Annotated in this window: 51 protein-coding genes and 2 pseudogenes (2 of these 53 running past the window's edge); 23 read left to right on the top strand and 30 right to left on the bottom strand. The window is 72.7% G+C overall.

Going from position 1 to position 56,845, the window contains the following annotated elements:
• Positions 1–30: pseudogene (locus ACFHW0_RS07590) on the top strand (hypothetical protein) (its annotated part extends 687 nt beyond the left edge of the window); the annotation flags it as partial.
• Between the two features lie 91 nt (positions 31–121).
• Complete coding sequence (locus tag ACFHW0_RS07585) at positions 122–697, top strand: DinB family protein (RefSeq protein ID WP_416606395.1); 576 nt, start codon at positions 122–124, stop codon at positions 695–697.
• Positions 698–765: 68 nt separating this feature from the next.
• Here the strand turns inward: ACFHW0_RS07585 and ACFHW0_RS07580 are convergent, their stop codons facing one another.
• A complete protein-coding gene (locus ACFHW0_RS07580) occupies positions 766–1,764 on the bottom strand; it encodes a D-alanine--D-alanine ligase family protein (protein WP_416606393.1) in 999 nt (332 codons plus the stop codon).
• A gap of 7 nt (positions 1,765–1,771) precedes the next feature.
• Positions 1,772–3,085: a PLP-dependent aminotransferase family protein gene (locus ACFHW0_RS07575; RefSeq protein WP_416606391.1), complete on the bottom strand. Its 1,314-nt coding sequence runs from the start codon at positions 3,083–3,085 to the stop codon at positions 1,772–1,774.
• A gap of 294 nt (positions 3,086–3,379) precedes the next feature.
• Between ACFHW0_RS07575 and ACFHW0_RS07570 the strand changes: the two genes are divergently transcribed.
• On the top strand, positions 3,380–4,045 hold the full coding sequence (locus tag ACFHW0_RS07570; RefSeq protein ID WP_416606389.1) for a GNAT family N-acetyltransferase: 666 nt from the start codon (positions 3,380–3,382) through the stop codon (positions 4,043–4,045).
• Positions 4,046–4,085: 40 nt separating this feature from the next.
• On the opposite strand, the gene ACFHW0_RS07565 is transcribed toward ACFHW0_RS07570, so the two are convergent.
• The 7 genes from ACFHW0_RS07565 to murJ all read right to left on the bottom strand — a co-directional run bounded on the left by ACFHW0_RS07565 (position 4,086) and on the right by murJ (position 12,599).
• Entirely contained in the window at positions 4,086–5,249 is a 1,164-nt protein-coding gene (locus ACFHW0_RS07565) for an N-acetylmuramoyl-L-alanine amidase (protein WP_416606387.1), read from the bottom strand.
• A gap of 150 nt (positions 5,250–5,399) precedes the next feature.
• Entirely contained in the window at positions 5,400–5,723 is a 324-nt protein-coding gene (gene trxA / locus ACFHW0_RS07560) for a thioredoxin (protein ID WP_088996685.1), read from the bottom strand.
• Between the two features lie 32 nt (positions 5,724–5,755).
• Positions 5,756–6,709: a thioredoxin-disulfide reductase gene (trxB, locus tag ACFHW0_RS07555; protein ID WP_121397414.1), complete on the bottom strand. Its 954-nt coding sequence runs from the start codon at positions 6,707–6,709 to the stop codon at positions 5,756–5,758.
• Between the two features lie 177 nt (positions 6,710–6,886).
• Positions 6,887–7,951, bottom strand: coding sequence for a hypothetical protein (locus ACFHW0_RS07550; RefSeq protein ID WP_416606384.1), 1,065 nt, complete (start codon positions 7,949–7,951; stop codon positions 6,887–6,889).
• The gene (gene sigM / locus ACFHW0_RS07545) at positions 7,948–8,739 is read right to left on the bottom strand and encodes an RNA polymerase sigma factor SigM (RefSeq protein WP_416606382.1); all 792 of its coding nucleotides are present in this window, start codon (positions 8,737–8,739) and stop codon (positions 7,948–7,950) included. Before sigM ends, ACFHW0_RS07550 begins: the two co-directional genes overlap by 4 nt.
• A 43-nt stretch (positions 8,740–8,782) precedes the next feature.
• On the bottom strand, positions 8,783–10,387 hold the full coding sequence (locus ACFHW0_RS07540; protein ID WP_416606380.1) for a protein kinase family protein: 1,605 nt from the start codon (positions 10,385–10,387) through the stop codon (positions 8,783–8,785).
• 460 nt (positions 10,388–10,847) lie between these two features.
• Positions 10,848–12,599: a murein biosynthesis integral membrane protein MurJ gene (gene murJ / locus ACFHW0_RS07535; RefSeq protein WP_416606378.1), complete on the bottom strand. Its 1,752-nt coding sequence runs from the start codon at positions 12,597–12,599 to the stop codon at positions 10,848–10,850.
• A gap of 134 nt (positions 12,600–12,733) precedes the next feature.
• On the opposite strand from murJ, the gene ACFHW0_RS07530 reads away from it, so the two are divergent.
• Positions 12,734–14,194 (top strand): CCA tRNA nucleotidyltransferase, encoded by a 1,461-nt coding sequence (locus tag ACFHW0_RS07530; RefSeq protein ID WP_416606376.1) that lies wholly within the window; start codon positions 12,734–12,736, stop codon positions 14,192–14,194.
• A gap of 150 nt (positions 14,195–14,344) precedes the next feature.
• On the opposite strand, the gene ACFHW0_RS07525 is transcribed toward ACFHW0_RS07530, so the two are convergent.
• The 4 genes from ACFHW0_RS07525 to ACFHW0_RS07510 are packed head-to-tail and all read right to left on the bottom strand — an operon-like array spanning position 14,345 to position 18,119.
• Complete coding sequence (locus ACFHW0_RS07525; protein ID WP_416606374.1) at positions 14,345–15,862, bottom strand: flotillin family protein; 1,518 nt, start codon at positions 15,860–15,862, stop codon at positions 14,345–14,347.
• A gap of 29 nt (positions 15,863–15,891) precedes the next feature.
• Positions 15,892–16,413, bottom strand: coding sequence for a hypothetical protein (locus ACFHW0_RS07520; protein WP_233599726.1), 522 nt, complete (start codon positions 16,411–16,413; stop codon positions 15,892–15,894).
• A gap of 54 nt (positions 16,414–16,467) precedes the next feature.
• Complete coding sequence (locus ACFHW0_RS07515; protein ID WP_416606372.1) at positions 16,468–17,607, bottom strand: hypothetical protein; 1,140 nt, start codon at positions 17,605–17,607, stop codon at positions 16,468–16,470.
• Positions 17,604–18,119, bottom strand: coding sequence for a SigE family RNA polymerase sigma factor (locus ACFHW0_RS07510; protein WP_416606370.1), 516 nt, complete (start codon positions 18,117–18,119; stop codon positions 17,604–17,606). The genes ACFHW0_RS07515 and ACFHW0_RS07510 overlap by 4 nt, the downstream gene beginning before the upstream one ends.
• 120 nt (positions 18,120–18,239) lie before the next feature.
• Between ACFHW0_RS07510 and ACFHW0_RS07505 the strand changes: the two genes are divergently transcribed.
• The 3 genes from ACFHW0_RS07505 (at position 18,240) to ACFHW0_RS07495 (ending at position 20,543) form a co-directional block, all read left to right on the top strand.
• Positions 18,240–18,644: a hypothetical protein gene (locus ACFHW0_RS07505; RefSeq protein WP_416606368.1), complete on the top strand. Its 405-nt coding sequence runs from the start codon at positions 18,240–18,242 to the stop codon at positions 18,642–18,644.
• Between the two features lie 251 nt (positions 18,645–18,895).
• Entirely contained in the window at positions 18,896–19,954 is a 1,059-nt protein-coding gene (locus ACFHW0_RS07500; RefSeq protein ID WP_416606366.1) for an IS110 family transposase, read from the top strand.
• A 103-nt stretch (positions 19,955–20,057) separates the two neighbouring features.
• On the top strand, positions 20,058–20,543 hold the full coding sequence (locus ACFHW0_RS07495; RefSeq protein ID WP_416606364.1) for a methylated-DNA--[protein]-cysteine S-methyltransferase: 486 nt from the start codon (positions 20,058–20,060) through the stop codon (positions 20,541–20,543).
• Positions 20,544–20,639: 96 nt separating this feature from the next.
• On the opposite strand, the gene ACFHW0_RS07490 is transcribed toward ACFHW0_RS07495, so the two are convergent.
• From ACFHW0_RS07490 to ACFHW0_RS07480, 3 genes are all read right to left on the bottom strand, one after another.
• Entirely contained in the window at positions 20,640–21,014 is a 375-nt protein-coding gene (locus ACFHW0_RS07490) for a hypothetical protein (protein ID WP_416606362.1), read from the bottom strand.
• A gap of 278 nt (positions 21,015–21,292) precedes the next feature.
• The gene (locus tag ACFHW0_RS07485) at positions 21,293–22,372 is read right to left on the bottom strand and encodes an inositol-3-phosphate synthase (protein WP_121397427.1); all 1,080 of its coding nucleotides are present in this window, start codon (positions 22,370–22,372) and stop codon (positions 21,293–21,295) included.
• A 23-nt stretch (positions 22,373–22,395) separates the two neighbouring features.
• Positions 22,396–23,034, bottom strand: a complete 639-nt coding sequence (locus ACFHW0_RS07480; RefSeq protein ID WP_121397428.1) for a PadR family transcriptional regulator — start codon at positions 23,032–23,034, stop codon at positions 22,396–22,398.
• Between the two features lie 174 nt (positions 23,035–23,208).
• Here ACFHW0_RS07480 and ACFHW0_RS07475 point away from each other — a divergent pair, with 174 nt between their 5' ends.
• The 3 genes from ACFHW0_RS07475 (at position 23,209) to ACFHW0_RS07465 (ending at position 28,415) form a co-directional block, all read left to right on the top strand.
• Positions 23,209–23,676 carry a DUF5318 domain-containing protein gene (locus ACFHW0_RS07475; RefSeq protein ID WP_132235496.1) on the top strand — a complete coding sequence of 156 codons (468 nt, stop codon included), beginning with the start codon at positions 23,209–23,211 and terminating at the stop codon, positions 23,674–23,676.
• Positions 23,677–23,873: 197 nt separating this feature from the next.
• A complete protein-coding gene (locus tag ACFHW0_RS07470) occupies positions 23,874–26,792 on the top strand; it encodes a transglycosylase domain-containing protein (RefSeq protein WP_416606359.1) in 2,919 nt (972 codons plus the stop codon).
• 117 nt (positions 26,793–26,909) lie between these two features.
• Positions 26,910–28,415, top strand: coding sequence for a glycosyltransferase family 87 protein (locus ACFHW0_RS07465; protein ID WP_416606358.1), 1,506 nt, complete (start codon positions 26,910–26,912; stop codon positions 28,413–28,415).
• A gap of 47 nt (positions 28,416–28,462) precedes the next feature.
• Here the strand turns inward: ACFHW0_RS07465 and ACFHW0_RS07460 are convergent, their stop codons facing one another.
• Positions 28,463–30,823, bottom strand: a complete 2,361-nt coding sequence (locus ACFHW0_RS07460; RefSeq protein WP_416606356.1) for a hypothetical protein — start codon at positions 30,821–30,823, stop codon at positions 28,463–28,465.
• Entirely contained in the window at positions 30,820–31,611 is a 792-nt protein-coding gene (locus ACFHW0_RS07455; protein ID WP_416606355.1) for a deoxyribonuclease IV, read from the bottom strand. Before ACFHW0_RS07455 ends, ACFHW0_RS07460 begins: the two co-directional genes overlap by 4 nt.
• 640 nt (positions 31,612–32,251) lie before the next feature.
• Between ACFHW0_RS07455 and rpsF the strand changes: the two genes are divergently transcribed.
• The 4 genes from rpsF (at position 32,252) to rplI (ending at position 33,901) form a co-directional block, all read left to right on the top strand.
• A complete protein-coding gene (gene rpsF, locus ACFHW0_RS07450; protein ID WP_121397433.1) occupies positions 32,252–32,542 on the top strand; it encodes a 30S ribosomal protein S6 in 291 nt (96 codons plus the stop codon).
• Between the two features lie 80 nt (positions 32,543–32,622).
• The gene (locus tag ACFHW0_RS07445; RefSeq protein WP_172896610.1) at positions 32,623–33,159 is read left to right on the top strand and encodes a single-stranded DNA-binding protein; all 537 of its coding nucleotides are present in this window, start codon (positions 32,623–32,625) and stop codon (positions 33,157–33,159) included.
• A 41-nt stretch (positions 33,160–33,200) separates the two neighbouring features.
• On the top strand, positions 33,201–33,440 hold the full coding sequence (gene rpsR, locus ACFHW0_RS07440) for a 30S ribosomal protein S18 (RefSeq protein ID WP_007073789.1): 240 nt from the start codon (positions 33,201–33,203) through the stop codon (positions 33,438–33,440).
• A 14-nt stretch (positions 33,441–33,454) separates the two neighbouring features.
• Complete coding sequence (gene rplI / locus ACFHW0_RS07435) at positions 33,455–33,901, top strand: 50S ribosomal protein L9 (protein WP_121397434.1); 447 nt, start codon at positions 33,455–33,457, stop codon at positions 33,899–33,901.
• A 162-nt stretch (positions 33,902–34,063) separates the two neighbouring features.
• Here rplI and ACFHW0_RS07430 read toward each other — a convergent pair whose 3' ends face one another.
• The gene (locus ACFHW0_RS07430) at positions 34,064–35,632 is read right to left on the bottom strand and encodes a hypothetical protein (protein WP_416606352.1); all 1,569 of its coding nucleotides are present in this window, start codon (positions 35,630–35,632) and stop codon (positions 34,064–34,066) included.
• Between the two features lie 411 nt (positions 35,633–36,043).
• Here ACFHW0_RS07430 and dnaB point away from each other — a divergent pair, with 411 nt between their 5' ends.
• Both dnaB and ACFHW0_RS07420 read left to right on the top strand, forming a co-directional pair.
• Entirely contained in the window at positions 36,044–37,435 is a 1,392-nt protein-coding gene (gene dnaB / locus ACFHW0_RS07425) for a replicative DNA helicase (protein ID WP_416606714.1), read from the top strand.
• A 340-nt stretch (positions 37,436–37,775) separates the two neighbouring features.
• A complete protein-coding gene (locus tag ACFHW0_RS07420; protein WP_416606351.1) occupies positions 37,776–38,390 on the top strand; it encodes a hypothetical protein in 615 nt (204 codons plus the stop codon).
• A gap of 33 nt (positions 38,391–38,423) precedes the next feature.
• Here the strand turns inward: ACFHW0_RS07420 and ACFHW0_RS07415 are convergent, their stop codons facing one another.
• The 5 genes and pseudogenes from ACFHW0_RS07415 to ACFHW0_RS07395 form a co-directional block, all read right to left on the bottom strand.
• Positions 38,424–39,104, bottom strand: a complete 681-nt coding sequence (locus tag ACFHW0_RS07415) for a maleylpyruvate isomerase N-terminal domain-containing protein (RefSeq protein WP_416606350.1) — start codon at positions 39,102–39,104, stop codon at positions 38,424–38,426.
• Positions 39,105–39,219: 115 nt separating this feature from the next.
• Complete coding sequence (locus tag ACFHW0_RS07410; protein ID WP_121397437.1) at positions 39,220–39,636, bottom strand: zf-TFIIB domain-containing protein; 417 nt, start codon at positions 39,634–39,636, stop codon at positions 39,220–39,222.
• Positions 39,637–39,658: 22 nt separating this feature from the next.
• Positions 39,659–40,291 (bottom strand): phosphoribosyltransferase, encoded by a 633-nt coding sequence (locus ACFHW0_RS07405; protein WP_416606348.1) that lies wholly within the window; start codon positions 40,289–40,291, stop codon positions 39,659–39,661.
• Positions 40,281–41,605: pseudogene (locus tag ACFHW0_RS07400) on the bottom strand (glycosyltransferase 87 family protein); the annotation flags it as partial. The gene ACFHW0_RS07405 and the pseudogene ACFHW0_RS07400, both read right to left, overlap by 11 nt.
• A 35-nt stretch (positions 41,606–41,640) precedes the next feature.
• Positions 41,641–44,145: a putative bifunctional diguanylate cyclase/phosphodiesterase gene (locus ACFHW0_RS07395; protein WP_416606347.1), complete on the bottom strand. Its 2,505-nt coding sequence runs from the start codon at positions 44,143–44,145 to the stop codon at positions 41,641–41,643.
• A gap of 885 nt (positions 44,146–45,030) precedes the next feature.
• Here ACFHW0_RS07395 and moaC point away from each other — a divergent pair.
• The 4 genes from moaC (at position 45,031) to ACFHW0_RS07375 (ending at position 47,766) form a co-directional block, all read left to right on the top strand.
• Positions 45,031–45,522 (top strand): cyclic pyranopterin monophosphate synthase MoaC, encoded by a 492-nt coding sequence (moaC, locus tag ACFHW0_RS07390; RefSeq protein ID WP_416606345.1) that lies wholly within the window; start codon positions 45,031–45,033, stop codon positions 45,520–45,522.
• The gene (locus tag ACFHW0_RS07385) at positions 45,519–45,989 is read left to right on the top strand and encodes a MogA/MoaB family molybdenum cofactor biosynthesis protein (RefSeq protein WP_121399159.1); all 471 of its coding nucleotides are present in this window, start codon (positions 45,519–45,521) and stop codon (positions 45,987–45,989) included. The genes moaC and ACFHW0_RS07385 overlap by 4 nt, the downstream gene beginning before the upstream one ends.
• An 80-nt stretch (positions 45,990–46,069) precedes the next feature.
• Positions 46,070–47,329, top strand: a complete 1,260-nt coding sequence (locus tag ACFHW0_RS07380) for a molybdopterin molybdotransferase MoeA (RefSeq protein ID WP_416606344.1) — start codon at positions 46,070–46,072, stop codon at positions 47,327–47,329.
• Complete coding sequence (locus tag ACFHW0_RS07375; protein ID WP_416606343.1) at positions 47,326–47,766, top strand: molybdenum cofactor biosynthesis protein MoaE; 441 nt, start codon at positions 47,326–47,328, stop codon at positions 47,764–47,766. The genes ACFHW0_RS07380 and ACFHW0_RS07375 overlap by 4 nt, the downstream gene beginning before the upstream one ends.
• Before the next feature lie 16 nt (positions 47,767–47,782).
• Here the strand turns inward: ACFHW0_RS07375 and ACFHW0_RS07370 are convergent, their stop codons facing one another.
• Complete coding sequence (locus ACFHW0_RS07370) at positions 47,783–49,225, bottom strand: glycosyltransferase 87 family protein (protein WP_416606341.1); 1,443 nt, start codon at positions 49,223–49,225, stop codon at positions 47,783–47,785.
• A gap of 215 nt (positions 49,226–49,440) precedes the next feature.
• The gene (locus tag ACFHW0_RS07365; protein WP_121397443.1) at positions 49,441–49,986 is read right to left on the bottom strand and encodes a DoxX family protein; all 546 of its coding nucleotides are present in this window, start codon (positions 49,984–49,986) and stop codon (positions 49,441–49,443) included.
• A gap of 125 nt (positions 49,987–50,111) precedes the next feature.
• Between ACFHW0_RS07365 and ACFHW0_RS07360 the strand changes: the two genes are divergently transcribed.
• Positions 50,112–50,666: a GNAT family N-acetyltransferase gene (locus tag ACFHW0_RS07360; protein ID WP_416606713.1), complete on the top strand. Its 555-nt coding sequence runs from the start codon at positions 50,112–50,114 to the stop codon at positions 50,664–50,666.
• 49 nt (positions 50,667–50,715) lie between these two features.
• Here the strand turns inward: ACFHW0_RS07360 and ACFHW0_RS07355 are convergent, their stop codons facing one another.
• The 3 genes from ACFHW0_RS07355 to ACFHW0_RS07345 form a co-directional block, all read right to left on the bottom strand.
• A complete protein-coding gene (locus ACFHW0_RS07355; RefSeq protein ID WP_416606339.1) occupies positions 50,716–51,957 on the bottom strand; it encodes an AAA family ATPase in 1,242 nt (413 codons plus the stop codon).
• Between the two features lie 141 nt (positions 51,958–52,098).
• The gene (locus tag ACFHW0_RS07350) at positions 52,099–52,548 is read right to left on the bottom strand and encodes a PT domain-containing protein (RefSeq protein WP_416606711.1); all 450 of its coding nucleotides are present in this window, start codon (positions 52,546–52,548) and stop codon (positions 52,099–52,101) included.
• A gap of 683 nt (positions 52,549–53,231) precedes the next feature.
• Positions 53,232–53,915, bottom strand: a complete 684-nt coding sequence (locus ACFHW0_RS07345) for an LppU/SCO3897 family protein (RefSeq protein WP_416606338.1) — start codon at positions 53,913–53,915, stop codon at positions 53,232–53,234.
• A gap of 80 nt (positions 53,916–53,995) precedes the next feature.
• Here ACFHW0_RS07345 and ACFHW0_RS07340 point away from each other — a divergent pair, with 80 nt between their 5' ends.
• Together ACFHW0_RS07340 and ACFHW0_RS07335 are read left to right on the top strand one after the other, a co-directional pair.
• Entirely contained in the window at positions 53,996–55,024 is a 1,029-nt protein-coding gene (locus ACFHW0_RS07340) for an EamA family transporter (protein ID WP_416606337.1), read from the top strand.
• A gap of 10 nt (positions 55,025–55,034) precedes the next feature.
• On the top strand, positions 55,035–55,736 hold the full coding sequence (locus tag ACFHW0_RS07335) for a prepilin peptidase (protein WP_416606336.1): 702 nt from the start codon (positions 55,035–55,037) through the stop codon (positions 55,734–55,736).
• Between the two features lie 76 nt (positions 55,737–55,812).
• Here the strand turns inward: ACFHW0_RS07335 and ACFHW0_RS07330 are convergent, their stop codons facing one another.
• A protein-coding gene (locus ACFHW0_RS07330; RefSeq protein WP_416606335.1) for a UvrD-helicase domain-containing protein crosses the window boundary here: on the bottom strand, positions 55,813–56,845 show its final stretch. Its footprint extends 2,162 nt past the window's final position; only the last 1,033 of its 3,195 coding nucleotides appear in the window; its start codon lies beyond the right edge, outside the window; its stop codon occupies positions 55,813–55,815.

Below are 56,845 nucleotides of genomic sequence, written 5' to 3'. Positions count from 1 at the left end.
GAGGGCGAGGCGTCCGCCACGGACGCCGGACGGTCGGGCACCTAGGGCGTGTCCTGCCGATCATGAGCGCTGCGGATCGTCCGGGACAGCGCGACGTTTGACCGGATGCCATAGTGCCGCCATGAAGGCAGACCTGCACAGCTACCTGAAGGGCGGCCGCGACGCGCTGCTGTGGAAGCTCGACGGGCTCGGCGAGTACGACATCCGGCGCCCCCTGACCCCGACCGGGACCAACCTGCTCGGTCTGGTGAAGCACTCGGCGGTCTGTGAGTCCCTCTACTTCGGCGTCGTGTTCGACCGGCCGTTCGAGCAGGAGTTGCCGTACGTCGGCGACGGAGCCGAGATCAATGCCGACATGTGGGCGACCGCGGACGAGACCCGCGAGGAGATCGTCGGACTGTACCGTCGCGTGATCGCCCACGCCGACACCACCATCGAAGCCCTCGCCCTGGATGAGGTCGGCCGCGTGCCGTGGTGGGGCGACGCAGCGGTCACGTTGCACCGCGTCCTGGTCCACGTCGTCGCGGAGACACAGCGGCACGCCGGCCACGCTGACATCGTGCGCGAACTCATCGACGGCGCGGCCGGACTGCTGCCCAGGAACGACAACCTGCCCCCGGCCGACGAGTCCTGGTGGCTGGACTACCGCCAGCGGGTAAAGCAGGCCGCCCTCGACGCCGGCAAATGCGGCAACTAGCTCTCTCTACCGTTAATCGAAGCCAGATGACGGCGGGCGCCCGCATCACCGGCTCGGGGAGCGATCGGTCAGGGGCGCCGGGTCGCGGCGCGGGCCACCAGGGTTCCGACCATCCTGCCGAAGTCCAGTCCGGCGGCCTGGACCGCGAGTGGCAGCAGCGAGGTCTCGGTCATCCCCGGCGAGACGTTGACCTCCAGCACGTGCGGACGCCCGGCGGAGTCCACGATCAGGTCGACGCGGCTCAGGTCGCGCAGCCCCAGTGCGGTGTGTGCGGCCAGCGCGACGTCGGCCACCGCGCCGGCCACCTCCGGCTCCAGCCGGGCGGGCGTGTGCCAGGTCGTGCGGCCGGCGGTGTAGCGGGCGGCGTAGTCGTAGACCCCGTTGCGGGGCACGATCTCCACGGCGGGCAGGGCGCGCGGCCCGTCGCCCAGGTCGAGCACCGAGACCGCCACGTCCATGCCGGGCACGTACCGCTCGACCAGCGCCGTCGGGTCGTACGCGAAGCAGCCGACCATTGCCGCCGGCAGGGACGCGGCGTCCCGGACGACGGCGGCGCCCAGCCCCGAACCGCCCTGGGCGGGCTTCACCATGAGCGGCAGTCCCAGCCGCTCGACGATCCGGTCCAGCACCGCCACGGCGCCCAGCTCGGAGAACCGGTCGTGCGGAAGGGCGACCCAGTCCGGGGTCGGGATGCCCGCCTCGCGGAGCACCGCCTTGGCCGAGGGCTTGTCCCAGGCGAGCCGGGACGCGCGCGCGTCGCACCCCACGTACGGGATGCCGCAGAGGTCCAGCACGCCGCGCAGCGACCCGTCCTCACCCGTGGCACCGTGCAGGGCGATCACGACGGCGTCCGGCGGGTCGGCGCTCAGGGCCGGCAGCAGCGCCACGTCGGCGTCCCGCAGCTCGGCGTCCATCCCGACCGCGCGCAGCGCGTCGAGCACCCGGCGCCCGGACCGCAGCGAGACGTCACGCTCGTAGGAGAGCCCCCCGGCGAGCACCAGCACCCGCAGGTCGGCGGTGACGGCGGAGTCGGTCACGACGGAACGGTCGGCAGCGGTGGAAACCATGCCGGAATCATGCCAAGTCGGGTCCCGGCGTGTCCGAGCCGGCCTGCCCCCGCCGCGCCCCGGGGCGGCCGACCGCGCCGAAGACCCGCCGCATGGCGATGTCCTGCTCCATCACGCCGGCCAGCCGGCGCACGCCCTCGCGGATCCGCTCCGGGGACGGGAACGAGAAGTTGAGCCGCATGTTGCCGGTGCCGGTGCCGTCGGCGTAGAAGCCGGTGCCCGGGACGTACGCCACCCGGGCGGCGATGGCCCGGGGCATCATCGCCTTGGAGTCGAGGCCGTCGGGCAGGGTCGCCCAGACGAAGAGGCCGCCGGCCGGCGTCGTCCACGTCGTGCCGGCGGGCATCAGGTCGTCCAGCGCGGTGAGCATCGCGTCGCGCCGCTCCCGGTAGACCTCGCGGTAGACCTTGAGCTGCTCCCGCCAGGGCATGGTGCCGAGGTAGGTGGAGACGGCGGCCTGCGCGTAGCCGCTCGGGCAGAGGATCTGCGCCTCGCTGGCGATGACCAGCTTGTCGCGGACGGCGTGCGGCGCGAGGATCCAGCCGACCCGCAGGCCGGGGGCGAATGTCTTGGAGAAGGTGCTGAGGTAGAAGACCCCGTCGCGGCGCCGCGCGCGTAGCGGCGCCGGCGCGTCCCCCTCGAAACCCAGCTGACCGTACGGGTCGTCCTCGACCACGAGCAGGCCGGCGCGCTCGCAGATGTCGAGCACCCGCTCCCGCCGCTCCTCGGTGAGCGTCACGCCGGTCGGGTTCTGGTAGGTCGGGATGGTGTAGAGGAACTTGACCCGCCGGCCGGCCCGCGCCTGCTCGGCGATGACCGTCTCCAGCGCCTCCGGGATCAGCCCGTCGCCGTCCATCGGCACGTGCACGACCTGCGCCTGGGCGGCCTGGAACACCCCGAGCGCGCCGACGTAGGTCGGGCCCTCGGCGAGCACCACGTCCCCCGGGTCGAGGAAGAGCCGGGCCACCAGGTCGAGGGCCTGTTGCCCGCCCACGGTGACCACCACGTCGTCCGGGGATGCGCCGCAGGCGGCGTCGATGCCGGAGAGCGCCATCACCTCGCAGATCCGCTCGCGCAGCTCCAGGGTGCCCTGGCCGATGCCGTACTGGAGGGTGGTGGCGCCGTGCTCGGCGCCGAGCCGGCCGAGCATCTCGCCGACCGCGTCGAGCGGCAGCGCCGCGATGTAGGGGGCGCCACCGGCGAGCGAGACCACCTCCGGCCGACTGGCCACCGCGAAGAGCGCGCGGATCTCGGAGGCGGTCATGCCCCGTACGCGGCGGGCGTACCGGTCGGTGTAGTCGTCGAGCGTCGTGCCGGTCATGACATCACCTCGATGGCTGCTCGGGTGGCTCCCGCCCCGGCGTACCCGGGACACCTGCGACCATGGCGACGCGGGACGCCGATTGTCGATCCTAACCGCCGTCTGCCAGGGGCGTAACCGCGACGTGAGCGGCGTCCACATCGCGGACCCCGGCCGGCGCCCCGGAAGGAGGGGCATTCGCGCGTCCCCTCCCGCGGCGTCCGTTTGCGGCGTACGATCGCTCGTCGGGGGCAGGAAGGCGGCGGTGTCGTTCCGTGCCGGTCTCACCTCCGAGCCTAGTGTGGGGATGCACCAATGTCGCGACGTCTGGTCAGCTTGACCCTCGACACCCTGGAGGACCTGCCCCGTCCGTGCCGGCAGTGCGTCTACTGGGAGCTTGATCCGGTAGCGGCGGACCGGGCCTGCGCCGCGGGCGACCCGGGGCTGGAGAAGGAGGCCTGGGTCTCGCAGACGCTGCTGGAGTGGGGCTCCTGCGGCAAGCTCGTCTATGTCGACGGCATGCCGGCCGGCTTCGTCCTGTACGCCCCGCCGGCCTACGTGCCCCGCTCGATGGCCTTCCCCACCTCCCCGGTCTCCGCCGACGCCGCGCTGCTGATGACGGCCAACGTGGTGCCCGCCTTCGCCGGCGGCGGGCTGGGCCGGATGTTGGTCCAGGGCGTCGCCCGGGATCTCACCAAGCGCGGCATCAAGGCGATCGAGGCATTCGGCGACGCCAAGTTCGGCGACGCGGCCGACCCCGCCGGCACCTGCGTCGCCCCGGCCGACTTCTTCCTCTCCGTGGGCTTCAAGACGGTCCGCCCACACCCGCGCTTCCCCCGCCTGCGGCTGGAGCTGCGTACGGCGTTGAGCTGGAAGTCCGACGTCGAGTACGCGCTGGAGAAGCTGCTCGGCTCGATGAGCCCCGAGACGCTGCTCCGCCCGGTCCGTCCGGCCCCGGCCACCCGCTCGACCGCCGGATGACCCCACGCCGGAGGACTCCGGGCGGCAGGCGGCAGCGGGCTCAGTCCACCACCGTGCCGGCGGCCACCACGGCCCGCAGGGCGCTCACGTCGATCGAGCCGGTGGGGACGTCCCGCTCGACGGGGAAGTACATGCGCTGCACGGCGGCGACGACGGCCTCCACCACCCTGTCCCGGAACCGGGGGTCGACCAGTCGGGCCCGATCGGCGGGCGAGGTGAGGTAACCGACCTCGACGCGTACGGCCGGCATCCGGGTGAGCCGGAGCAGGTCCCACGCCTTCGCGTGCGTACGGCAGTCGCGCAGCCCGGTGCGGGCGACGATCTCCCGCTGCACCAGCCCGGCCAGCCGCTCCCCGGTCGCCGAGGTCACCCCGTTGTCGGTGCCGTAGTGGTAGGTCGCCACCCCCTCGGCCTCCGGGTTGACGTGCTCGTCGACGTGCAGCGAGATGAACACGTCGGCGCCGAGCGAGTTGGCGAGCTCCGCCCGGCCGACGTCGGGCAGGCAGTCCTCGGGGGACGGCCCGCGGGTGAGCTGCACCCGGACGCCGGCGGCGGCGAGCCTGCCCTCCAACCGGCTGGCCAGGTCGTGCACGAGATCCGCCTCGGTCCACCGCAGCGATCCGTCCGGCACCACCACGCCCGGGTCGGTGCCCCCGTGCCCGGGGTCGATGACGACGGTCCGGCCCACCAGCGTCGGGCCGGACTGCCGGATGGCGTCGGACTCGCGCAGCCACTGCGGTCGCCCGCCGACGACCTTGCGGCCGAGCCGGCGCAGCGCGTCCATCGTGTGCGGACCGCACGAGCCGTCGGGCGTGAGCCCGACCTCGCGCTGGAACTGGGCGACCGCCCGGGAGGTCCGTACGCCGTAGATGGCGTCCGCGCGCCCGACGTCGTACCCCATCTCCAGCAGCCGTTCCTGGAGCGAGCGGACGTCCTCACCGGTGAGCGGCTCCGGCACCGCGTGGTAGAGCGTGCGGGCGCCCAGCCGCCAGCGGGCGGCGTCCAGGGCCCGCCAGGTCTCCGCACCGACCCGGCCGTCCACGCTGAGCCCACGCGACTGCTGGAAGGCCCGCACGGCCCGTTCGGTGTGCGTGTCGAACTCGTCGACGCCCGGTGCCGTCGGGGCGAGCAGGTCGAGGCCGGTCAGCACCGTACGGATCTCGGTGACGGCGGGTCCACGGTCACCGGGTCGGATCGGACGCACGCACGACCCCCTCTGCACGGACGGTTGCTGGCCGGGCGGCCCCGGCTTGAGGTTATGCGCTCCGGGGGCTCCGGGTGCCCCACGTCGGGAAAAACGCGTCGACCCCGTGTCCGGCGTACCGGGTACGGGGTCGACGCGTGTCGGTGCTGCTCAGAGCGCCGATTCGATGAGCTTGACGAGCTCGCCCTTCGGCTTGGCGCCGGCGATCGACTGCACCGGCTCGCCGTTCTTGAAGACGGTGAGGGTGGGGACCGACATCACCCGGTAGGTGCGGGCGGTCTCCGGGTTCTCGTCGATGTTGAGCTTGACGATGGTGACCTGGTCGCCCATCTCGCCGGCGATCTCCTCCAGCAGCGGCGACACCTTGCGGCACGGGCCGCACCACTCGGCCCAGAAGTCCACCAGTACCGGCTTGTCGGACTTCAGCACGTCGGCGGCGAAACTCGCGTCGGTGACCGACTTCGTTGCTCCCACTATGACCCTCCTCCGGGATGTGTTTCGGTTGTTCAGCCCTGCAGCGTGGCGATGAAGCGCTCTGCGTCCAGCGCGGCGGCACAGCCCGTGCCGGCGGCCGTGATCGCCTGCCGGTACGTGTGGTCCACCAGGTCGCCGGCGGCGAAGACGCCGGGCACGCTGGTCCGGGTGCTGGGCGCCTGGACCTTCACGTAGCCCTCGTCGTCGAGTTCCACCTGCCCCCGGAAGAGCTCGCTGCGCGGGTCGTGACCGATGGCCACGAAGACGCCGGTGACGTCGAGGACCTTGGACTCGCCGGTGTGCGTGTTGCGTACCCGCACCCCGCAGACCTTGCCGTCGTCGCCGAGGATCTCCTCGACCACGGTGTTCCACTCGACCTTGATCTTGTCGTTGCTCAGTGCCCGCTCGGCCATGATCTTGCTGGCCCGGAAGGAGTCCCGGCGGTGGATGATGGTGACCGAGTCGGCGAACCGGGTGAGGAAGCTGGCCTCCTCCATCGCCGAGTCACCGCCGCCGACGACCACGATGTGCTGGTTGCGGAAGAAGAAGCCGTCACAGGTCGCGCAGGACGAGACGCCGTGGCCCAGGTACTCCTGCTCGCCGGGCACGCCGAGCGGGCGCCACGCGGAGCCGGTGGTGAGGATGACCGCCCTGGCCCGGTACGCGGTCTGGCCCACCCAGACGGTGCTGACGGCGTCGGAACCCAGGCTGCCGGTGTCCTTCAGCTCGACCCGCGTCACGTCGTCGGTGAGGAACTCCGCGCCGAACCGCTCGGCCTGCTTGCGCATGTTGTCCATCAACTCGGGGCCGAGAATGCCGTCGGCGAAACCGGGGAAGTTCTCCACCTCGGTCGTCGTCATCAGCGCACCGCCGGACTGCACGCCCTCGATGATGAGCGGCTTGAGGTTGGCGCGCGCCGCGTAGACCGCCGCCGTGTAACCGGCCGGCCCGGAGCCGATGATGATCAGGTTGCGGACCTCGTCCACTGCCGTCTCCCGATTGTGTTGTTCGCCATCGGCGCGCACCGATGCCGATCCGATGCCGACGCCCCTCGGTGCCGGCACTTCGATGTGCAGAACGTCATCGTACGAACCGGGGATTCCCGAGCCGGTCATCCGGTGGGTCAGGTCACGTGGACGGTCAAACGCCCGGTGACCGCGAATTCACCCTACCCGCGTGCGGTAGCGGCTGTCCGAGCCGGACCCGGGCACACCGCATTCCGGCCCGCTCGCCCAGGCCCAGTGCGCTCCCGTGGCGTCGGTGAAGCGCACGATCAGCGCCGGGCGGCCCTGGAACCGGGCGTAGTCGACCACCTCGACCACCAGCGCGCCCCGGCCGTGCTCGGCCTTGATCTCGCCGATGCAGGCGCCGAGCGCGGCGGGGTCGGTGAGCCGGTCGAGCCCGGTGACGGAGCCGGGCAGCCGCCCGCCCTCCGCCTGGACGCCGGGCTGCTCCACCGACGGACCGCCGGTGAACGGCCGTGACTTCGGCGACGACGGAAGGGCGGCCAGGGACTCCGGCGTGTAGTCCGTCCCGCTGCGCACCGACGGCTCGCCGGAGATCCGGAACGGCGTGGCGGCGGCGGGGCCGGCGTCCTCATGGGGCACGGCCCCGGGCAACGCCGTGTCCGCGGCTCCGCCCGTCTGTTGGTCCCCGGTGAGCTGGCTGACGCCGAGGCCGACCGCCGCGATCGACACGGCGGCCAGCGCGACCGGCCCGGCCAGCCGGGTCCAGCGACGCCGCCGTCGGCCCGGCCCGGTGGCCCCGCCGCGGCCGGGCTCCGACGGGGGTACGCCGGCAGGACGTCTCCCGGACCCGCCGAGCGGCTGCGTCGGCACCGCCCCGAGGCCCGTTCTGACCGCCGGCTGTCCTTCCGGCCGTTCCTCGGCGGACGCCGCGTCCTCCGTCGACCCACGGCGGCCCGGCTCGGATGGGTGCGGAGCGGCGGAGTCCACGGTGCCGGGGTCGGACGCGGTGGCGTGGGCCAGGGCGGCGACGATCCGATCGGCGACGTCGGCCGGCATCTCGGGCGCGGACGCGCCCCAGGCGGCCAGGTCCGCACGGACGTCCGCCACGACCGGGGCCAGCAGCGCGTACGCCTGCGCCCAGTCGGCGTCCTCGTCGACCAGTCGGGCGACGAGATCCTCGTCCGGGGTGCCGTCCAGCGCCCCGCCGAGGTAGTCGGCGAGCAGGTCGTGGTCGACCTCCCTGTACCCCCCGGCAGTCACGCGTCCTCCTGGTGGAGATCCCGCCGGGACCGTCCCGACCCCGATCGGACGCCCTCGGGCGACCGCGGGTTCCCTCGGGTGACGGCCGGCACGTTCGGATCCGTCGTCGGGGCCGGCTCCGCCCGCTGCGGGGTGGACCGCGGCTCCGTCTGCTGCGTCGCGGGGCGGGGGCGCAGGTGCCCGAGCTGCGTCGCCAGGCGGGCCCGGCCCCGGGCGCACCGGCTCTTGATCGTCCCCTCGGCCACGTTGAGGATCCGGGCCACCTCGGCGACGGGGTAGCCCTGCACGTCGACCAGGATCAGCGCCGCGCGCTGCTCGGGCGGCAGCTCGGCGAGCGCCTGCCGGACCACGAGCGCCGTGTCGTGGTCCTGGACGGGTGCCGCCGGCTCGACGCCCCCGGTGCCGGAATCGGTGTCCCGGACCCCGTCCGGCAGCGGCACCGTCGGGTGCGCCTGGCGGCGGCGGATCCGATCCAGGCACGCGTTCACCACGATCCGGTGCAGCCAGGTGGTGACCGCCGAGTCGCCCCGGAAACGGCCGGCGGCGCGGTGGGCGGACAGCAGGGCGTCCTGGAGGGCGTCGGCGGCCTCCTCGCGGTCGCCGAGCGTGCGCAGGGCCACCGCCCAGAGCCGGTCCCGGTGGCGGTGGAAGAGCTCGGCGAAGGCGTGCGGATCGCCGGCCACGTGGGCGTGCAGGAGGTCGAGGTCCGCCGCCCCGGGTGGCGACGCCGACGACGAGACCGGCGGACCCGCTGGTCCACCGGTCACCCGTTCCCCGCGTACGCCCATCACCACGTCCGGCGGATGCGGTGCCCGGAGCGCGGTGGCCGCCTCACGATCCCTGGACCGTGATCTCCTGGACGCCGAGCTTGAAGCCACCGTCGCTCGCGGGCAGCTCGGTGATCCAGAACAGCAGGTAGCGGTACTTCACGTCGGCGTTGAAGCCGTTGAAGGTCATCTTGGTGCCTTCGTGCTCCTCGAACGGCTGGCCGATCGCCGTCTTCTTGTAGTCCGCGAAGAGCTGGGCGTCGCCCGAGGACGACGACGGCCGGTCGGTGGTGCCGGCATAGAGCTGGGCGGACGCGCCCCGCGCGGAGAGAATGACCTGCACGGACTTGACCGTGTGCTCGCCGCCGAGGTCGACCCAGACCCCCATGCCCTTCTTGAGGTTGCCGAAGTTGGCCCGACCCTTGTAGGTCTGGGTCTCCCAACCCTCGTCCACATCCCCGTCGAACACCTTGTCGGCGTTCCTGACCTCGGTCCGGTCGCCCTCCGGGTCGATGATCCGGGCATTGCTGATCTTCAACGGCCCGGCCGTGACGGCGGCCGGGGTGGCGTCGCCGGCGGGCGCGTTCGACGAGGGCGCGGCGACCGGGTTGGGCTGTGGGCCGTCGTCACCGCCGCCCAGGGCGGTGATGCCGATAAGCAGCCCGACCAGGGCGACCGCGAGCAGGCCGGCGATGCCGATCGCGACCTTGCGTCCGCCGGCGGCGGCGAGTGGCGACGGCTCCTCGCCCGTGTCGGCCGTGAAGCGCAGCGGGCCGCCGTTGTCGAGGAACTGCTCGTCGGCCGGCACGTCCAGCCGGGCCAGCTCGGCCGCGAGCACGTCCGACGAGGGCGGCTCGATCTCGGCGTCGAGCAGGTCCATGGTGAGGTCGTCGAGGTACGCGGGCACACCCGCCCGCACCTGCCGGGGGGCGGCGAGGGCGCCGCCCGCGTCGCGTACGGCGTCGGGGATGGCGGCCCGCCCGTGGCCGGCGGTGGCGCCACGCAGCGGGGCCTCGGCGTGCGGCCAGTGCCCGGTCAGGGCGAAGTAGAGGACCCCGCCGATCGCGCGGACGTCGCTCTGCCGGCTGTCGGCGCCGTCGGTGCGCGCGTCGGCCAGCACCACCCGGCCGTCGTCACTGATCATCACCGTGCCGGGGTGGACGTTGCCGTGCACCATGCCGGTGGCGTGCACCGCGGCGAGGGCGCTGGCGACCGCGTTGCCGATGGTGGTGGCGCGCGCCGGGTCCAGCGGCCCGTCGGTGACCAGCTCGCGCAGCGACTGCCCGTCGACCCACTCCCGCACCACGTACGCCCGATCGGCCTCGTCGATCGCGTCGTAGACGCCGACCAGGTTGGGGTGGATGACGCGGCTGGCCGCGACGGCGCCCTGGAGCATCTCGGTGGCCGAGTCGCCACCGGGGTAGCGCAGCACGACCGCGACGGGACGGCGCAGGATGACGTCGACCCCGCGCCAGACCAGTCGACCCGCACTGTCGTTGTTGATGTGCTCGACCAGCTCGTAACGCTCGGCGAGGATCTCACCGGCCGTGGGAGCACCGAAGGTCATGACCTGAGGAGCGCTCTCCTCCGCCTCCTGACCTTCGCCGACCTGGGTCACCCGTCCTCCCTCGGTGATCGTGTCGATCGATGGACCCGCGCTGCTGGGCATGTGGCTTCCCGCTCTGCCTTCGAAGGAACCGGCCGACCGGTGTCGACGCGGAGCGCCGGCGCCTGCCGTACCCGTCGAGAGCGACCTTACCCGGGTTGGCCGTCTCCCCGACATGTCATCTTCGCGCCGCTCCCGGGCCGAGCTGCCGGCAGGCGGCCGACTTGTCCGGTTGCTACCGTTGTCAGCCACGTTGCTTGCACATGTACTGGCCAATCTAGAGGTTGACCGCAAGCACCCACAGGGAGGGGGCGGGCCAACGCGGCGATCGCGCCGACGCCGCCGGGTTCCCCCCGAGCGGGCCACCATGCTCAGCCGTACGGCTGGTTATCCACAGGCCCTTTCGGTGTCTGAGCGGTGAATAGCGGAGTTATCCACAGGCGCATCCCCAGGCTGGTGATCCTCGTTGACAGAGAGTGCAGTCCGCCCGCAGGACGCCCGCCGCTTCGGAGTCGGGCTTCGGTCAGCGGCCCAACCGGCGGCGGACCATGCCCACGACCTCGGTGATCTCGCCGATCCGCAGGACCATCGCCAGCCCGAGGTACGTCCCGCCGATCACCGCGCCACCGACCACGAGCTGGCCGACGGCCTCCAGGCGGCTCGGCGTGTCGTCGCCGGGCAGCAGCTTGACCACGATCAGGCCGACCACCGCCGCGCCGAGCGCCGCGACCGCGACCCGCGCGCCGGTGCGCATGATCTCGCCGAGGCCGATCCGACCCACCCGGGGGCGTAGCAGCCAAGCGGAGGCGATCGCGGCGGCCAGGTAGGAGACGGCATTGCCGATCATCATGCCGGCGCCGGCGAAGCTTGCCGAGAAGACCGCGAAGAGCACGATCTGCACCCCGATGCGCAGCGCCACCACCGGAATGTTGATCAGCGCCGGGGTGCGGGTGTCCGGCAGGGCGTAGAAGGCGAACGTGAAGAGCTGGCTGACCGCGAACGGCACCAGGGCGAGCGCGGCGGCGAGCAGCACCACGGAAGTGGCGGTGGCGTTGCGCTCGTCGAAGGCGCCCCAGCGGAACAGGGCGAACGAGATCGGGGAGGCGAGCACGGCGTAGCAGACCGCGATCGGGGCGAGCACCGCGGTGACCGTCCGGGTGCCCCGGGACAGGTCGGCGGCCACGTCCGCGTACCGGCCGTCGGCGGCGGCGGCGCTCATCCGGGGCATCAGCGCGGTGATGATCGAGACGGCGATGATGCCGTGCGCCGTCATCAGCAGCAGGAAGACGTTGTTGTAGATCAGCGGGCCGGCGGCGTTCTCCCTGCCCGCCCGGTTCAGCAGGTTGAACAGCACGATCAGGCCGATTTGGCTGACCGCGACGTAGCAGAACATCCACGCCCCGAGCCGGCCCAGCTCGCGCAGGCCCAGCTCGCGGAAGTCGAAGCGCAGCTTCCAGCGGAAGCCGACCTTGCGCAGCGCCGGCAGCAGGCCGGCGGCCTGGATGGCGACGCCGAGCAGGGTGCCGCCGCCGATCAGCAGGATCCGCCCCGTCGTCATCTCGCCCGGGTCGATGATGTCCGCGCCGAAGATCGCGATGTAGAGGCCGGCGGTGGCGATCACCACCAGGTTGTTCAGGATCGGCGCCCACATGGGGGCGGCGAAGTGACCCCGGGTGTTGAGCACCGCGCTGATCAGCGCGCTCAACCCGGAGAAGAAGATCATCGGCAGCATCAGGCGGGCCAGCGCCGTGACCAACTTCGAATATTCGCCGGCCGACTCACCGCTGCCGTAGAGCATGGTCAACCACGATGCCGACAGCACTGCCAACAACGCGGCCACGCCGAGGGCGAGGACCGCCAGGGTGAGCAGTCGCTGGGCGTACGCCTGGCCGCCGTCCGCGTCCGACTTGCGCCGGCGCACCAGCATCGGGATCAACACGCTGGTGAGTACGCCGCCGAGCAGGAACTCGTAGACCATCCCGGGCAGGATCTGCGCGGTGGTGTACGCGTCACCAACCAGCGCGCCGCCGAGCGCCGCCGCGATCACCAGGTTGCGCAGGAAGCCCGTACCGCGGCTGACGAGGCTGCCCATGGCCATCACCGCGCTGTTGGCCGCGGCGCTGGCCTCGCCCACCTGCTCCTGCGGCGGCGCGGTCGACTCCATGGCCGGCTGGTTGAGCGGCTCGGCGGAGATGAACGTGGCGCCGTCCGACGGCCGGCCGGGCGCGGCGCCGCCCTGGGCGGCGTTCGCGCTGCGGTAGAGACCGCCGCTCATCTTGTCGCCTCCAAGGCAGAGAGGTACGTCGGAGCCGGGGCACGGCCCGCACGTCACAGACGATAGTCAACGGCCACCTGTTACCCGCGCCCGGCGGACCGCATCCCCGCCGGGACCGATAGTCTGGCGCTCCCATGTCCGAAGCCTCCGCTCCCCACCCCGCCGACCGCCGCGAACTCACCGCCGCACAGCGCAACGCCGTCGCCGAACTGCTCCGGGTCTCCCCGGTCGCCGACGAGTTGGGCCGCCGGTTCGCGCGGGCCGGCCACGAGCTGCACCTGGTGGGCGGTTCGGTACGCGACGCCCTGCTCGGCCGCCTCGGCGACGACCTCGACTTCTGCACCGACGCGCACCCCGACGAGACCCTGCGCATCGTGCGCGGCTGGGCCGAGTCGATCTGGGAGACCGGTCGGGAGTTCGGCACCATCGGGTGCCAGCGCGACGGGCTGCGCCTGGAGATCACCACCTTCCGCGCCGAGTCCTACGACCAGGTCAGCCGCAACCCCGTCGTCGAGTACGGCACCGACCTCGCCGAGGACCTGCGGCGGCGCGACTTCACCATCAACGCGATGGCGGTCAGCCTGCCCGAGCACCGGTTCACCGACCCGCACGGCGGGCTCGACGACCTGGCCGCCAAGGTGATCCGCACCCCGGGCACCCCGGCGGAGTCGTTCGGCGACGACCCGCTGCGGATGCTGCGCGCCGCCCGGTTCGCCGCCCAACTGCGCTTCGCGGTGCACCCCGACGCGTACGCGGCGATGACCCGGATGGCCGGCGACCTGGACCGGATCACGGCCGAGCGGATCCGCGACGAGTTCACCAAGCTGCTCTGCGGCGCGGACCCGATCACCGGGCTGCGGCTGCTGGTCGACACCGGGCTCGCCGAGCGCTTCCTGCCGGAGCTGACCGGGCTCAAGCTGGAGATCGACGAGCACGCCCAGCACAAGGACGTCTACGAGCACACCCTGACCGTGGTGAGCAATGCCGTCTCGTACGAGACCGAGGGGCCGGACTTCGTCCTGCGGATGGCCGCGCTCATGCACGACGTCGGCAAGCCGGCGACGAAGGCGGTGGGCTCGGACGGCCGGGTCAGCTTTCACCACCACGAGGTGGTCGGCGCCCGGCTCACCAAGGCCCGGATGAAGGCGCTGCGCTACCCGAAGGAGATCACTTCCAAGGTCACCGCGCTGGTGGCGCTGCACCTGCGCTTCTACGGCTACGGCCGGGGCGAGTGGACCGACTCGGCGGTGCGCCGCTACGTCGCCGACGCCGGTGACCTGCTGCCGCGCCTGCACAAGCTGACCCGGTCGGACTGCACCACCCGCAACCGGCGCAAGGCGGCCCAGCTCGCCGCCGACTACGACGCGCTGGAGGAGCGGATCGCCCGGATCGCCGCCGAGGAGGACCTGGCGCGGGTCCGGCCCGACCTGGACGGCAACGCCATCATGGAGCTGCTGGGCGTACCGCCGGGACCCGTCGTCGGACAGGCCTGGAAGCACCTCAAGGAGCTGCGCCTGGAGCGCGGCCCGCTGGACCGCGACGAGGCCGAGGCGGAGCTGCTGCGCTGGGCCCGCGACGAGGGCATCGTCGAGTAGTCCCGCCAGGCGCCACGGGAGCCGGCACCGACCACGTCGACCTTCACGAGCCGGTCCGACGCGGGCCGCGCCGACGGGACGAGAAGGGCGCCGCCCCCGGCCGGGGACGGCGCCCTGTCGCACAGCGGATGCGACCGCTGCCGCTTCGCGTCAGCGGGTCTCGACCGCCGTGCCGTCGACCGGCGGCTTGCCGTTGCCGGGGGTCGACGCCGCCGAGCCGAGCTTCCCCAGCAGGCCGGCGAGGTCGATGCCGGTCAGGTCGCTGCCGAGCTGGAGCCCCTGGGCCACGTTGCCCGCCACCGACTTGGTCAGCGACGAGGCGCCGTCGGTGGAGATGACCGTCATCTTGTCGATCGCGCCGATCGGGGCGCTGGCCGCCTCGACCACCTGCGGCAGCACCTTGACCAGCAGGTCCAGCACGGCGGCCTCGCCGTACGCCGCGAAGGCCTCGGCCTTGCGGGCCATCGCGTCGGCCTCGGCCTGCCCCTTGGCCAGGATGGCCGCGGCCTCGGCCGCACCCTCCCGCTCGACCGCCTCGGCGATGGCGGAGCGGCGGCGCTGCTCGGCCTCACCCTCCTTGGCGCCCTCGATCGCGTTGGCCTCGGCCAGCGCGGCCCGGCGGGCCCGCTCGCCCTCACCGGTGAGCCGGGCCTGCTCGGCGGCGGCCTGGGCGGCGGCGATGACGGCCTGGCGCTGCGCGTCGGCGTTCAGCACGGCCGCGTTGCGGGACGCCTCGGCCTCCTGCTCCACCTTGTACCGGGCGGCGTCGGCCGGCTTGCGCACCTCGGTGTCGAGCTGACGCTGCTTGAGCTCGGCGTTGCGCTCGGCGACCTTCTGCTGCTCGGAGAGGATCGCCTGGTCCCGCTCGGCCTGGGCCAGCGGGCCGGCGGCGGCGGACTTCGCCTTGGCCGCGTCGATCTCCGCCTGGATGGCGGCCTGCTTCAGCGACAGGTTCCGGTTGGCCTCGGCGATGGCCTCCTCGGCGAGCAGCCGCTCCTGCTCGGCCTGCTGCCGGGCCCGCGCCTCGGCGATGGCCGCGTCCTTGAGCACCCGGGCCGCCTCCGGCCGGCCCAGGTCCTGGAGGTAGGAACCCTCGGCCAGGATGTCCTGGAGCTGGAAGGTGTCCAGAACCAGGCCCTGGTTGGTCATCGAGTGCTCGGCCTCCTCGGCGACCGCGCTGGCGAACGCCGCCCGGTCCCGGATGACCTCCTCGACGGTGAGCCGGCCGACGATCGAGCGCAGCGCGCCGGCCAGCACCTCCCGGGTGAAGTCCTCGATCTCGTCCTGCTGGTGCAGGAAGCGCTGCGCGGCGGCGCGGATGGCGTCCTCGGTGCCGCCGACCTTGACGATCGCGACGCCGTGCAGGTCGGCGCGGATGCCCTGCTTGCTGACCGCGCCCTTGATGCCGACGTCGATCCGCCGGCTGGACAGGTCGAGCGACTGGAGCTTCTGCACCACGGGCAGGACGAACACTGACGCGCCGAGCACGACCTTCTGCCCGGAGTTGTCGGTCGACCGGCCGCCGTCGGCGGTCTGCGTGGTGCGGCCCTTGCGGCCGGTGACGATGAAGGCCTCGTTCGGCCCGGCGACCTTGATCCGGGAGAGCACGAAGAGCACGAGCACGAGGACGAGGAGGACCGCGCCGCCGATGGCGATGAGAAGGGGCATGTGACCGTCCTGTTTCTTTACGAGGGGGTTCAGTAGGTCTCGACGTGCACGCTGGTCTCGCTGAGCGCCTCGACCACGAAGATCTGGGCGCCGACCGGGATCGGTCGGTCGGCGCGGGCGTTGAGCTTGACCGGCTGGCCCGCCACCCGGACCCGGACCTCGCCGTAGCCGTCGGCGGGCACCGGGGTGACCACCAGGCCGAGCGCGCCGACCAGGTGGTGGCGGGTGGGGGTGGGATCGGTGCGCATGTCGCGGGCCGCCCGGCTCAGCCGGGACGCGGCCCAGGCGGTGGGCACGGCCGCGACGACGCCGCCGGCCAGGGCCACCGCGATCATGCCCGGGGTACGCCCACCGATCAGCTCGTTGACGATCGCGGCGCCGAAGCCGAGCGCGCCGGTGAACCCGGCGACCGCCTCCACCGACACCGGACCGTCGAATTCCGGATTGCCGAGATGGAGCAGCTCGCCGCCGAGCAGGGCGAGCGCCAGGACCGCGACGCCTGCGCCGCCGATGATGAGGAAGATCAGCGTCCCCGTGGCCACGGCCTGCACGGTATCGGTGCCCCGCAAACGTCGACCGGGGCGTCGGCGGTTCGGCCGGGCCGCTCAGCGGGGCGCCACCGCCAAGGTCAGGTTGACCGCCAGCGACGCGGGGAGGGCCTGCCGCGCCAGTTCCCGTCCGTCGAGGTCGACCAGCGCCATCTCGGCCGTCCAGCCGACGCGGTGCAGCAGCCGGTCGTCGGCGACCCACACGGCGTCCTGGGCGGGAGCCGGGCCGATCACCCGTCCGGTCGCCACCTCCGCCACCTCCGGGCCGTCCTGGCCCTTGATCACCACGAGCCGGCCGTCCGGCGACCACGACCAGGGGCCGGCGGGGTCGCCGGGGACGGGCACGAACCGGGTCGGCCGGCCGTCGCTGGCGGAGAAGAACTGCACGCCCCGCCGCGCGTGCGGCCGGGACTCCGAGCGGGGGGTGTCGGGGTCGGTCTGCTGGAGCACGACCTCCCGGCCGTCCCGGGCCCAGGTGAAGAAGCACTGGTCGGTGCAGAAGTAGCGGTCCGTGTCCACCGGGAAGGTGCGGTAGGCGCCGGTCACCGCGTCGAGCACGCCGAGGGAGAACCGGGCGCTCTCCTTGTCCAGCAGGGTCAGCGCCAGCCGCCGCCCGTCGGGCGACCAGTGCGGGGTCATGATGTGGCTGCCGGTGCGGACCCAGCGGACCGTTCCGTCGCCCAGGTCGAGCAGGCCGATCTGGCCGGCGCGTTCGTAGTCGACGACGGCGGCGGTCCCGCCCCGGGGCGCGGCCCAGGTCTCCTCGTACCGACGGTCGGCGGCGACGTACCGGCCGCGTTCGCGGTCCAGGGCGTACCCACGCTCGGCGGGGGTGCCGGTGGAGGTGGCGCCGGTCAGCACCCAGCCGCCGGGCAGCGACACGACGGCGTGCGTCCAGTCGCCGGTCGGCGCGGGGACGACGGGCATCGTGCGAGGGGCGGCCGACACCGTCGCCGCCAAGGTGACGACCGGCGCACCGGCGGCCGTGTCCTGGGTCGCTCCGGGGCGCAGCCAGACGTACGGCCCGACGAGGGCGACCAGCGCCGCGAGGGCGCCGCCGGCCGCGGCCGTGCGGCGACGGCGACGCAGCCGTCGGCCCCGGCGCAGGGCCCGGTCGGCGAGGTCGGGCACCGCCCGGGCCTCGGCCGCGATCTCCCGTACGGCGGAACGCAGGATGTCCTCCCCGGAGCCGTTCATGGGACCTCCTCCGTGACGCTGTCGTCGAGGGCGGGTACCAGTTGCCGCAGTCTGGCCAGCGCCTTCGAGGCATGGCTGGCGACCGTGCCGGCCCGGCAGCCGAGCAGCGCGGCGGTCTGCTCGACGCTGAGGTCCTCCAGGTAGCGCAGGGTCAGCACGGCGCGCTGCCGGGGCGGCAGTGACAGCAGCGCGTCGCGCAGCAGCATCCGCAGGTCGGCGTCCTGCCCGCTGTCCCGGCTCCCGACCCGCTCGGGCAGCACGGCGACCGGAACCTCCGGCCGCCGGGACCGGCGCCGCCACCCGGAGATCTGGTCGTGGTAGAGGATCCGTCGCACGTACGGCTCGGCGTCGCCGCGGATGCGGGGCCACCGGGCGTACGCCTTGGCCAGCGCGTTCTGCAGCAGATCCTCGGCGCCGTGCTGGTCGCCGGCCAGGGCGTACGCGATGCGCAGCAGGACGTTTCCCCGTTCGTTGACGAACGCGGTGAACTCCCCGTCGGTCCCTTCGGTCACCGCCCACCTCCGGTAGCTCTGACGCCCCCCGGCGTTCGAACTTTGCCCCCGCCAGCAATCTAGCTGTTGACAAGATTCGAGCGGAACGCCAATCTTGACATCGACAAGAAGGAGGTGCCCGTGTCCTCGGCAACCCTGACCACCGCCGGCATCCTGCTGATCACCGTCGTCACGATCGCGTACGGCGGGCTGACCCTGCTCATGCACCTCACCCGGCGCAAGGCCGGCTACCTGGACAATCCGGTGCGCCGAGGGCTCTGGACGGCCGGGCACGCGCACGCCGGGGTGCTGGTCCTCTTCGCCCTGGCCGTCCTGCCATACGTGGACCAGGCCGACGCGTCCGACGGCACCCGTACGCTCATTCGCGCCCTGCTCGTGGCCGCGCCCATCCTGATGCCACTCGGCTTCTTCCTCTCGGTGGCCCGCCCGCAGGACACGAAGCCGAACAAGCTGATCTGGCTGACCGTGGCGGGCGGTGCCAGCCTCAGCGCCGGTGCCCTGCTGCTCGGCTTCACCCTGCTCTGACTGTGAGCATGGCGGGGTCGGCCCGTACGTGATGGGCTGATGGCTGGCAGCGGTGGGTGTGACTCTTGCTCTGACTGGCTTTGTGCCTTCGCGCGGACTTGTCCACCCGTTGCTGCCGGCGCCGGCCCGGCGGGAGACGTTTGGCCTGATCAGGAGCTTGACCGCCAGTTAGCGGCTGGCGTGTCTCATCACAGTCCTGCCATCTCCGCACCGGACCGGACCCTTGCGTCCCCACGGTGAGGACAGAACGCATGTCCATGCTGACAGAACTGGTCGAGGTCGTCATCGGCGTCGACACGCACAAAGACACCCACACCGCCGCGCTGCTCGACACCCGCACCGGCGGAGTACTCGCCAGGGCCACGGTGAGCGCCGACCCGGACGGCTATGCCGAACTGATGACCTTGGCCGGGCAGCATTCGGGGCTGCGGGCGTGGGCGCTGGAAGGCTCCGGCGGTTACGGGGCCGGCCTGGCCCGGCACCTGACCGACGCCGGTGAGCTGGTCGTCGAGCTGGACCGGCCACTGCGACCAGCCCGCCGTGGCGGGGCGAAGTCCGACGCGATTGACGCCGAACGCGCTGCCCGCGACGCTCTGGCCCGCACCCGGCTGGCACAGCCCAAGACCGGCCCCGAACGGGCGGCGTTGCAGGCACGGCTGACCGCCCGACGCGCCGCCGTCGAGGCCAGCGCCACCGCTCAGCGACAACTGCACGCTTTGGTGATCACCTCACCTGAGGTGGTGCGGGCCCGATTCCGCAGCCAGAGCACCCGCCTCATGCTCACCACCGCGAGCCGGCTGCGCCCCACCACCAACGCCGACGTGGAGGTGTTCACCTGCCTGACCGTGCTGCGGGACCTCGCCCGCCGCGTCCGCTTCCTCGAAGCCGAAGCCGCCGAACACGAAAAAGCGATCCGCACGATCATCCGCTCCTGGCGACCGGACCTGATGCAGCTGACCGGCGTGGGCCCGATCGTCGCCGCCACCGTACTGACCGCCTGGTCGCACCCCGGACGCTGCCGCAACGACGCCGCGTTCGCCATGCTCGCCGGCGCCGCCCCGATCCCCGCGTCCTCCGGCAAAACAGTCCGCTACCGCCTCAACCGCTGCGGCGACCGCCAACTCAATCGGGCCCTGCACACCGTCGTCCTGACCCGCCTACAACGCGACGAACGCACCCGCGCCTACGCCGACCGCCGCCGCGCCCAAGGCAAAACCGACCGAGAGATCAAACGCTGCCTCAAACGCTACGTCGCCCGAGAGCTCTACCGACGCCTCGAAACCCCACCCCAGCCACTTGACGCGGCATAGGAGCGTCCGGCCGGACGTCTCTCGTCGGCAGCCCGGATGCACAGTGGCCCGCCCGGCGGCCCGGGCGGGAGGCCCTGTCGGGGCGCCGGGGGACAATCGGGGGATGCGCTGGACCGTGCTCGACTCCCCGATCGGCGAGTTCTCCGTCGCCACCGACGGCACCCACGTGTGCCGGGCCCACTTCGGCCGGGTCGACGCAGCCGCCGAGGAGCCGGGCGACGAGGCGGCCCGACAGGCGCTGGCGGAGCTGCGGGCGTACTTCGCGGGCGAGCTGACCGGGTTCGCGGTGCCGCTGGCCGCACCGGGCGGGTCCGACTTCGAACGGGGCGTCTGGCGGGAGATGACCCGCATCCCGTACGGGGAGACGCTCACCTACGGCGAGGTGGCCCGCCGGCTCGGCGACCCGGGTGCCGCCCGCGCGGTCGGGGTGGCCTGTAACCGCAACCCGATCCCGGTGCTCGTGCCGTGCCACCGGATCGTCGGCGCCGGCGGCAAGCTGGTCGGTTTCGGCGGCGGCCTGGACCGCAAGGTGAAGCTGCTGGAGTTGGAGGCCGGGGTCGCCCTGCGACACGCCTGGTCCGGGGTATGACGCTGCGGCTGTGCCTGAGATTAGGTGGGCCCAAACCGCCGAGGGCCGGCCCAGCAATACGGCCCTCGGCGGTTTTGTTGCGGCTCGACCTCGTTCTTAGCAGGAGGCGGAGTCGTAAATTCTGATTGTCTCGACGTAAGAGTTGGTGATGTTGGTCATTTTTTCGTTGGGCAGCAGACAGTGGGAGGTGCCGATAGCGAATCTCAGGAACGCACCGTCGTCGTTTCGCGAGTTGTAGACTGCGTAGGAGCCGGCCGCGCTGGACCCTAACACCTGGTTGTAGTTGGTGATGTCTTTGTAGGCGGCCGTCCATCGGCGTGCGTCCCAGTCCGCCTTGGTCTTGTAGAAACAGACTTGAGGGTAGCCGCACCCATAGGCCGTGGCGGCGCTTGCGGCGGGAGCGCTCACCACCATTGTGGTGAGCATGACACCAGCGCTCAAAATACTTCCGACGAACCTCTTTACTCGCATGATTCTCCCTGGCGTTCACAGTGGGTGATCACTTGGATTCAGATCGTATAGGCCGAAGGGGCTCTTGGACACCCCTTCCGGACATCGAAGTTGAGGATGACTGGCGTGCCGGCGTTTGCCGCTGGCCCGAGAACCTGGGTCTCCGTTGGAGGAATGAATAGGTATGGTCGCCGCACAAGACATTGGACTGAACGCGTGAGGGCCGGGTCCTTTGCGGACCCGGCCCTCGGCGGTGTTACGTGTGGCGGTTAGTTGCCGGACGGTGGAGTGTCGGCGCGTCAGCGCTCGACGTCACCGGCGATGAACGCCTCGACGGCGGCGTGCGCGTCGTGGTCGGCGTACTGCACCGGCGGGGACTTCATGAAGTACGACGAGGCCGACAGGATCGGGCCGCCGATCTTCCGGTCCAGCGCGATCTTCGCGGCGCGGACGGCGTCGATGATGACACCGGCCGAGTTCGGCGAGTCCCACACCTCGAGCTTGAGCTCGGCGTTGAGCGGGGTGTCGCCGAAGGAGCGACCCTCCAGGCGGATGTACGCCCACTTGCGGTCGTCCAGCCACGGCACGTGGTCCGACGGGCCGATGTGCACGTCGCTCTTGCTCATCTCGTGCGGGATCTGCGAGGTGACCGACTGGGTCTTCGAGATCTTCTTCGAGACCAGGCGGTTGCGCTCCAGCATGTTCATGAAGTCCATGTTGCCGCCGAAGTTGAGCTGGTACGTGCGCAGCAGCTCGACGCCCCGGTCCTCGAACAGCTTCGCCAGCGCGCGGTGCACGATGGTGGCGCCGACCTGGCTCTTGATGTCGTCACCGACGATCGGCAGGCCCGCGTCCTCGAACTTCTTGGCCCACTCCGGGTCGGAGGCGATGAAGACCGGAAGCGCGTTGACGAACGCGCAGCCGGCGTCGATCGCGGCCTGGGCGTAGAACTTGTCGGCCTGCTCGGAGCCGACCGGCAGGTACGAGACCACGACGTCGACCTGCGCGTCGCGCAGCGCCTGGGCGACGTCGACCGGCTTGGCGTCGGACTCCTCGACGATCTCGCGGTAGTACTGGCCCAGACCGTCGAAGGTCGGACCGCGCTGCACCGTGACGCCGGTCGGCGGCACGTCGCAGAGCTTGATGGTGTTGTTCTCGCTGGCGACGATCGCCTCGGCGAGGTCCATGCCCACCTTCTTGGCGTCCACGTCGAACGCCGCGACGAACTGCACGTCCGAAACGTGGTAGTCGCCGAAGGTGACGTGCATGAGACCCGGGACGCGGTCGTTCGGGTCGGCGTTCCGGTAGTACTCCACGCCCTGTACGAGGGACGAGGCGCAGTTACCCACACCGACGATGGCGACGCGGACGGAGCCCATAGCGTCTGCCTCCTTCTTCTTCATCACGGCCGCTCTTTCCTGGACTCTCCAGGCGGAGGCGGGCTGTTGTCTTCTCGTCGGCCGCCGGCCGTCCCGGTTGACGGGACCGTCGGGGCACGGCCGGAGCGCTCGTTGGCGATGAGCTCCTCCAGCCAGCGGACCTCGCGCTCACAGGCGTCCAGGCCGTGGCGCTGCAGTTCCAGCGTGTATGCGTCGAGCCGCTCGGCCGCCCTGCCGAGCACGTCGCGAAGCCCCTCACGGCGTTCCTCGATCTTTCGCCGGCGACCCTCCAGGATGCGGAGCCGGGTCGCCTGGTCGGTCCGGGCGAAGAACGCGAAGTGCACGCCGAAACCCGTGTCGTCGTACGTCTCCGGCCCGGTCTGCGCGATCAGTTGGGCGAAGCGTTCCTTCCCCTCCGCCGTGATCTCGTAGACCACCCGACCTCGTCGGCTGGTCAGCGCGGGAACCTCCTCGACCGTGGCGGGTGCCTCCGCGGCCTCGGTGATCCATCCCGCCGCCTGCAACCTGCGCAGCGTGGGATAGAGCGAGCCGTAGCTGATCGCCGCCCTGATCGCACCGAGCTTGGCGGTCAGCTCCTTGCGCAGCTCGTAGCCGTGCATCGGAGACTCCTGCAGGAGGCCGAGGATGGCGAGCTCGAGCACGGGCCATCCTCTCTGTACCCTCTACGCGGAGCGGTAACCGCCGCGATGTATCGGACCGATACATCGCACGCTAGCGGATCGCCGTGATCAGGGCAAACCCCCGCTCCGAGGTTCTCCGGTCACGCATCGTCACCGTGGTCGCCCCGTCCGACGAGACCGCGTACCCTTCTCCGCATGCGTACGCAGCGCCAGGTAGTCGACTACTCGCTCCGGAAGCGAGCGGTGCTGCGTGAGCTCCTCGCGGGCCGGGTCGGCACGTACGACGTCTGCGACGCCTCGCCCTACCTGAAGAACGCCGCCCGCTTCCACGGTGAGCCGACCGACGAGCGGTGCCCGATCTGCCGGAGCGAGAACCTGACCCACGTCCACTACATTTACGGCGACGAGCTCAAGCAGTCCGCCGGCCAGGCCCGGACACTGGCCGAGTTGCCGGTGCTGGCGATGACGGTGCGTGAGTTCCAGGTCTTCGTGGTGGAGGTGTGCCTCGGCTGCGACTGGAACCATCTCGTCGAGCAGTACCTGCTCGGCCGGGACGGCCTGACCGGGAGTCCGGAGGGTGGGCAGGAGCAGGACGCGGTGGGCGGCGCGGCCGCCTCGGGCAACGGTGCGGGCAGTCGACGGAGGCGAGAGGCGCAACGGTGATCTTCGCTCGATCGGCCGACCCCGGCCAGCGCACGCACGCCCGGGGAGACCGACGGATCGTTGGTCTGATTGGCCCGATTGATTCGCAAGTGGCACCGGTCGACCGGCACCCCCGTGCCGCCCTCGACAGGTGTCCCATCTCACGGCAAACCGGTGGCGGCGCAGTCGCGTCCCACCGCGACGGCAGGGTGTGAGGAATGAACTCGTACGGCGATTCCAGTTCCCCGCGCGGGCGGGCCCAGATTCCGGGCCAGCACGGCGACCCCGGCGGTGACGCCTCCGGGGGCGGCTGGTCGGCTGCACAGGAGGGTACGGCACCCGCGGGTCGCGCCTCGGTCGCGCCCCGGGCCGCCGCCGGCGGACGGGCCTCGGTCGGCGGCTCGGCCGCCGTTCCGCCGCGCGGCAGTTCCGGTTCGGCGTCGGCGGCCGTTCCGCCGCGTGCCGGCTCCGCCCCGGTGGGCTCCGCCTCGGTGGGTTCGGCCTCCGTCGGCCGGGCGGTGCCGGGCCGGGCCTCCGTGCCGGTCTCTCCGGCGCCCGGCGCGGGCCGGGCGCCGGGCACGGGTCGCGCGTCGGTGCCGGTCTCCCCGGCGGCCGGCGGGCCGGCCGGTCGCGCCTCGGTGGGCTCCGCCGCCGTAGGCGCCGCCCCGGCCGGACGGGCCAGTGTCGGATCGGCGGCGGTCGGCGGCGTCAGCGGCCGGGCCTCGGCCCGGGCGAGCGTCTCGCCGGCCGCAGGCGGCCCGGGTGGGCCCGGCGGGCCGACCGGCCCCGGCCGGCGCGGGCGCGGCGCGGGCAACCCGGCCGGTGCGTCGCGGGCGAAGAAGCGCAAGCGGGTCAACATGCTGATCGCCGCCTTCGCCGTGTTCATCATGCTCGCCGGGCTCGGCGTGGTCGGTTTCACCTACTACTCGACCAACGTGGTCCTCCCGGAGGACACCACGCCGCCGCAGGCGACCACCCTCTACGCGTCCGACAACAAGACGATCATCGCGAAGGTCGGCACGCAGAACCGGACCCTGGTCACCATCGACCAGATCCCGAAGTGGGTGCAGGACGCCGTCGCCGCGGCCGAGGACCGCAACTTCTACGAGCACTCGGGTGTGGACTACAAGGGCATCGTCCGGGCCGCGTGGAACAACGTCTCCGGCGGCAGCAAGCAGGGCGCCTCGACGATCACCCAGCAGTACGCGCGCAACGCGTTCGACAACCTGAAGGACGACACCTACGCCCGGAAGGTCAAGGAGGCGATCCTCGCCTCCAAGCTGAACGACGAGTACACCAAGCCGCAGATCATGCAGCACTACCTGAACATCATCTACTTCGGGCGGGGCGCGCACGGCATCGAGGCGGCAGCGCAGACGTACTACGGCAAGCCGGCGAACAAGCTGAGCGTGGCCGAGGGCGCGGTCCTCGCCGCGCTGATCAAGCAGCCGGAGGCTGGGATGGGCCACAAGGGCTACGACCCGGCCGTCAACCTGGTCGACGCCAAGTCCCGCTGGGAGTATGTGATCAGCGGCATGGTCGCCGAGGGCTGGCTGAACGCCCCGGGCAAGCCAGCGGCGCCCACGCTGGCCGAGTACCCGATGCCCAAGAAGCCGAGCCAGGGCGGCGCCGGCATCGACTTCGGCGTCAACACCCCCTACGGCAACGTGATCAACTACGTCAAGCAGGAGATGCGGGACAAGGGCATCTGCGTCGACAAGGAGGAGCAGATCACCGACGCCAAGCCGCTCTGCTCCCAGGCGCTCATGTCGGGCGGCTACAAGATCCGCACCACGATCGACACGAAGATCCAGGAGGCGGCGGTCGAGACCGCCCAGCGCAAGACCAAGGGGTCGGAACTCGCCGGCCAGCCGCCGAACCTGATGGCGGCGGTGGTCGCCATCGATCCGAAGAACGGTCGCGTGCTCGCCTACTACGGCGGCGACAACGGCACCGGCACCGACTACGCCGGCAAGAACATCGACTCCTCCGGCAACCCCTACGGCGGTCACCCGCCGGGCTCGAGTTTCAAGATCTACACCCTGGCGGCGGCGCTCAAGGCGGGCAAGGCCCTCGAGTCGCGCTGGAAGGGCAAGGCCTTCACGCCCGAAGGCACCAAGTTCAAGGTCAGCAACGCCGGCGTGGACAACCCCGAGTGCGGCAACTCCTGCACCCTGACGGTCTCCACCCTCAAGTCGCTGAACGTGCCGTTCTACCACGTCAGCCAGGACATCGGCCCCGACAAGGTCGTCGACATGGCGGCCAAGGCCGGCGTCAGCATGATGTGGCGGTCGGACACCGACCCGCCGAAGGGCTACGACCTCACCAAGACCGATCCGAAGGACATCGCGCCGGACCCGTTCTTCCACGTCGTCGGCTACGGCCAGTACCCGATCACCGTCCTGGACCACGCCAACGGGGTCGCCACCTTCGCCAACCAGGGCCGCTACCACAAGGCTCACTTCCTCTTCTCGGTCGAGAAGCGGGACGAGGTGACCGGCAAGTGGAAGAAGATCGCCGACGAGGGTTCGCTCAAGGGTGAGCAGCGCATCGACAAGGACGTCGTGGCGGACGTGACCTCGGTGCTGGAGCAGTACCCGGCGCGGGTCAACCACAAGCTCGACGACGGCCGGAAGGCGGCCTCCAAGACCGGCACCTGGGAACTCAAGGCGAAAAGCGACGACAACGGCGACGCCTGGATGATCGGCTACACCCCGCAGATCGCCACCGCCGTCTGGGTCGGCAACGTCAAGGACCGCAAGCCGCTCAAGCTGAAGAACGGCGACAAGATCAGTGGCGGCAACCTGCCGGGCACCATCTGGGAACGGTTCATGGACGAGGCACACAAGGCCAAGAAATGGGAGAAGAAGGACTTCCCGCCCGCGGCGAACGTCGGCGACCCGAACAGCGGCAACGGTGAGGCGCCCCCGCCCCCGCCGCCTCCGCCGGGCCCGCCGAACTGCGATCCGCTCGGCCTGTTCTGCCCCGGCGGCAACAACGGTGGTGGCAACAACGGCGGCGGCACCCCTCCCGGCGGCCCCGGCGGTCCCACCGCCCCGACCGATCCGCGCCCCGGCCGGGACGGTGGCGGCGGCGGGCTGCTACTGAGCCTGACACCCCGACCGGACAACGACTGATCGACGAACGCCGCCGGCGGCCGGAGCACCTCTCCGGCCGCCGGCGGCGTTCCGCGTATCGACGTGTCGTGAGAGGGAGGGGACGCGGAGGCCCGATGTACGGCAGGATGCACCTTCATGAGCACGCAGTCGACGCGAGGCATCGACGACGCCGGTGCCCCTGACCATCCGTCCCGCTCCGACGGCTTCGTCCGGGGCCTCTCCGGCGCCATCGGCGGCCCGCTGGGCGACCACGCCGTCGCCCTGGACCGGCCCGCCGGGCGGGAGAGCCGGTTCTGGACGGCGACCCGCATCGTCCTGGCCCTGGTCTGCCTGACCCTGGCGTTGCACTGGGTGCAGAAGTCGCCCTGCCAGGACGGCGCCTGGCAGAACAACGTGCAGTACACCCGGTTCTGCTACACCGACGTGCTGGCGCTCTACTACGCCGAGCGGCTCAACGAGGGTGCGGTCCCCTACCAGGACCACCCCGTCGAGTACCCGGTCCTCACCGGCTACTTCATGGGCGCCCTCGGCCTGCCCGTGCACGCCCTCGGCCAGAACGACCCTGGGCTCAACCAGGGCATGTGGTTCTACAACCTCAATGCGCTGGTGCTCGGCGCGCTGGCGGTCGCCACGGTGGCGGTGCTCCTCGCCCTGCGCCGCCGCCGACCATGGGACGCCGCGCTCTTCGCGCTCGCCCCCGCGCTGATGCTCACCGCCACGGTCAACTGGGACCTGCTAGCCATCGGCCTGGCCGCGTTCGGCCTGTTCGCCTGGGCCCGCAGCCGACCGCTGGCGGCCGGCGTCCTGCTCGGTCTCGCCGGGGCGGCCAAGATGTGGCCGCTGTTCATCCTCGGCCCGATCCTGGTGCTGGCGCTGCGCGCCGGGCGGCTCCGCGCCGCCCTCGCCGCCTTCGGCGCGGCCCTGGTCTCCCTGGTCCTCGTGAACCTGCCGGTCGCCATTCCCTACCGGGAGAACTGGGACCGCTTCTTCGAGCTGAACTCGACCCGGCCCATCGACTGGGGCACCCTCTGGTATATCGGGCGCTACCTGGACGGGAAGTTCGGCAGCACCAACCCCGCCGACCTCGGTCCCTTCGAGTGGCTGAACGTCAACATCCCGACGCTGAACACCCTGTCGTACGCCCTCTTCGGGCTTTCCTGCCTCGGCGTGGCCGCGCTGGGGCTGCTGGCCCCGCGCCGGCCCCGGCTCGCCCAGCTCGCGTTCCTGGTGGTCGCCGCCTTCCTGATCTTCAGCAAGGTGTGGTCGCAGCAGTTCGTGCTCTGGCTGTTGCCGCTGGTGGTGCTCGCCCGCCCGAAGTGGGGCGCCTTCCTGGCCTGGCAGGTGGCCGAGGTCTGCTACTTCGTGGCCTTCTACGGCGAGCTGCTCGGGGTGGCGACCAGCAAGCCGGTCTTCCCGGAGGGTGTCTTCGTGCTGGCGTCGACCCTGCGTCTGACCACCGTGGTGGTGCTCTGCGTGCTGGTCGTCCGGGAGATCATGCGGCCCGAACTCGACCCGGTGCGGCGGACCTACGCCGACGACCCGGACGGCGGGCTGTTCGACGGCGCTCCGGACGCGCCCTGGCTCGACCGCTGGCGACGCCGCCCCGAAGTGCCGGCCGAGCCGACGCCCGCCGCCGTCTGACCGCTCCCGGCCGTCGGAGGCGACCCCGACGGCCGGGAGAACGCCGGTCAGAGCCGGTAGACGACCACGTCGCCGATCTCCTCGCGGGTGATGCCGAGCCCGTCGACCGGTGCGTCGACGGTGATCTCCCACGGCGTGCCGGCGATCTGGTCGCGCATCAGCAGCACGTTGCGGACCCCGAGGACGCGCAGGTAGTCGACGCTGACCTGGTCGGGGAAGGAGAGCGTCACCCGGCGTACGTCGTCGAGCTGCTGCGGCGTGAAGCCGCTCCCGCCGTTCACCACGTCCTGGAACCGGGTCGTGGACCAGAGCATCACCGGCTGGTCGAGGCTCTGGTTGCTCGGCAGCACCAGCAACGGCCCGTCCACGGTCCGCATCGCCGCCGGCTGGGGCGGCACGATCGGGTGGGGCGTGGAGTTCAACCCCTCGCCGATCACCAGCACCAGCGGCAGCAGGGTGGCCAGCCGCAGCCACGGGCTCGGCCAGGAGGGGATCCGCTCGGCGTAGACCTCCCGGACCCGGGTGGCGAACGCGCTGACCGCGCCCGCCGCGAGCAGCCCGAGCAGCAGCGTCGTCCAGAGCATCAGCCGACCCGGCGTACGCAGGCCGTTCCAGCCCGGCACGTGCTCGAACAGCGGCACGTAGGTGAAGGTGCCGTCGAAGAACCGGGTGCCCATGGCGAGCACCATCGTCACCACCACCCCGGCGAGCAGCAGCAGCCGGTGGCGCAACTTCCACACGGAGAAGAAGAGCCCGCCGGCGGCGAGCGCGTAGAGCACGAAGCCGGGCAGCAGGGTCATCTCCGGGTGCCAGGGCAGCATCTCCCGTGCCCCCTCGTGCAGCCCGCCCCAGACCCGCGACTCGGCAGGCGCCGTGAAGAAACCGCTCGCCGGCGGCGAGAAGACGGCGATGTCGCCGATGGAGCGCTTCGCGTTCGGGTGCGCCTCCGCCACCGTGAAGAACGGGATGGCAAGCAGCGCGCCGACGCCGGCGAAGAGCAGGCCGCCGACCAGGTCCGCGACCAGCAACCGGCGGCCGAACGGGCGCTTGACCGGCCGGACGACCCATCGCCGCAGGAACCAGGTGACGGCTGCGACCAGCACGGTCCCGGCGAGGAAGTACGCGAACGGCAGCCCGATGCCGAAGCCGAGACTGAGTTGCCAGGCCGCGACCAACCAGCCGGTGTAGACCCAGCCGTCGTGCCGGCGCTCAGGACGGTACCCGTGCCGCAACGACCAGCCGTGCCCCCGGGCGAGCATCGCCAACGCCAGCGGGATGCCGCCGTTGGAGATCACGTGCAGGTGCCCGGCCTGGGCCAGCAGCCACGGCGCGTACGCGAAGCTCGCCCCGGCCACGGCGGAACCGATCCGGCCAGCGCCGAGCTGCCGGGCCAGCGCGTACGCCCCGAGCGTGGCGAGCGCGTGGGCCAGCACGAACATGATGTTGTAGCGGAGCACGGCGGCTTCGGGGCCGGTGCCGATCATGCCCGCCGGGGCGTACCCGAGCAGGGTGTCGGAGAAGGCGAAGCTCCAGGACTCCGGGAAGAAGGTGTTCGACTGCCACAGCTGCGCCGGGTTGGTCAGCAGGATGTGCCCCGACCAGGCCATCTGCCACGCCTGGAGGCTGGGGTCCCAGTAGTCCTGCGGCAGGGTGTGCCGCGGATAGCGCAGCGTGGGCCAGGTCATCAGCACGGCCAACGCCAGCGAGGCGAACGCCGCGAGCGTCCACTCGTGGATCAACAGGCGGCCGACCGCCCGCGCGGCACGGCCGAGCCGGGAGGGCACCGGTTCGGGGGCGGACGCGAAGACCTCCCACCGGTCCGGCTTGCCCCCCTTGTCGCCCCCGTCCTCGTTCTTGCCGGCAGCCTTGTCGCCGCCCTTCGCGCCCTCGCCGCCGGCCCCGGCCGCACCGGCTGAGCCCGCCCCGGCGTCCGCCTTGTCGGCCGTGCTCTTGGTGCCGTCCTTGCCGGCTGCGCCCGGCTTGGTGCCCGTACTGCCGGCCGTGCTCTTGGTGCCGTCCTTGCCGGCTGCGCCCGACTTGGCGTCGTCCTTGCCCGTCTTGGCGGCGACCTCGTCGGCCCCGCCCGCCGTGGTGCCGGCCTTACCGTTCCCCGTCTCGGTCGCGCCAACTCCGTCGGCCCCGACCGCCTTGACCTCCGCCCCGGTCCTGGCCTGGGCTGTGTCGGCACCGGGTCGGGTCCCACCGGTCCCGGATTCGGCCGCCCCGGCCTTGGGCTCGGCCCCGCCGACCCCGCCGACCCCGCCGGTCCCGCCGGTCCTGGCGGCCGTGCCGGGCGTGGCACCGGCCGTGCCGGTCTTCCCGGCGGCTTCCGTCTTCTCGGCAGTGTCGGCGTTCTCGGCGGCGGCGTCGGGACGGGGACTGCCGGCGGCGGACTGCTCGGTCGTCATGCCGTCGGGCTCCCCGCGCCCAGTCGGTCGCGCAGGAATGCGATGTCGGCGCCCTGACCGTCGACCCCGCCTGGGGTCTCGACGATGACCGGCGCGCCGGCCGCGCGGATCACCGCGACCACCAGCTCCGGGTCGATCGTGCCGCCGTCGAGGTTGTCGTGCCGGTCCTGACCGGAGTTGAACGCGCCCTTGGAGTTGTTGGCGTGCACCAGGTCGATCCGCCCGGTGATCGCCTTGACCCGGTCGACGAGCCCGAGCAGCTCCTCGCCGCCGGCGTGGGCGTGGCACGTGTCCAGGCAGAAGCCCACCTCGTGGTCGCCCACCGCGTCCCAGAGCCGGGCGAGCGCGTCGAGCCGCCGGGCGCACGCGTTGTCGCCGCCGGCGGTGTTCTCGATCAGGACCGGCACGTCGAAGCCGCCGGAGTCCGCCGCGTACGCGAAGGTCTTGCGCCAGTTGTCGAAGCCGACGGCCAGGTCGTCGCCGGCGTTGACGTGCCCGCCGTGCACGATCAGCCCCTTGGCGCCGATGGCGGCGGCCGCCTGGGCGTGCCCGAGCAGCAGCTTGCGGCTGGGGATCCGGATCCGGTTGTTCAGGGTCGCGACGTTGATGACGTACGGCGCGTGCACGTAGAGGTCGACGCCCGCGGTCCGCAGCCGGTCCGCGTCCTCCCGCGGCTTCGGCGCCTTCCACCCCTGTGGGTCGGAGAGGAAGAACTGCACGGCCTCGGCCCCTCGGGCGGTCGCCTCCGCCACCGGGTCGGTCGAATCGACGTGGGCTCCGATACGCATGCAGGGGAGCCTACGTCGCGTCGCCGACAGCCGGGATGACGGCGGTGGCGGACTCGCCGGTCCCACGCGTCACCTCCCGGCGCCGGCGGTCGTTGATGCGAGTGGGATCCACGGTTGCCGCAGCCGGCCCGCATCGACCGCAGGTCGGCCTGCCGGGAGCACGTCGAACCGCCCGAGAGCGGGGACACCCCCGCCGCGCGGCCCGGCGCGGCGGGGGCCCGCCCTCACGGAACCGGGCTCACCGGGAAATTTGTCGGAGAATTCCGCCATTTCCCCCGACAAGGGGCAAGTGCCGTTGTAACGTCAGGTAACAACACGATAAAGCTCCGCGGGGCGTCCCCGGTCCAACCTCATCGGTGTGGTCGTTCCTCCCCAGGTCCCACCCAAGGAATGCGGACGGGACGCCCCGCGGCCTCGTGTACGGGGGCCCGCATCGACAGCGACGTCGACGCGGGCCCCCGTCGCCTCGCCCGGCGGAAGGGGCCCCGCCGACCACCCCGGGCATGATCGTCGGGACCGGGTATCCTGGTCCGGTTGTCCGCGTCCGGCCGGGTTCCCCCGGAACCGGCGCGGGCCACGACGCACGACCTCCTGCCACGGAAGGACCGTGGCCGCTTAGCCCACAGGAGGTGAGCACGTCTTGCGTCATTACGAAGTCATGGTGATCCTCGACCCCAGCCTCGAGGAGCGCACCGTCGCCCCGTCGCTCGACACGTACCTGAACGTGATCCGCACCGCGGGTGGCTCGGTCGAGAAGACCGACGTGTGGGGCCGCCGGCGCCTCGCGTACGAGATCAACAAGAAGGCCGAAGGCATCTACGCCGTCATCGACCTGCAGGCGACGCCCGCAGCGGTGGCCGAGCTGGACCGTCAGCTGCGGCTCAACGAGTCCGTGCTGCGCACCAAGGTCATCCGGCCGGAGATGCGCTAAAGCATTCAACCCGGTTCACCCGGATCAGCCTCATCGGCACTGTCGGAGGGCTCTGAGAGCCTGTACGGCAGAACTGATGAGTGCGCGAGGAGATGGTCATGGCAGGAGACACCACCATCACGGTCATCGGCAACCTGACCGATGACCCCGAGTTGCGGTTCACCCCCTCCGGTGCGGCGGTCGCCAAGTTCCGGGTCGCTTCGACGCCCCGGTTCATGGACAAGGCCTCCGGCGAGTGGAAGGACGGCGAGCCGCTCTTCCTGGCGTGCACCGTGTGGCGGCAGGCGGCGGAACACGTCGCCGAGTCGCTCCAGCGGGGCGCCCGCGTGATCGTCTCGGGCCGGCTGCGTCAGCGGTCGTACGAGACGCGCGAGGGCGAGAAGCGCACCGTCATCGAGCTCGAGGTCGACGAGATCGGCCCGTCGCTGCGCTACGCCACGGCGAAGGTGCAGAAGATGTCCCGCTCCGGCGGCGGTGGCGGCGGCTTCGGTGGCGGTGGTGGAGGTGGCCAGGGCGGCGGCGGAGGCAACTTCGACGACCCCTGGGCCTCGGCTGCACCGGCACCCTCGCGCGGTGGTTCGGGTGGCGGCAACTTCGACGAGGAGCCCCCGTTCTAATGGCGCCGAGCGCCCGCGATCGCAAACCAGGAGCACGAGCAATGGCCAAGGCCGCTGCACTTCGCAAGCCGAAGAAGAAGGTGAACCCGCTCGACAAGGACGGGATCACCTACATCGATTACAAGGACACCGCGCTGCTGCGCAAGTTCATCTCCGACCGCGGCAAGATCCGCGCTCGGCGGGTGACCGGCGTGACCTCGCAGCAGCAGCGGCAGATCGCCCGTGCGGTCAAGAACGCCCGTGAGATGGCGCTCCTGCCGTACACGGCCACGGCCCGCTGAGAGGAGGCACCGAAATGAAGATCATCCTGACTCAGGAGGTGTCCGGCCTCGGTGCCCCGGGCGACATCGTCGAGGTCAAGAACGGCTACGGCCGTAACTACCTGCTGCCGCAGGGCTTCGCGATCGCCTGGACCAAGGGTGCGGAGAAGCAGGTCACGGTCATCAAGCGGGCCCGTTCGGCCCGGGAGATCCGCGACCTCGGCCACGCCAACGAGGTCAAGGGCCAGCTCGAGGGCCTCAAGGTCAGCCTGAAGGCCCGCGCCGGCGACGGCGGTCGGCTCTTCGGCTCGGTCACTCCGGCCGAGATCGTCGACGCCGTCAAGGCCGCCGGTGGTCCGGTCCTCGACCGTCGTCGGCTGGAGCTGTCCGGTCCCATCAAGTCGACCGGCTCCTACCCGGTGCAGATCAAGCTGCACCCCGAGGTGACCGCCAAGTTCGACCTCAACGTCGTCCAGGGCTGACACCTCACCCCAGCACCACGACAGGGCCCGCACCGACCGGTGCGGGCCCTGTTCGCCGTACGGCCGCGTCCACCCTCCCGCCGTACGCCTGCGGCACGCTTGCCGCCACACGGTCGGCGGTGGCGCGTCGGTCGACGGGCTGACCGGTCACCACCCTGATCGTCAACCGATCGGCTGGCCCGTCACCGCGCTGATCATCACCGTCGAGAGACCGCCGCCGACCACGGCCGCCGCCAACGCGACGCTGGCCGAACGCCACGTCGTCCCGACCCGGCGCAGCAACAGCGCCACGACCATGCTGCTGGCCAGCGCCAACCCGAAGCGCGGCAGGCCCGCCGCCAGCGAGCCCAGCGCCCGCGCCCGGGGCGAGTCGCAACCCCCTCCGGTGATGTCCGTGACACACCCCGCCGGCACCTGTCCGTCCAGGGTCAGCAACCAGACGAAGATCAGCGCCGCCGGCACCAGGTAGCACGCGACCGTGTAGAGCAGCGACCGCCACGGCCCGCCCGGATCGGGATCGAGCAGGTCGTCCTCGATACGACGGCCCCACGCTCCCGCCCCGGCGGTCCCGGCCCGGCGGCGTACGGCCGACGCCGGCGCGGCACCGACCGGCTCGGCCACGCGCCGACGCGCCGCCGGACGCGGTCGCGGCGCGGAGTAGGGCGCCACCGGTGACCGGGGTGCCGACACCGACGGGTCCACCCAGCGCGGATCGTCGCCCGCCAGCCGGGTACCCGACCAGAAACCCTCGCTCCGGTCGTCCTGCTCCGGCCGGGACCACCCCTGGACGGCACCCCCGCCGGAACCCGGCGCGGTCCTGTCCCACCCACCGTCGTCGGAGTACCGCTCCCACTGGCCGGTGTCGTCGGACCGGTACCACTCACCGGTGCCGTCGGTAAGGTCCCACTGACCCGTGCCGTCGCTCCGGTCCCAGCGGCCGGTGTCGCCGCTCCGATCCCAGCGGCCGGCGCCGGCGTGGTCCCAGCGGTCGATTTCACCGGCCGGCTGCCACGCGTGCACACCGGACGCGTCCCACGTGTCCACCGCCGGAGGACGGGAGGGCGGGATCTCGGACGCGGCGAGGTGCGACCCCCGGTCCCACGGATCGACGGCGGGTCGGTCCTCCGCCGCCCGCCGGCCCCGGCGGGCCGGCCGCTCGGCATCCCGATCCGGTACGGGCCCGGACGCGTCCGCCTCCTCCAGGCCGGACCAGACGACCTGCGGGCGCTGCGACGACGAGCGCCTCGGCCGGCTCGGCGGCACCGAACCCGAGACGGGGTCGTCCTCGGCCCGCCGCCGCCCGGAGTATCCCCGCTCCTGCGGGTGGTCGAACGTCCACTCCCCGGTGTGCTCCGACTCCGGGGCTGCCCCGATCGCCGGGGCCTCGCGCCAGCTCGTCTCGCTGACCCGGCGCCAACTGCTCGTGGTCTCCGTGCTCCGCCAGGCACCGGAATGCGGCCGGTCGGCCTCGATCCGCGCCTCGTCGTCGGGTGCGGCGTGCCGGCCACCGCCGTCCGCGCTGCGGACCCCCGACTCCAGTGCCCAACGAGGCAGGTAGCTGTCGACCGGTTCCCGCTGGCCACGCTCGACGGCCCGGCGCCGGCTCGGGGTGCGGTGCCGGGCGGGGGCGCGCTCGTAGGGATCGACCGGTGCCGGGCCGGCGGGATCGTCCCAGGGGGTGACCGGCTCGCGCGGAACACCCTCTCCGCGTCCCCAGTCCCGGTTACTCACGGCCGGAGCGTGACCCTTCTCAACCGATGGCGCAATCCGCTGTGCAGGTGTAGCCGTTCGCTGGAGATAGTACGGGACGTTCGACCGCGCAGTTCGACCGAAAACTTCCCGTCCACAGGCTGGGGATTGAGTTTCCGCAGCTCAGAGCCGTGTGCTGGGGAATTCCCCAGCCGTTGTCCACAGGCTGTGCACACCCTGCGCACATGCTCGTCCGCCGGCGTCCACAGGTTGTCCCGAGGCTCGTCCACCGACGTGGTTGAGTGGCTGACCTCGGGTTCCGTATGGTTGGCCCCCGACCGGCCGTGCGATGACCCCCGATCGACCGGCAGGTCGAGGTTGTCGTACCTCGGCGGTAGGGCTGAATCCGGATCCGACGCAGTGGAGGGGGAACCCGTGTCGGTCACCGACGACATGCGGGCGGACTCGCGATCGGGCGGGGGGCAGGCGTCCGCGCCGCCGCAGCGCGACGGCCAGTTCGACAAGACCCCGCCGCAGGACGTCGCCGCCGAGCAGTGCGTCCTCGGCGGCATGCTGCTGTCCAAGGACGCCATCGCCGACGTCGTCGAGATCCTCAAGACCAACGACTTCTACCGGCCGGTGCACGCCACCATCTTCGACACCATCCTGGAGATCTACGGCCGGGGCGAGCCGGCCGACTCCATCACCGTCGCGGCGGCCCTGGCGGACTCCGGCGACCTCGTCCGCATCGGCGGCGCCCCCTACCTGCACACGCTGATCGCCAGCGTGCCGACGGCGGCGAACGCGGCGTACTACGCCCGCATCGTCAGCGAGCGGGCCGTCCTGCGGCGCCTGGTCGAGGCCGGCACCAAGATCGTGCAATTGGGCTACGGCACGGGCCAGGGCGGCAGCCGCGACGTCGACGACATCGTCGACCTCGCGCAGCAGGCGGTCTACGACGTCACGGAGCGCCGCGTCAGCGAGGACTTCGCCGTGCTCGCCGACATGCTCCAGCCCACGCTGGACGAAATCGAGGCGGTGGGCGCCCAGGGCGGCGTGATGACCGGCGTGCCCACCGGCTTCACCGACCTCGACCGCCTGCTCAACGGCCTGCACGCGGGGCAGCTCGTGATCGTTGCCGGACGCCCCGGGTTAGGAAAATCGACCGCAAGCATGGATTTCGCCCGAAACGCCGCGATTCGGGCAAACCAGGCGTCAGCCATCTTCTCGCTGGAAATGAGCAAGGTCGAGATCGTCATGCGGTTGCTCTCGGCCGAGGCGCGGGTGCCGCTGCACGTCCTGCGCAGCGGCCAGCTCTCCGACGACGACTGGACCAAGCTCGCCCGCTGCATGGGCGAGATCAGCGAGGCGCCGCTCTTCGTCGACGACACGCCGAGCATGAACCTGATGGAGATCCGGGCCAAGGCGCGCCGGCTCAAGCAGCGGCACGACCTCAAGCTGATCGTGGTCGACTATCTCCAGCTGATGACCTCCCCGAAGCGCACCGAGAGCCGGCAGCAGGAGGTCGCGGACCTCTCCCGTGGCCTGAAGCTGCTCGCCAAGGAGGTCGAGTGCCCGGTGATCGCGGTGAGCCAGCTGAACCGTGGTCCGGAGCAGCGCACCGACAAACGACCACAATTGTCCGACCTGCGTGAGTCTGGCTCGATCGAGCAGGATGCCGACGTTGTCATCCTGCTGCACCGCGACGACTACTACGACAAGGAGTCGCCGCGGGCCGGGGAAGCGGATTTCATAATTGCCAAGCACAGAAATGGTCCGACCGACACCGTGACGGTGGCCGCGCAGCTCCACCTGTCGCGCTTCGTCGACATGGCCATCGTGTGAGGCAGACGGGCGCCCGGTTGACGGAGGCTGCGAGGGCCGAGGCCATCGAGCGTGCTCTGGCCGGTGACAGTCTGAGCAGCATCGCCCGTTCGAACGGTGTGTCCCGGCAGGCGATCCGTGTGGCCTGCTGCGGCGCCGAGGGATACCGGCGAGGGTCGTCGGCAAGCTGACGGAGGACCAGCGCTCCGAGGTCCTCCAGCGTTATCAGGCGGGAGCGTCGCTGGGGCAACTGGCCACCGCGTACGGCATCACCGAGCCTGCCGTGCGCGGTCTCGTCACTCGGCGGGGTGTCCCTCTTCGGTGCGTCCTCCACACGCTCCGGCACGAGGCGTTCGACGAGTTGAGCTCCGACGCCTGCTACTGGATCGGCTTCCTGTTCGCCGACGGGTCGATCAGCTACCGGTCGAATCACATCCCACAGATCTCGGTAGGACTCGCCGAACGCGATCGAGCGCACCTGGCCAAGCTTCGTACCTTCCTCGGGTCGACGAGCGCCATCTCGGCGCCCAGCCCGACCCACCACTCGTGCCAGTTCTCGGTCCGCTCCCACCGGTTGGCCGACCGGCTTGCCGCACTCGGTCGGTACGAGGGACCGACCGACGCTCGGTTGGTGCAGTCGCGTGACTTCTGGCGCGGTGTGGTCGACGGCGATGGGTCGATGGGCCTCTACCGCAGATCGCGAACCGCCCCGGCCACCATGCCCCAGTTCCGACTGGTGGGCCGGCGGCACGTACTTGAGGAATTCCTCGGTTTCCTGCGAGCCCAGGGGATCATCGGACTCTCGGTGCGGCCACACAAATCGATACACACCGTGGGAACCACGTGCGGTCCCGCAGAGAAGATCGTCGCGCTGCTCTACCGCGACGCCTCTATCGCTCTGTTGCGTAAGGCGGAGACGGCCGAGCGGATCCTGGCAGCAGCCGCCAACTCGGTCAGGTCGACTCGACGGAGCTGAACCGGCCGCCCGCCCCTGGCGATGTGGGCGTGCTCAGCCCAGGAGGGGGAACCAGCCGGCGACCTCGCCGAGTTCGAGCTGGTCCCGGCCGGTCAGCGGCATTCGTCCGGTCGCCTTGAGCAGGTACTCCGCGTCGCTCCACGCGGCCGGTCGGACGGCGTCGTCGCTGAGCAGGCCGTCCATGGTGGCCACCGCGACACCCGTCGCGAGCGTCCCGGGCAGGGGCGCGTCGGGCAGGTCGAGCACCAGGTCCAGGTGGTGCACTACGGCCTCGGTGGTCAGGGTGGCGATCAGGTCCGGCACCCGCAGCACGTGCCCCTGGGTGGTGACGTGGCCGTCGGGATCGGCCGCCCCCGCGGCACGTACGGCGGCGGGTGCGGTGTCGGACCAGAGGCGGACTATCCCGCCGGGACGGTCGAAGGCGGCTGCCGAGCGGCGGGCCCACCAGGCGTGCCGTGCGCCGTTACCGTCCCCCTCGGACGGGAACGTGCGCCAGTAGCTCACGTCGTCCACGTCGGCCGGGCCCTCGGCGGGGCTGGCCAGCGCGACCAGCGCCCGCTGGGCGTCGCAGAGCACGTGGAAGAGCAGGTCCGCGACGAGCCAGCCCCGGCACCGGGTGGGCCGTTGCAGGCCGGCGTCATCGAGGTCGGCGACGACCCGGGTGATCCCGTCGTACGCCTGCGCCAGCGGGTAGTGCAGCGTGTGCGGCGTCATGGGGTGCAGCGTCGCACGACCGCCGCCGGCCGGCACGGCGACCGGCGGTGGTGGGAGGGCGTGGAACCACGGGCGACCGGGCCGGTCGATGCGCCGGCCCGGTCGACGGAGTGGCTCAGCCGAACATGTCGTCCAGGAAGCTCTTGTGCTTCTTGCGCTTGTAGTGCCCGTGGTAGCCGTGGTGCTGCTGACCGTGGCCGTAGGCGGGGGCCGGCGGGTAGCCGTGCACCGGCGGGGGCGGCGGCGGAACGGCGCCGTAGCCCGGCTGGTGCGGGGCGGGCGGCGGGGGCGGCGGAGGCGGGTAACCGCCCTGCTGGTGGCTCGGCTGGCCGGGGTAGCCCCCCTGCTGCTGGGCGGGCTGTGGCGCCGCCCCGCCCTGCTGGCGGTTCCAGTTGGCCTCCGCCTCGAACAGCTTCTCCAGCTCGCCGCGGTCGAGGAAGATTCCCCGGCACTCGCCACACTGGTCGATGACGACGCCGCTGCGCTCGTACTGGCGCATTTCTCCGTGACACTTGGGACAGGTCATGCTCATCCTCCGACCGTACCCGGTCAGATCACGCAGTCGCTGTCAGCGCTTCCGTGACTTCGGAGTCGGCGACCTCGTGGAAGTCCTCGTAGTAGGCGCTCACCGCCATGAACTCCGGCGGGTGCTGGGCGCAGACGACCTGGTCGGCCTCGGCGGCCAGCATCTCGTACGCCTCCTGCGAGCCGACCGGGACGGCGACCAGGACCCGGCGGGCGCCGAGGTGGCGGGCGACCTGGACGGCGGCGCGGGCGGTGGCGCCGGTGGCCAGGCCGTCGTCGACGATCACGGCGGTGCGCCCGGTCAGGTCGAGCGGCGGCCGGCCGGCGCGGTAGAGCCGTTCCCGCCGTTCCAGTTCGGCCTCCTCGCGGCGGACGACCTCGGCGACGTCGTCCTCCGTGAGTCGGCTGGCCACGATGTCGTTGAGGACCCGTACGCCGCCGGGGCCGAGCGCGCCGAAGGCCACCTCGGGTGCCCACGGCATGCCGAGTTTCCGGACGACCAGCACGTCCAGGGGTGCGCCGAGACGCTCGGCGACCACCCGGGCCACGGGCACGCCGCCGCGTACCAGCCCGAGGACGATGACGTCCGGTTCGCCGATGAGTGCGGTGAGCCGTTCGGCGAGCGTCCGGCCCGCCTCTTCGCGGTCGCGGTAGGTGGTCATGCCTCAGGTCTACGCCGTGTCGCCGGCCTTCGCCCGCCGGTTCGCGGAAACCGGGGGGTGCAGGGCGGGGGCCCACGCGAGGAGGGCGAGCGGGTAGAGCAGGTATCCGAAGCGGGTCGTGGGCATCAGCAGGATCGCGGCGAGCAGGCCGCACCCGCAGATCAGGGCGGTGGCGACGGCGGTGCGGGGCGGGCGGTGGGCGAGCCGGACGGCGATGGCCAGCCCGGCGGCGAGCAGGAGGGCGGCGGCGACAACGCGGCCGGCGGGCAGCGCGGTGGCGATCAGGTGGCCGGGGAACGGCGACTGTGCGGGGCTGGTCACCAGGCCGTGCCCGAGCGGGAAGCGGAGCACGTTCTCGACCAGCGCGTCGCGGTCGACGAGCAGGGCCGGCAGCAGCGCGGCGGCGGGCAGGCCGATGGCGCCCGCGGCGACCCGTAGGCCGGCCCGCCGGGTCAGCCCCCAGATGATCAGCACGAGGGCGACCGGCCAGGCGAAGAGCTTCAGCGCCCCGGCCAGGCCGACCGCGAGGCCGGCCCGGCCAGGGCGGCCGGTGGCGGCGAGGGCGAGGGCGAGCAGGCAGAGCGCGAGTACGGGCAGGTCGTCGCCGCCGGTGGCGAGGGTGAGCGCGCAAACCGGGAGGACGGTGGCGGCCTGTACGCCCCGGAGGAGGGCGGCGCCGGTGGGGTCGTTCGCGGTCCGGTGCACGCCGCGGGTGAGGGCGCGGACGGCCAGGGCGAGCGCCAGCGCGGTCCCGACGGCGAACCAGACGCGGGCGTCGGTCCACCAGGCGTCGACGGCCGCCCGGGGCAGCCCGAACAGCGCCATTCCCGGCTGGTACGGGGTGTAGCCGAGCAGTTGTTCGCCGGGTGGCAGGGCGGCGATCGCGTCGTGCCCGAGGTACGGCGTGCCGGTGTCGACCAGCCGCCGGCCGGACTCCTCGACGACCAGCACCTCCTCCTGTGCCCGGTCGGTGCGTCCGCCGGCCCGTTGGATGCTCTGCCAGGCCAGCGGCAGCAGGGCGGTGGCGAACCAGGCGAACCCGGTGACCGCCCAGCGGGCCCGCAGCCCGGCCGGCGGCGATCCGGGGTCGCGTCGGCGCAGCAGGAGCTGGCCGGTCGCGGCGAGGGCGGCGAGGAGGTATCCGACGGCGGCGACGGCGCCCCAGGCCCGGTGCGGGACGAGGGTGGACGTGGCGGCGGTGATCGCGGCGAAGGCCGCCGACGCGGCGTACAGGCCGAGGTCGAGGGCGAGGCCGCCGGCGGCGGAGTCGAGGGACCGCCAGCCGCGGCGGCGGGCGGTCGGGGCGGCGGTCACGCGGGCCAGTCTGGCAGCAGGTGCGCGTCGCCGCGTCAGGCGGGCAGGTGGCGGTCGGTGCGGCCGCGCCCGCCCGGCCGGCGGCCCGGGGCGAGCCGGATCACGGCTCCGGCGTCGTGCAGGGGAGGGGCGAGCGTGCCGGGGCTGCCGCCGGAGCCGCGCCGGAACGCCGCGAGGAGCGTGCCGGCGGGTATCGGCCGGGCGAAGAGGTGCCCCTGGCCGGCGGTGCAGCCCAGTTCCCAGAGGGCCCGGCGCTGCGGCTCGCTCTCCACGCCCTCGGCCACCACGTCGAGCCCGAGGCTGCGGCCCAGGTCGAGGGTGGAGCGGATGACGGCGGCGGCCTCGGCGGAGGTCTCCATGGCGGTCACGAAGCTGCGGTCGATCTTCAGCTCGTGCACGGGGATGCGGGAGAGCAGCGACAGGGAGGAGTAGCCGGTGCCGAAGTCGTCGAGCGCCAGCCGGACCCCCTCGTCGCGCAGCCGGCTGAGCACCCGGTCGACCACGTCGAGCTGGCTGAGGGTGAGCGTCTCGGTCAGCTCCAGCACCAGCCGGTCGGGGGGCAGGTCGTGGGCCCGCAGCCGGGCCAGCACGGAGCCGGGGAAGCGGGCGTCGAGGAGGCTGCGCGGCGACACGTTGACCGCCACCGGCACGTCGAAGCCGGCGTCGCGCCAGCTGACCGCCGCGATCAGTGCCTGGTCGAGGATCGCCTCGGCGAAGGCGGGGAGCAGGCCCGAGCGTTCGACCGCCTCCAGGAAGCGCAGCGGGTCGATCATCCCGTGGGTGGGGTGGTGCCAGCGGGCGAGGGCCTCGGCGCCGGTGACCCGGCCGGTGCCCAGGTCGACGATGGGCTGGAAGTTGACGGTGAACTCGTGGTCGGCGACGGCGCGCGGCAGTTCGCCGCCGAGGGTGAGCCGGCCGAGGTCGGCGGTGTCGCGGGTCGGGGCGTACGTCGAGGTCCGCTGCCCGGCCCGTTTGGCCTGGTACATCGCCACGTCCGCGCGGCGCAGCAGCTCCGGCATGCCGCCGGTGGCGGGTGCGGCGGCGATCCCGCCGCTGGCCTCGACGCTGATCCGCATGCCGTCGAGGTCGAACGGCTCGTGCAGCGTGGCGAGCAGGGTCTCCGCGCGGTGTGCGGCCACCGCCGGGGCCGGCAGACCCCGCAGGAGTACGGCGAACTCGTCGCCGCCGAGCCGGGCCACCAGGTCCCCCTCCTGGGCGGCGTCGCGCAGCCGCTCGGCGACCTGCACCAGGACGTGGTCCCCGGCGGCGTGCCCGAGGGTGTCGTTGACCTCCTTGAAGTGGTTGAGGTCGATCAGCACGAGCGCGGTCACCCCGTCGGCGTGCCGGGTGTTGAGGTGTTCGGTGCCCTGGTCGAGCAGGTGCCGGCGGTTGGCCAGCCCGGTCAGCGCGTCGTGGGTGGCGGCGTACGCGTGCTCGTCGGCGACCCGGGCCAGCTCGGCGTACGCCTGCGCGTTGCGCACCGCCGTGCACAACGCCGAGGCGAAGGTGCGCAGCGTGTACTGCTCGCGCTCGGAGAGCTGCACGGGCCCCCGGAACCGCAGTCGCAGTACGCCCACGTCGACCGTGCGGTCGTGCCCCTCCAGGGCGGCGGGGACCACGGTGCCGTCCACGGAGGTCGGCTCGCCGGCCGGCCCGTCGTACGTGGTGCCGAGCGCGCCGCCGCGGACGGTCCGGCCGCCGTCTCGCAGCTCGATCTCCACCTCGTCGGCGGAGAACAGCTCGGCGGCCTGGGTGACGGCGGTGGTGAGGACCTTGTCGAGGTCCACCACGTTGAGCGCGTCGGTGGTGCGGGCCAGCCGCTGCCACGCCTGCTGCTCGGTGCGGGCCTTGACCCGGTTGGAGTAGAGCAGGTGGAGGCTGAGTACGAGGGGCGGCACCGCCAGCAGGAGCCGGGGGTCCCCATGGAGGATGAACAGCGTGGTGACGATGAGGACGAAGCGCGCCAGCGCGCTCGTCAGGCGCAGCCCGAGGTCCTCGCGGAAGAGCTGCCTGAGCCGGGTGCCGGTGGCGAGTGCGATGACCGGGAGGGTCAGCACTTCGTCGAGGACCACCGTGACGGCGTAGGCGACCCCGATCGGGCCGAGGGCCGGCCACAGGTCGGTGATCGGTGGTGCCCCTCCGGCCGCGTGGAGGGCGGCCCCGCCGCCCACCGCCAGCAGCATGGTCTTGGCCACCCCGAAGGCGGCCTTCAGCGGCGGGAGCTTGGCGAGGTACTGGGCTATCGCCACCCCGATCCCGGTGGTCAGGATCACCAGCGGAGTCGGCGCGACCGCCAGGCTCAGGATGATCGCTGTCTCGCTCCAGGAGATCGCGTGGACCGTCGCGCGGATCCGGATCCGCCACTTGATCGTCATAGCGAGGAGGGCCAGACAGATCAGAGTGAGCGAGAGTGTCAGGTGGTTACGGGACCAGTCCAGTCTCGTCAGCTCGCGCAGACACAGGGCGGCCGCGATGGCGGCCACGACGCAGACGAGGCCGACGTGCAGCGTCAGCCGCCGCTCGGCCTCTGTCTTGCCCACGTCCAGTCGTGTCACGGCATCCCGACTGCCTCCGCCTGCTAAGCACGCCAAGATTACCCGCGGTCACGCGCCAGCCACAATCCTCAGTTCCACTCGTGTGCCGACATCGCTATCCCTCCCCGGTTTCGCCTCGGCCCTTGCGCCGCTGTGTTCCGCGACGCCGACAGCCTAAGTGCGGTTCGGCCAATTATGGAGGGATATATGTGACTATGGGCAATGGATGAGAACCGCGCCCTACCGCGTGACTTTGTGCTCCCGGGCGGGAACTCAGTGCTGTGTTTCTACCGACTCCCGGTTAACGCTAGATAATGAACCGGTGGCGGCGTCGGCGGCATCGGACACGACGGTGCAGTTTGCAGCGGCCGCCGGCCGGGCGCCGGCCCGAAAAGCGGACCTCGGGCACGCCGCGTGGTCGAGGTCACCGCTTCCGTGCCGGTACGCCACCATCCGCCCGGTGATCCCGTCAGCGTCGACCCTCTGCTGCCGCGCTCGACGACGTCACGGAACGACCGGGGCAAGATGCACTCCGTACGTTGCCCGTTGCCTGTTGCCGCGCCGATCGACTCGCGACCGGGCAATTCTCCCGGTGGTGATGATCGCTTCCGTGGCGTTGCGGAGTCAATGACGCGACAACGTTCCGGGACGGCATGCCGAGTCACCGCCGACCGGGGAGGACGCCTATCGGGTTGGTCGGTGAAGCGGGGTGGAAACGATCGCGGGGCAACGGGCCGGAAACGCGTTCCCAATTCCCGACAGGGGTGGTGCCCACTCATCCGAAGTCGCGGCCGACGCGCGATCGAAAGGGACGGCAGTTCGGGTCGAGCGACGCCGCGTGCCCGTACCGGTGGCCCCGCGCACCCGTACCGGAAAGATAGGCTCGCGAGCGTGACCGATCCCGCACAGCTCACCCACGTCGACCCGGCGGGCGCGGCCCGCATGGTCGACGTCTCCGCGAAGGCGGTCACCGGCCGCCTGGCCGTCGCCGCCGGCCGGCTCCGCACCACGACGGAGGTCGTCGAGCTGCTGCGCCGCGACGGGTTGCCCAAGGGCGACGCGCTGGCGGTCGGCCGCCTCGCCGGCATCATGGGCGCGAAGCGCACCCCCGACCTGATCCCGCTCTGCCATCCCATCGCCCTGCACGGCGTGACGGTCGACCTGACGCTCACCGACGACACCGTCGAGATCACCGCCACCGCGCGCACGGCGGACCGCACCGGCGTGGAGATGGAGGCGCTGACCGCGGTGGCCGTCACCGGGCTGGCGCTGGTCGACATGGTCAAGGCGGTCGACCCGGCGGCCAGCGTGGAGGCGGTCCGGGTGCTGCGCAAGGAGGGCGGCAAGACCGGCCTGTGGGTCCGCCCGGAGGAGCGGCCGTGATCCGGGCACGGGTGGTCGTGGCGTCCAACCGGGCCGCGGCGGGCGTGTACGCGGACACCAGCGGCCCCCTGCTCGTCGCCGGCCTGCGCGACCTCGGCTGCGAGGTGGACGGGCCGGTGGTGGTGCCCGACGGCGAGCCCGTGGGCGAGGCGCTGCGCGCCGCCCTGGCCGACGGGATCGACGTGGTGCTGACCAGCGGCGGCACGGGGATCAACCCCTCCGACCGCACCCCCGAGGTGACCCGGGCGCTGCTCGATCACGAGATCCCCGGCATCGCCGAGGCGATCCGGGCGCACAGCCGCGACAAGGTCCCCGCCGCCGCGCTCTCCCGGGGGCTCGCCGGCGTCGTCGGCCGGATGCTGGTGGTCAATCTGCCCGGGTCGACCGGCGGGGCCAGGGACGGCCTCGCCGTGCTCGGGCCGATCCTCCGCCACGCCGTCGATCAGCTCCGTGGTGGCGACCACTGACGAGGCGGCAGGGCCGCGACCGCCGGTGGGCGGGTACCGCTGACGGCGCGACCGGCGTGCCGCACCGTTAGGCTCGGCCGGTGAGCACGGAAACCGCCCCGGCCGCCGAGCCGGCCACCGCGCCCCCGCCCGCCGGCTGGGAGGAGGCCCGGTCCCGGGTGTACGCGGTCGGCCTGGCCGCCGCGCTCCCCGCTGCCAGCCGGCCGCTCGCCGAGATCGACGGGCACACCCTCGCCGAGCCGCTGACCACCCGTACGGACCTGCCCGCCTTCCCCACCTCCAGCGTCGACGGCTGGGCCGTGCGCGGCACCGGGCCGTGGCGGCCGGTCGGGCGGGTGCTGGCGGGCGGCACCCCGGCCCCGCTGACCGACGACGGGACGACCGTCGAGATCGCCACCGGCGCGATGGTGCCGGAGGGCACCACGGCCGTGCTGCGGGTGGAGGAGTCCCGTCGTACGCCGGAGGGGCTCGTCGACGGCACGCCACGGCCGGCGCCGGAGTGGCGCGAGCCGGGCGAGGAGGCGTACGCCGGGGAGGAACTGCTCCCCGCCGGCACGCCGGTGGACCCGGCGCTGATCGGCCTGGCCGCCTCCTGCGGGCACGACAGCCTGCTGGTGCGGCGGCAGCCCCGCGCCGCGCTGCTGGTCTTCGGCGACGAGCTGCTGACCGCCGGCCCGCCCGGCGCCGGCCGGGTGCGGGACGCGCTCGGGCCGGCGGTGCCGGCCTGGCTGCGCCGGTACGGCTGCCTGGTCCGCCCGTCGGACCTGGTCGGACCGGTGGCGGACACGCTCCCGGCGCACGTGGCGGCGCTGCGCGCCGCGCTGGCCACCGCCGACCTCGTGTGCACCACCGGCGGCACGATGCACGGGCCGGTCGACCACCTGCATCCCACGCTGGAGGCGCTCGGCGCCGACTACGTGGTCAACACGGTGGCGGTGCGGCCCGGGTTCCCGATGCTGCTGGCGCGGCTGGTCGACGCCGACGGCCGGGTCCGGTTCGTCGCCGGGCTGCCCGGCAACCCGCAGTCCGCCATCGTCGCACTGGTCTCGCTGGTGGCCCCGCTGCTGGCCGGTCTGGCGGGCCGCCCGATGCCGGTGCTGCCGCACGTCACGCTCGCCGAGCCGGTGCGCGGCCGGGGCGGGTACACCCACCTGGCGCTGGTCCGGTTGGACCGGACCGCCGGCACCGCGCACCCGGTCCGGCACGTCGGCTCGGCGATGCTGCGCGGGCTGGCCGGCGCCGACGGGTTCGCCGTCATCCGCCCCGGCACCTCCGGCGAGCCGGGGGACCGGGTGCCGCTCGTACCGCTGCCGCTGCTGCCCGGGGAGCGTGCGTGGTGACCGCGCCGACGGCCCGCCAGCCCGCGACGTTCGGCGAGGTCACCGACCGGCCGCTCGACCTCGCCGCGCACGAGGCGGCGGTCGCGGACCGCCGGGCCGGCGCGGTGGTCTCGTTCCAGGGGGTGGTCCGCGACCACGACCACGGCCGCGTGGTGACCAGCCTGGAGTACGAGGGCCACCCGAGCGCCGATCGGATCCTGCGCGAGGTCGCGGCCGAGATAGCCGCCGACCCGGACGTGTACGCCGTCGCGGTGTCGCACCGGGTCGGCCCGCTCGCCATCGGCGACGCGGCCCTGGTGGCGGCCGTCAGCACCGCCCACCGGGCCGCCGCGTTCGCGGCCTGCGCCCGACTGGTCGACGAGGTCAAGGCGCGGCTGCCGATCTGGAAGCGGCAGGTCTTCGCCGACGGCACCGAGGAGTGGGTGAACTGCCCCTGAGGGGCGGTCCACCCGGTCAGCGGCGGAGGCTCGGCGCGGCCTGGCGGCCGAACCGGTCGACGTAGAAGGCCGGCTCGGCGCCGGGGCGCCACGGCAGGGCGGCGACCAGCAGGATCAGGGCCAGCGCCAGCGAATTCTCCATCAGGGCGCCGAAGAGGCCGTCCTGGTAGTGCGACACCTCGGGGAGCTGGTGCTCGTACGGCCAGATCGGGGAGACCAGGAAGAGCAGGTAGAGCCCGATCGCGGCGACGCCGTGCCGGAGCCCGGTCAGCGTCGGGTACCAGATCGGCGAGCGCAGCCCGGTCACCCCCGGCGGCCCGCCGTACCCGCCCTGCCCGGCCCGCTGTGCCAACCCGCGACTGGCGTCGCGGCGGCGTACGGCGGCGTCGGCCAGCACGATGATCGCCGGGATCACCCAGACCAGGTGGTGCGTCCAGGAGATCGGGCTGATCACGTTGGCGGTGAGGCCGACCAGGGTGAACGCGGTCAGCTCGTCGCCGTCGGCGCGGGCGTTGACGGCCCGGGAGAGGCCGACCGCCAGCATCAGCACCGAGAACGACAGCCAGAGCAGGCCGGGCGTCTCGATCGAGTCGTACAGCCGGGCCAGCAGCCCCGCCAGCGACTGGTTGGGCGTCATGTCGGCGGCCCCGACCCGCTCGGTCTGCCAGAGCACGCCGCCGAAGTAGGCCCGGGACTCGGTGCCGACGACCGCGAAGGAACCGACGGTCACCGCGATCACCGTGCCGATCGCGGTGGTCGCGGCACGCCACTGCCGCGTGATCATCAGGTAGGCGATGAACAGCGCCGGGGTCAGCTTGACGGCGGTGGCCAGGCCGATGCCCACGCCGGCCCAGGCGCCGCTGTAGACGAAGCGCAGCAGCGGGCCGTCGGTCGGGGGGATGTGGGTGCCCCGGCGGGCCCGCCAGCGCAGGCCGATCAGGTCGGCCATGATCAGTGCGAAGAGGAGCAGGTTCACCTGGCCGTAGCCGAGGGTCTCCCGGGCCGGCTCGACGGCGACCGCCAGCGGCGTCGCGATCCCCACGGTGAACCAGAGGGGCCAGCCGAGCCGGTCGACGATCGGACGGAGCAGCCCGGCCAGCACGACGGCCAGGGCGGCGATGCTGGCGAGCGCGTTGACCGTCCCGGCCAGCTCGACCGGCAGGTGCGCCATCGGCAGCATCACGAGACCGCCGAACGGCGGGTAGGTGAAACCCAGGGTGGTGCCGGGTGCGATGAACTCGTAGAGCTCGTGACCGCTCGCCCACCACACCACCGCGCCGTGGTAGATCTTCATGTCGAAGAAGTTGTACGGCCGCCCGAAAGCACCGATGGCGAGCCATGCGGCATAGGCGACGGCGGCCACGATGCCGGTCCGTACGACTGTCCTACGATCGATCCCACGCGTTACGCGACGGACTGGGGCGAGGCGGTCCACCCGTCTTCCGACGGTCGCCGGCATGGCGTGGCCACCCCCGTACCAAGGTCGTCCTACCCGTCCAGGTCCTGCACGGAGCCTAGAACGGCGCCTCACGTTAATGCCTCCCGCGTTATGCGACCGTGTCCGATCCCACACATGTTTTTGACATTTCAACCGCGTTAACGCCTGTCGGGTGGTTCAGGTGATTCGCGGCGTTGACACGTGAGGGGCCGGCCGGAGGGAGGTATCGACGCAGGTCAGCCAGGTAGTCGTCGGGCCGTCGCTGCCGATCGTACGGCGATCCGGGCCTCCCTGCGGGCGGTACGGACGGCTCGCTGCACGGAACGTCGGGAGTGGCCGATCCGGTGACCCGTCCGCCACCGCAGCCCGGGCTTGCCGCCGGTGTCGGCGGCGGCGAGCAGCAGCCCGCCGAGGAGGCCGAGGTTCTTCAGGAAGTGGATCTGGTTGTTGTGCCGCGCCGCCGGGTCGTCGTTGTTCCAGAAGGGATGCCCGGCGAGGGTCACCGGGACCAGCGTGCCGGCGAGGACCAGCGCCGCCGGCCGGGCGAACCGGCCGGTGGCGAGCATCAGCCCGGCGCCGACCTGCACCGCCGCGTTGACCCGGATAAGCGTCTCGGTGTCGGTGGGGATGCGGGGGTCGGCCTTCTCCAGCAGCGGGGTCACCCGGTCCGTCACGGGCTTCGCGGCCGGGACCAGCCGCCCGGGATTCCGGAGGTTGGTGAACCCGCTGACCACGAATATGCCGCTCAGCATGGCGCGGGCGAGGGAACGTACGGGTTTCATGGGTCAGTCATACCCCGTCGCCGGCCCGCCTACCCCCGCAACCGCCGATCCGGATCGGCGGGCGTGCACGTCGCGCCACGCCGATTCGAGCGACCGTCGCTGATGGACGGCCTGTGAGGGGTAACGTGCCCCGCGTGACGACGCTGCGGTTGCGACCCGAGGACCCGGCCGACACCGGCGCGGTCCGGCGGGTGCTGGCCGCCGCGTTCGCCCGTCCCGACGTGACCACGCCGCCCGAGGTGGGGCTGGTCGAGGAGCTGCGCGACACCGACGCGTGGGTGCCGGAGTTGGCGATGGTCGCCGAGTACGGCGGCGAGGTCGTCGGCTACGCCCTGCTCACCCGGGTCCGGGTGAAGTCCGACGACCACACCGCGCCGGCGCTGGCGCTCGGCCCCGTGGCGGTCGCGCCGCACCGGCGGCGGATCGGGCTCGGCACGGCGGTGGTGCAGGCCGCCCTCGAAGCGGCCACCGAGCTGGGCGAGCGGCTGGTGGTGGTGCTCGGCGACCCCGGCTACTACCACCGGTTCGGCTTCGGCCGGGCGGACCGGATTGGCCTGACCAGCCCCTGGTCGGGTCTCGGCGACCCCTGGCAGGCGCTGGTGCTGCCACCGGCCACGAGCGGTGAGGGTCCGCCGCCGCGCGGCGAGGTGCTGTTCCCGCCGCCCTGGTCCAAGGTCTGACGCCCGCGCCGCACGCCGACGGTCCCCGCCACCCGCCCGTCGCGGCCGGTCAGGCCGGCTGGGTACGCAGGTAGCGACCGAAGTGGGGGACGGTGAAGGCGACCGTGCCGCGTTCACCGGAGTAGATCAGGCCCTTCTTGATCAGCGCGTCCCGGGCCGGGGAGAGGCTGGCCGGCTTGCGCCCCAGGGCCCGGGCGATCTCCGCCGTCGGCACGGCGGCGTCCATGTCGTCGCGGCCTCCGCCGTCTGCCTCGCCCTCCACCAGGGACAGCGTGGCCATGGCCCGCATGTACTCGCGCTCGGCCGGGGTGGCCCGTTCGAAGCGGGAGCCGAAGAAGCCCACGGCCAGCTCGGCCTCGGCCTCGGGCGCGGCGACCCGTACGTCGGCGGCGGTGATCGGCGAGCGGGGCGCGTGGTCCCAGGTCGCCTTCCCGTACGCCTGGACGAAGTAGGGGTAGCCGCCGGACTTCTCGTAGAGCAGGTCCAGCGCCTTCGGCTCGTACTCCACCTCCTCGCGCTCGGCCGGCGCGCAGAGCGCCTGGTCGGCGGCGATCCGGTCGAGCCGGTCGATGCGCTGGTAGCGGAAGAGCCGTTCGGAGTACGACTTGGCCGCGCTGAGCACGGCCGGCAGGTGCGGCAGCCCGGCGCCGACCACGATCAGCGGTGCGCCGAGCTGGGACAGCTCGTGGCAGGCGGCGCAGAGTGCGGAGACGTCCTCCGGGCCGAGGTCCTGCATCTCGTCGATGAAGATCGCGATGCCGGTGCCGACGTCGGCGGCCACCGCCGCGGCGTCGGTGAGCAGCTCGACCAGGTCGATCTCGATGTCGCCGGAGTCGGCGCGGCCGGTGGCGGCGGGCACGTCGATGCCCGGTTGCCACCGGTCGCGCAGCTTCGGGGCGGCGTTGCCGCGACCGGTCGGCGCGGTCCGCTGGGCGAACGCCTTGAGCACGCCGAGGAAGGCGTCGATCCGGTCGGGCGCGCGGTGCCGGGGAGCCAGCTCCCGGACGGCCATGTGCAGCGCGGCGGCGATCGGGCGGCGCAGCGACTGGTCCGGCCGGGCCTCGATCTTGCCGCTGCCCCAGAGGTGGTTGATCGCCTGGGAGCGGAGGGTGTTGAGCAGCACCGTCTTGCCGACCCCGCGCAGGCCGGTGAGCATCAGGCTGCGTTCCGGCCGGCCCCGGGCGATGCGCTCCAGCACGACGTCGAAGACGTCCAGCTCGCGCCCCCGCCCGGCGAGCTCGGGGGGACGCTGGCCGGCGCCCGGGGCGTACGGGTTGCGGACCGGATCCACGCATCGCACAGTATCGGGCCGTCTAGCTGCGGGACTAGACATCCGTAGATGGGGCAACCGGCGTGTCGGGCCACGGGGATCGGTCTCGACACAAAACTAGGGCTGTCTAGCGTCCATGCTAGACAGCCCTAGTTTTGGCAATCAGCGCTTCTTCAGGCAGAGCACGTAGTCGAGGAAGTCCAGCGAGTTGTCGTGCACGTAGTTCGCGGTCGCCTCCGGGGCGCGGGTCTTGCACCGGTCCCCGTCCGCCGTGCCCGGGATCCGCAGCAGCACTTCGTACGTGTTGGGGCCGCAGGGCACCTTACGCAGGTCGGCCTTGGTGGCCGTGCCGTCGTTGACCACGCAGTCGCCCTTGGCGAACTCCTTCCTGCTGGGGCTCGGTGCGGCGGTGGTCGGCTCCGCGCTGGGCTCGTCCGTCGGTTCGTCGGTCGGCTCGCTCGTCGGCTGACCCGTCGGCTGCCCCGTCGGGTCGGCGGAGGCGCTCGTCGTCGGGGCCGCGATCGGGTCGTCGTCGCCGCCCTGCCAGAACGCCCAGCCGGCCAGGCCGAGGCACGGGCAGAGCAGGAGCACCACCACCAGGCCGATGACCAGCGCGATCTTGCCGCCGCTCTTCTTCGCGGGCGGAGCGGCGGACGGCATCCCGTACCCGCCGGGCACCGGCGGCGGGGCGCCCCACTGGTTGCCCGGCGCGGATGCCGGCCCGGCCGGCGGATACGGTCCCGCCGCCGGATAGCCCCCCTGGCCTGCGGGCGGCTGCGCCCCGGGCGGCGGGTAACCGGCCCCGGAGGTTGGTGGTGGCGGGTAACCGGCCCCGGAGGTCGGCGGCGGGTAGCCCGCGCCGGAGGTGGGCGGGGGGTAGCCCGGTTCCGGGGCCGGCGGCTGCGCGGGCTGGTTCCACACCGGGTCCGGCTGCCCCCACTGGGGGTTGGCCGGCGGTTCACCGCCGGCCGGCGGCTGTCCCCACTGCGGGCCGCTCCCGGGCTGCTGTTGGCCCCACTGCGGGTCACTTCCCGATTGCGGCTGTCCCCACTGCGGTTCGCCGCCGGTCGGTGGCTGTCCCCACTGCCCGGCGGCGGGTGGTTGGCCCCACTCCGGCAGGGTCGGGTCGATGGGTGGCGGGCCGCCCGGGGTGCCGGGCGGGCGCTGGTAGGGGTCGTCCGGCTGCGCGGGTGATCCGTAGGTCGTCATCTCTTCCTCAGGGGTGGGCCGCTCAGAGTGCGGTGGTTCGGGGGTGCGATGGATCGGGGGTGCGGTGGATCGGGGGGTGCGGTGGCTCAGCGCTGCTTGAGGCAGAGCACGAAGTCGAGGGTGTCCAGCTCGCTGTCGAAGAAGTACCAGTTGGTGTAGCCGTCGACCTTGGCGCACTTCGCCGCGGCGTCCTTCTCGCCGCTGGTCGGCCCGTCGATCCGGCGCAGCACCTCGTAGGACTGCGGCGCACAGTCGCTGATCAGCAGCTTGGGCTTGCCACCGGCCGGCCCGTCGTTGCGGACGCACTGGCCGGCCTTGACGAAGCGCGGGTCGGTGGAGGACTCGGGGGCGGGTGTGCTCGGCGCGGCGGCCGACGCGCTCGCCGGCGATTGCGGCGGGTCGGTCCTCGCCGCGGGCGCGGGCCCGCTCGGCGTGGCCCCGGGCGTGCTGTCGTCCTGATCGAGCAGGTAGAGCACCGCGGCGCCGCCGACCAGGACCAGCAACGCCACCGTGGCCAGCACCGCGACGACCGGGGCCGCCCGCCCGCGCCGACGCCGCGGCGGCGGGGCGGGACCTTCCGCGTACGGGGAGGGGACGCCGTCGCTCCGGGAGGCGTACGGCACCGGGCCGTGCGCCGGCGGGGTCGAGCCGTACGCGTCCTCCCAGCGGTCCTGCCCCGAGGGCCCGCCCGACGGACCGTACGACTCGTCGGGGCGCCGCCCGTGCCACGGGTCCGGGTTCCCGCGACCCGGTGCTCCGTAGTTCGCCATGCACGCCTCCCGTGCGAGTGGTGAGAGGCCGGCCACCAACGAGGGACGCCGACGCCGAGGCCACCGTAGCGTGTCCACCGATGAGCCCACCTCCACCGAGTGCGCAGCCGCCCGTCGACGCAGGTACCCGGCCCGGCGCGGACGCCGGGACGGGTCGTACGGCTGCCGCCACGCCGGCCCTGCTCTGGACCGCACTGCTGCTGGTCTACGTGCTGTGGGGCTCCACCTACCTGGGCATCCGGATCGCGGTGGAGTCCATGCCGCCACTCGGCTCGGCGGCCGCCCGGTTCGCCGCCGCCGGCCTGGTGCTGGCGATCGTGCTGCGGGTGCGACGGGGACGGGGCGCGCTGCGGGTCGACCGGCGGCAGCTCGCCTCGGCCGCGCTGGTCGGGGTCCTCCTGCTGGCCTGCGGCAACGGGCTGGTGGTGCTCGCCGAGTCCGGCCCGGTGGGGGTGGCGGTGCCCTCCGGGATCGCCGCCCTGCTGGTGGCGACCGTGCCGCTGCTGGTGGTGCTGCTGCGTACGGTCACCGGCGACCGACCCCGGTCGTGGACGCTGGCCGGGGTGACGTTGGGCTTCGTCGGCCTGGTGCTGCTGGTGCTGCCGACCGGCGGGGCGGACGCCGTGCCGCTCACCGGGGCGCTGACCGTGGTCGCCGCGGCCACCTGCTGGTCGATCGGCTCCTTCCTCTCCGGCCGGATCCGGATGCCCGCCGACCCGTTCGTCGCCACCGTCTACGAGATGTTCGCCGGGGCGGCGGCGCTGGCCGTCCTCTCAGTGGGCCGTGGCGAGCTGCGCGGCTTCGACCTCGGCGCGGTGACCACCCGGTCGTGGCTCGCGCTCGCGTACCTGATGGTGGCCGGCTCGCTGGTGGCCTTCACCGCGTACGTCTGGCTGCTGCACCACGCCCCGATCTCGCTGGCCTCCACGTACGCCTACGTCAACCCGGTGGTAGCGGTGGCGCTCGGCGCGTTGTTCGCCGCCGAGCCGGTCACCGCGCGGGTGGTGCTCGGTGGCGCGGTCATCGTCGCCGGGGTGGCCCTCGTGGTGAGCACCGAGAGACCGCGACGTCCCGCCCGGGGGACCGCGCCGAAGCCGTCGCGCCGGTAGCGTCCGGCCCGTGTCGACCGGGCTACTGGCAGGCGTGGCGCTGCTCGGCGCCCTGGCCGGCCTCGCCGCACCCCGGGTCGCCCGCCACTTCACCGCCCCGCTCGCACCACACGTCGTCGAGGCCGCGCCGGGCGCGGTGCGGGACACCGGGGCCGCGCCGGGCGCGGTGCGCCTCGCCGGGACCGCGTCGGGCGCCGGGTGGGGTGCGACGGCGGGTGCGGTCGTGTTCGCCGGGCTCGCGGCGGCCCTGGGGGCGGATCCCGTCCTGCCGGTCCTCCTCGCGCTGGCCGCCGTCGGGCTGGTGCTCGCCCTGGTCGACCTGTCCTGCCTGCGGTTGCCCGACCCGCTGGTCGGCGCCGCCGCGCTGGTCGCCGCCGTCGGCCTGACCGGCGCGGCGGCGACGTCCGGCAGCCCCGGGCGCCTGCTGGGCGCGGTGGCCGGGGCGGCGCTCGGCTTCGCCTGCCACGTGGTGCTGGCGGTGCTGCCCGGCTCCCGGCTGGGCTTCGGCGACGTGAAGCTCGCCGCCGTCCTGGGCCTGCCGCTCGGCTGGCTCGGCGGGTCGTCCCTGGCGCTCGGGCTGCTCCTGCCACACCTGTTGCACGGCGTGGTGGTGCTCGTCCTGCTGGTCGCCGGCAGGGTGCGCCGCGACACCCCGCTCCCGCTGGGCCCGGCCCTCCTCACCGGCGCCTGGCTGGCCGCCCTGACCGCCTGACGAGGCGACCGAAGCCGCGACGACGCCGGCCGGAGCGGGACACCGACCCGGCCGGGACCGCCTGCCGACGGGCCGGTCAGATGAGGCGGAGCTGGCGGTCGCGGGGGCGGCGGGGCTCGGCCTCGCCGAAGCGCTCGAAGAGGCCCGGGTCGATGACGTCGAGGAACGGCGACGGGGCGCACTCGCGTTCCGTGCCGTGCCGGCTGCGGCGGGCGGCGTGGGTCACGTACAGCCGGTCCTGGGCCCGGGTCAGCCCGACGAAGAAGAGCCGCCGCTCCTCGGCGACCGCGTCGGAGTCGGGGGTGCTGCCGGGCCAGCGCAGCGGGAGCAGCCCGTCCTCGGCGCCGACCAGGAAGACCACCGGAAACTCCAGCCCCTTGGCGGCGTGCAGGGTGAGCAGGGTGACCGCCTCGGCGCGCGGGTCGAGCGCGTCCACCTCCGCCCCGGTGGCGAGCTGGGACAGGAACAGCGGCAGGTCGTCGCCGCAGCGGCGGGCCAGCGGGGTGAGCAGGTCGACGGCCGACCGGACGTCCTCCGGGCGGACCGTGTTGGCGCCGTCCAGCGTCGGCACGGCGAAGCGCTCCGCCAACACCTGCCCGGCCAGCCGGACCCGCGCGGCCAGCGAGCCGTCGAGCCCGTCGGCGTGGCGCAGCTCGCGGGCGATGGCGGCCACCCCGGGGCGGTCGCGCAGCCGGTCGTGCGAGCGCTTCTGCACGGGGATGTTCGCCCGCGCCAGCGCGTCCACGATCGGCGCGGCCTGCGCGTCGGTGCGGTAGAGCACCGCGATGTCGGAGAAGGACAGCGAGGTCGACCGGCCGTCGATCCGCCCCGAGTCCAGCGACCGGTGGGAGAGGCCGCCAACCAGCTCGTCGATGGTGCGTACGACGAAGTCGGCCTCGTCGGAGACGGAGGCCGCCGGGTAGCGACCCACCAGCGGGGCCTCCGGGTCGAGCCGGGCCGGGTCGAGCCGGCGGCCATGGACCAGCGACGACGGCGCGATGGCCTGCACGGCGGCGGCCAGGATGGGGGCCGAGGAACGGTAGTTGCGGTTGAGCCGGACCAGCCGGGCGTCGGTGAAGTCCTGCGAGAAGCGCAGGAAGTAGCCGACG

Source organism: Micromonospora sp. LOL_025 (genome assembly GCF_048060285.1).
In the GTDB taxonomy this organism is placed as follows: domain Bacteria; phylum Actinomycetota; class Actinomycetes; order Mycobacteriales; family Micromonosporaceae; genus Micromonospora.
Note: the sequence above shows the minus strand (reverse complement) of the source record. Positions and strands in the feature narration are given on the sequence as shown.

Coding starts and splice junctions, on each gene's coding strand:
- ACFHW0_RS07585 (WP_416606395.1), top strand. CDS start 122: ATGAAGGCAGACCTGCACAGCTACCTGAAGGGCGGCCGCGACGCGCTG.
- ACFHW0_RS07580 (WP_416606393.1), bottom strand. CDS start 1,764: ATGGTTTCCACCGCTGCCGACCGTTCCGTCGTGACCGACTCCGCCGTC.
- ACFHW0_RS07575 (WP_416606391.1), bottom strand. CDS start 3,085: ATGACCGGCACGACGCTCGACGACTACACCGACCGGTACGCCCGCCGC.
- ACFHW0_RS07570 (WP_416606389.1), top strand. CDS start 3,380: ATGTCGCGACGTCTGGTCAGCTTGACCCTCGACACCCTGGAGGACCTG.
- sigM (WP_416606382.1), bottom strand. CDS start 8,739: ATGGGCGTACGCGGGGAACGGGTGACCGGTGGACCAGCGGGTCCGCCG.
- ACFHW0_RS07540 (WP_416606380.1), bottom strand. CDS start 10,387: ATGCCCAGCAGCGCGGGTCCATCGATCGACACGATCACCGAGGGAGGA.
- murJ (WP_416606378.1), bottom strand. CDS start 12,599: ATGAGCGGCGGTCTCTACCGCAGCGCGAACGCCGCCCAGGGCGGCGCC.
- ACFHW0_RS07530 (WP_416606376.1), top strand. CDS start 12,734: ATGTCCGAAGCCTCCGCTCCCCACCCCGCCGACCGCCGCGAACTCACC.
- ACFHW0_RS07525 (WP_416606374.1), bottom strand. CDS start 15,862: ATGCCCCTTCTCATCGCCATCGGCGGCGCGGTCCTCCTCGTCCTCGTG.
- ACFHW0_RS07515 (WP_416606372.1), bottom strand. CDS start 17,607: ATGAACGGCTCCGGGGAGGACATCCTGCGTTCCGCCGTACGGGAGATC.
- ACFHW0_RS07500 (WP_416606366.1), top strand. CDS start 18,896: ATGTCCATGCTGACAGAACTGGTCGAGGTCGTCATCGGCGTCGACACG.
- ACFHW0_RS07495 (WP_416606364.1), top strand. CDS start 20,058: ATGCGCTGGACCGTGCTCGACTCCCCGATCGGCGAGTTCTCCGTCGCC.
- ACFHW0_RS07490 (WP_416606362.1), bottom strand. CDS start 21,014: ATGCGAGTAAAGAGGTTCGTCGGAAGTATTTTGAGCGCTGGTGTCATG.
- ACFHW0_RS07485 (WP_121397427.1), bottom strand. CDS start 22,372: ATGGGCTCCGTCCGCGTCGCCATCGTCGGTGTGGGTAACTGCGCCTCG.
- ACFHW0_RS07475 (WP_132235496.1), top strand. CDS start 23,209: ATGCGTACGCAGCGCCAGGTAGTCGACTACTCGCTCCGGAAGCGAGCG.
- ACFHW0_RS07470 (WP_416606359.1), top strand. CDS start 23,874: ATGAACTCGTACGGCGATTCCAGTTCCCCGCGCGGGCGGGCCCAGATT.
- ACFHW0_RS07465 (WP_416606358.1), top strand. CDS start 26,910: ATGAGCACGCAGTCGACGCGAGGCATCGACGACGCCGGTGCCCCTGAC.
- ACFHW0_RS07460 (WP_416606356.1), bottom strand. CDS start 30,823: ATGACGACCGAGCAGTCCGCCGCCGGCAGTCCCCGTCCCGACGCCGCC.
- ACFHW0_RS07455 (WP_416606355.1), bottom strand. CDS start 31,611: ATGCGTATCGGAGCCCACGTCGATTCGACCGACCCGGTGGCGGAGGCG.
- rpsR (WP_007073789.1), top strand. CDS start 33,201: ATGGCCAAGGCCGCTGCACTTCGCAAGCCGAAGAAGAAGGTGAACCCG.
- rplI (WP_121397434.1), top strand. CDS start 33,455: ATGAAGATCATCCTGACTCAGGAGGTGTCCGGCCTCGGTGCCCCGGGC.
- dnaB (WP_416606714.1), top strand. CDS start 36,044: ATGCGGGCGGACTCGCGATCGGGCGGGGGGCAGGCGTCCGCGCCGCCG.
- ACFHW0_RS07415 (WP_416606350.1), bottom strand. CDS start 39,104: ATGACGCCGCACACGCTGCACTACCCGCTGGCGCAGGCGTACGACGGG.
- ACFHW0_RS07410 (WP_121397437.1), bottom strand. CDS start 39,636: ATGAGCATGACCTGTCCCAAGTGTCACGGAGAAATGCGCCAGTACGAG.
- ACFHW0_RS07405 (WP_416606348.1), bottom strand. CDS start 40,291: ATGACCACCTACCGCGACCGCGAAGAGGCGGGCCGGACGCTCGCCGAA.
- ACFHW0_RS07370 (WP_416606341.1), bottom strand. CDS start 49,225: ATGCCGGCGACCGTCGGAAGACGGGTGGACCGCCTCGCCCCAGTCCGT.
- ACFHW0_RS07365 (WP_121397443.1), bottom strand. CDS start 49,986: ATGAAACCCGTACGTTCCCTCGCCCGCGCCATGCTGAGCGGCATATTC.
- ACFHW0_RS07345 (WP_416606338.1), bottom strand. CDS start 53,915: ATGGCGAACTACGGAGCACCGGGTCGCGGGAACCCGGACCCGTGGCAC.
- ACFHW0_RS07340 (WP_416606337.1), top strand. CDS start 53,996: ATGAGCCCACCTCCACCGAGTGCGCAGCCGCCCGTCGACGCAGGTACC.